Source organism: Microbulbifer sp. THAF38 (assembly GCF_009363535.1).
GTDB lineage: Bacteria > Pseudomonadota > Gammaproteobacteria > Pseudomonadales > Cellvibrionaceae > Microbulbifer.
Map to the genome: position 1 here is coordinate 573,448 of NZ_CP045369.1, position 54,053 is coordinate 627,500.

A 54,053-nucleotide genomic window follows, 5' to 3' on the forward strand; every position below is an offset into this window, starting at 1 on the left:
GCGATCGCTGCCGCTGTAATGGCATTGGTGGCTGATTTGACCCGGGATGAGAAGCGCGGTATCGCCATGGCTGTGATCGGCGCTTCGATCGGTGTGGCCTTTATGCTAGCGGTAATACTGGGCCCGGCACTCGCGGGTGCTGGCGGACTACCGGCTATTTTCTGGCTGACAGCAGCACTGGCCGTGTTAGGCATGTTGCTGGTATGGAGAGTGGTGCCGACACCTCAAGTGGCAAAGCGCCCAGCAGTATTTAAGGGCGGTTTTCGCAAGGTTCTGGCTAGTGGCCTGACTTGGCGCCTGGTCAGCGGGGCCTTCTTTTCCCACTTGCTACTGACGGCACTGTTTGTGGCCTTGCCACTGGTACTGGTCGATCGGTTGGGCTGGCCGGCGCAAGAGCACTGGAAACTCTATGGCCCACTGATGCTCGGCACCTTTATCGTTATGTTGCCCATGATGCGTATGGCCGAGCGTTCCGGTAAGGTGCCGCTCGCACTGAACCTGGCAGCGCTCGCCCTGGTTGCTGGCAGCGCGGCGCTACTTCCGATGAATGGGACTGTAGCGGTCGTACTGCTGCTGAGTATTTTCTTTATTGGCTTCAACTTGCTGGAAGCCCTGTTGCCGGCACAGTTAACTCGCAAAGCCCCGGAGGATGCCCGCGGGGCTGCCTCGGGCCTCTATGCAACGTTGCAGTTTTTCGGCACTTTTGTCGGCGGCAGTCTGGGTGGATATCTGTACGGAATCGGTGGCACCAGTGCAGTGGCGGGGCTCGGTTTTGCGGTAGTGGCAATTTGGATACTGCTCTGGTGGCTTCTGCGTGAGCGGGTCTCGGGTGTCCGCGAGGGTAGCGCTTACTAACAGCGGATGTCTGTTGTATGCTGCTGTATAAAAATACACTGGTTGTCGCTGTGGGCGGCTGCCTGTTTACAGACTAACAGTGCGTGTGAAACCGCACCTTGTAGTTAATTATTGAATGATTATTGCTCCGGGTGGGACCCGGGTCGAAGAGAGGAGAGGGCCATGGCCAGGGGTATCAACAAAGTAATTTTAATCGGCAACCTGGGTAACGACCCGGAGACCAAATATATGCCGAGCGGCGGTGCGGTGACCAACGTCAGCCTGGCCACCAGTGAGAGCTGGAAGGACAAGCAGACCGGTCAGCAACAGGAGCGCACCGAATGGCACCGTGTAGTATTTTTTAATCGCCTGGCTGAGATCGCCGGCGAGTACTTGCGCAAGGGCTCCAAGGTCTATGTTGAGGGCTCACTGCGCACGCGCAAGTGGCAGGATAAGAGTAGTGGTCAGGATCGCTACACTACCGAGATTGTTGCCAGTGAGATGCAAATGCTCGATGGTCGAGGAGAGCAGGGTGGCTTCGGCCAGGGCATGGGCGGTGCCGCAATGGGTGCAGCCGGAATGGGCGGCCAGATGGGTGGTCATCAGGGCGGCCAGGGTGGTTACGAACAGCAGGGCGGCTTCCAACAAGGTGGCTACCAGCAGGGTAATCAGGGACGCCCAGCGCCCGGTAACCAACAGCAGCCCGCACAGCAACCAAGCCAGGGCCCTGCCGGTGGTTTCGATAACAGCTTCGACGACGATATTCCCTTCTAAAGCAGGCCTGCCCTGTGTCTGATCTACATACCGGATACAAGCCGGATCGGGTTGCGTTAATTCGCGCCGGAAACGATATCGACAACGCGCTGCAGAAACGCCTGCAGCGCGCTGGCTTTCGCATCCAGCAACTTGGGCCCTCGGAACTCGATAAGTTGCGTCCCGCCTCTATTGTTATCAATGCATCGGCATGCGCGGATGACCAGGGGATGCCAGAGGCGTTGCAGGTCGCCAAGGCGCTGGCACAATGTTCCTGCCGACATGTTATTCATCTCTCTTCCTATGCGGTCTTTGCCGGTGGCGAACCGAGGAAATATGACGAGGACGAAGTAGCGGCACCGCAGGCTCGCAGTGGACGGCAATGGCTGGCCTGTGAGGAAGCCCTGGCCGGCCACGAAAACCTGACTATTCTGCGCTTTGGCTGGCTGGTGGATAGCAATCCAGATGCTTTGCTTGGGCGGGTACTGCGCGGCTTCATTACTGGTGAGCCAGTCGCGCTGGATGGGTGCAATAGTGGTAATCCCGTCACTGCTTTGGATTTGGCTCGCGTCGCTGTTGCCTTAGCGCAGCAGCTGGCCAGTGGTGCTGAGGCTCGAGGGATCTATCATTACGGCAGCTCGGATAGCTGTACTGCGGTAGAGTTTGCCCTTGAGGTCGTGGAGCGAGCCCAGTCACTCTATGACGAGGGCAGGTTTGCGCAATTCAGTGCGCTGGAAACCGGACCGGACCAAAGGGACAGGGGGGTAGTATTAGCCTGCGGTAAGCTGCGCGATGTCTTCGGTATACAGCAGCATAGCTGGCGACAGGGCCTGACCAGACAGGTGGAATTGTGGTTGGAGCGCCTGGATGCGGAGCGGCAGGAATAGTCTTGCTATCCATAAAAAAGGGCGCCAATTTGGCGCCCTTTTTTGTTTATAGTGAGTCCGCTCGCTGCTTTACAGCTTATCGAATACCAGGCAGGCATTGGTGCCGCCGAAGCCAAAACTGTTGGACATGGCACGTTTAATCTCGCATTCACGCAACTCTGTGACCAGGTCCATCCCTTCTGCCGCGGGATCTTGGTGATCCACATTCGCGGAAGCGGCAATAAAGTTGTTTTGCATCATTAGCAGGCTGTAGATCGCCTCCTGTACACCGGCGGCTCCCAGGGAGTGTCCGGTCAGGGATTTTGTGGAGGCAAATGGGGGCACTTTGCCGGCAAAAACTTCGCCCATGGCTTTCAGTTCTGCGACATCGCCAACTGGGGTTGAGGTACCGTGGGTGTTGATGTAATCCACACTGCCCTGGAGTCCCTTGCCATCCATGCCCGCGAGAGCCTGCTGCATACAGCGCACTGCGCCTTCACCACTGGGGGCTACCATATCGTATCCATCGGAAGTGGCGCCATAGCCAGTGAGTTCGGCATAAATGGTTGCTCCGCGAGCGAGGGCATGCTCCATTTCTTCCAGAATCAGGCACCCACCACCACCGGCGATGACAAAACCATCGCGATCGGCATCATAGGGGCGTGAGGCCTTGGTGGGCTCGTCATTGTATTTACTCGAAAGAGCGCCCATGGCATCGAACAGGTGAGTGAGGCTCCAGGCGAGTTCTTCACCACCACCGGCGAAGATAACATCCTGTTTGCCCATCTGGATTAGCTCGGCTCCGTGACCAATGCAGTGAGCGCTGGTGGCACAGGCGGAGGAAATGCTGTAGTTCACACCTTTGATTTTAAAGGGAGTGGCTAGGCAGGCGGAAACAGTGCTGTTCATCACCTGGGGAACTCGGTAGGCGCCGACGCGGCGAACCCCCTTTTCCTTGAGCGTATGGGCGGCATCAATAATCTGCTGAGTGGAGGTGCCGCCCGATCCCATCACAATACCGGTGCGGGGGTTGGAGATATCGCTTTCCTCCATACCGGACATTTCAATAGCCTCGCGCATAGCAATATAGGCATAGGCGGCGGCATCCCCCATAAACCGCAGCTGTTTGCGGTCGATGTGTTCCTTGAAATCGATATCTACAGGGCCAGCTACCTGGCTGCGTAGGCCTAGTTCTTTGTACTCTTCTTGAAAGCGAATGCCGCTGCGGCCTGCTCGCAAGGACTCGGTAACTTCTTTTGTGTTGGTACCGATACAGGATGTGATGCCCATCCCGGTAATGACTACCCGACGCATAGTGATCTCCAGCATTACTTGTTGGCAGAGGCCTTTATGGTTTCTACCGGTATTGGTTTCATGGGGTTAGAAATTGTCGGTGCGGGTGAATAAGCCTACGCGAAGATCCTTCGCGGTGTAAATTTCACGCCCATCGACAGATACTGTACCGTCGCCGATCCCCATGACCAATCTCCGCTCGACAACCCGGCTCAGCTGAATGTGATAGGTCACTTTTTTGCTGGTAGGAAGGATTTGGCCGGTAAATTTGACTTCGCCACAACCGAGGGCGCGACCGTGTCCTGGGTTGCCTTTCCAAGCGAGGAAATAGCCCAACAGTTGCCACATGGCATCCAGGCCCAGGCAGCCGGGCATTACCGGGTCACCGGGAAAGTGGCACTCGAAAAACCAGAGGTCGGGGTGGATGTCCAGCTCGGCGATCAGTTCCCCCTTGTTAAAGGCTCCCCCTTCTTTAGATATATGCGTGATGCGGTCCAGCATCAGCATATTAGGGGCCGGCAATTGGGCATTGCCTGGGCCAAACATCTCACCAGTGGAGCAGGTCAGTAGCTCCTCTCTGTCGTAGCTACTTTTTTGAACAAAATTACTCATCTTCTCCCCGATTGTGGGTGGTTACGCAACTTATGTTGAGCGTTTTTGTAAGAGCGGGCATTCTAAGCGCTGTGTGTCGCTTGTCCAGTCAGTCAAAATTATTTTTGTGACTGTCGTAGTAATTACTTTCACAACATCTTATATGATCAATTGTGTAGAGCGCTGACACATCAGAGGAATTTGGCGTCATCCTTTGTAAGTGAACTCTCTTTTTAGCTATGTTAAGTTGCCGCCGGCGCGGGGGTGCGCTTGTTTTTGATTATGGGGAGCGCAATGCTTAAGAAATGTTTATTCCCGGTTGCCGGTTACGGTACCCGTTTCCTGCCAGCCACTAAGGCGATGCCGAAAGAGATGCTGCCGCTCGTGAACAAGCCATTGGTGCAGTACGGTGTGGAAGAGGCCATCGAAGCCGGCCTGACAGAAATTGGCTTTGTTACCGGGCGCGGTAAGCGTGCCATCGAAGATCATTTCGATACAAACTACGAGTTAGAGCACCAAATTGCTGGGACCGGTAAAGAGCGCTACCTAGACTCTGTACATAAAGTGATCGATAGCGCCAGCTTTTCCTATACTCGCCAGGGTGAAATGCGCGGCTTGGGTGATGCGATATTGCAGGGGCGCCGCCTGGTGGGAGATGAGCCATTTGGGGTAGTGCTGGCGGATGACCTGTGCCTGAATGATGACCTGGGCGTGCTCTCGCAAATGGTGCAGCTCTATAAGCAGTTCCGCTGTTCCATCGTTGCCGTCGAGGAGGTGCCGATGGACCAGATTCATAAGTTTGGTGTGATTGCGGGCAATGAAATCAAGCCGGGTCTGTATCAGGTAACGGATATGGTGGAAAAACCGGCTGCTGAAGACGCGCCGAGTAATAAGGCGATTATCGGCCGCTATATCCTCACCCCGGATATTTTTGATCTGATCCGCGATACTCCGCCGGGCAAAAATGGGGAAGTGCAAATTACTGATGCGTTGCTGACCCAGGCGCGCCAGGGTTGTGTTCTTGCTTACGCTTTTAAGGGGCGGCGCTTTGACTGTGGCTCGGTGGAAGGGTTTATTGAGGCCACTAACCACGTCTTTGAAAATGTGTATCTGCCGGAACAGGCCGCCCAGGAGAAAAAATAAGTGTCAGATCTGACCTGCTTTAAAGCCTATGATTTGCGCGGCCGTGTGCCTGATGAGCTGAATACCGAAGTGGCTTATCGGGTGGGGCGGGCATTTGCCCAATTTCTGCGGGCGAAACGTGTCGTGGTTGGTCATGATATTCGACTTACCAGTGGTGAGCTGACGGATGCCCTGGTGAATGGTTTGCGCGACGCTGGTACCGATGTCTTCCACATTGGTGAGTGCGGCACTGAAGAAGTGTATTTCGCTACTTTCCATGGTGATTTTGATGGTGGTATTTGTGTGACTGCCAGCCATAACCCCATGGATTACAACGGCATGAAGTTTGTTCGCGCGGGTAGTAGGCCGATTAGTGGCGATACCGGTTTGTTCGATATCAAACGCTTGGCAGAAGAGAATGATTTTGCCCCTGTTGCGGAGCGCGGGAGCCTGCAGCGTTTTGAGCACCGTGCAGATTTTGTGAAGCACTTGCTTGGCTATGTCGATAGCAAAGCCCTGAAGCCCCTAAAGTTGGTGGTCAATGCGGGCAATGGTGGCGCGGGTGCCGTCGTCGATGCACTGGCGCCGCACTTGCCGTTTGAGTTTGTGCGGGTGCACCATCAGCCAGATGGCAACTTCCCCAATGGGATTCCCAACCCGCTCCTGCCGGAAAACCGCGCTTCTACTGCAGAGGCGGTGCGGGAGAGTGGTGCTGACTTTGGTATTGCCTGGGATGGTGACTTTGATCGCTGTTTCTTCTTCGATGAGAACGGCGATTTTATCGAGGGCTATTATGTGGTCGGCCTGCTTGCGGAGGCCTTCCTGGTGAAGCACAAGGGCGCCAAAGTGGTTCACGATCCTCGCCTGCTGTGGAATACGGAAGATATTGTGCGTGCTGCTGGGGGTGAGCCAGTCCAGAGTAAAACTGGCCATGCCTTTATTAAGGAGCGCATGCGCAAAGAAGATGCCATTTATGGTGGTGAGATGAGTGCACACCATTATTTCCGTGACTTCGCCTACTGCGATAGTGGCATGATCCCCTGGCTGCTGGTGGCGGAGCTGGTCAGCCGTAGCGGTAAGACTCTGTCCCAGTTGGTGGGAGAACGTATGGCGGCTTTCCCCTGCTCGGGTGAGATCAACTCCAAAGTGCAGGATGCGGCAGCGGTGATTAAAGCTGCAGAGGAAAAGTATGGTGCAGAGGCACTCAGTGTCGAGCATGTGGATGGTCTGAGCGTGGCTTATGCCGAGTGGCGCTTTAATTTGCGCATGTCCAATACTGAGCCGGTGATTCGTCTCAATGTTGAGTCCCGCGGGGATAAGGCTTTGATGCGAGAGAAGACCGAAGAATTGCTAAAGCTGATTCGTTCATGATCTCCAGCTCATCTCCGAATAGGCTTTAAGAGCTGCAGCCTTGAAGTCAAAAAAGCCCCATAAAATGGGGCTTTTTTAATGGGGGTTACCTTGAGAAATCTGGTCTCCTTGTATCTAGGGCGATACTTCGAGCTTGCTAGACATTTCTCTCCACGGCGAAGCTGGCTAGTTGTTGTAGTGCGGTTTTTTGGTCGCTCTCGGGTAGGAAGTCCAGCTGAGCTTTGGCATCCTCCACAGCAGTACGGGCCCGTTCCATGGTGTAATCCAGGGCTCCGCAAGCCTCGATAGCCTCGACAATTTCCACCAGTTTTGCCGCGCTGCGCTGTTCAATGGCTTCCCTGACCAGGGCTGCTTGGCTTTCGCTGCCATTGGCTATGGTATAGATCAGGGGTAGTGTGGGCTTGCCTTCCGCCAGGTCGTCGCCGACGTTCTTACCTAGCTCTTCCGGGTTGCCGCGGTAATCCAGGGCGTCATCTACCAACTGGAATGCGAGGCCCAAATGACGCCCATACAGTTTCAAGGCGTTTTGTTCCTCGGCGGAGCATTCGGCCAGAACCGCGGCTGTCTCACAGGCCGCTTCAAACAGCGCTCCAGTCTTCTTGTAAATTACACCGAAATAGTTTTCCTCGCTGACTTCTGGGTCGCCTGCGTTTACCAGCTGCTGTACTTCGCCCTCGGCAATGGTGTTGGTGGTGTCGGAGAGGAGCGCCATGATGCGCATGTCCTGCAGGGCAATCATCATCTGGAAAGCGCGGGAGTAGAGGAAGTCTCCCACCAGGACGCTGGGTGCATTACCCCACTTGGCATTGGCGGTGAGGCGGCCGCGGCGCATATCGGAGGTATCCACCACATCGTCATGAAGTAGAGTGGCGGTGTGGATAAATTCGATAATGGTGGCCAGATCAATATGGCTCTCATCTCGGTAGTTACAGGCCCTGGCACAAAGCAGCACTAATAGGGGGCGCAGGCGCTTGCCGCCGGCTTCAACCAGGTAGTGGCCTATATTTTCCACCAGGGGGACATCCGAGTGCAGTTGGTCGAGAATACGCTGGTTGACCGCGGCAAAGTCTTCGGCGGCGACCCGGTGAAAAGGCAGCATTTGAGAGTTCCTTAATACGACTAGACAAGCGCCGCCGAAGGCTCGGGCGGCGGAGGGTCGCTATTGTATCAACCCGGCGAATTGATTAGAATCTGCGCCCCGTCGATTGTGGGCTCCGCGGTTTTTAGAGCCGATGGTACCGCCGGCGAAATAGATGTTAAACAACACGGCGCAAGCTCCCGAAATGCGGAGCAGTGACTGAACAGTCCTCCCGCTGCTTCGTGTCGTCCATATCGGAGCATAGAAATATGTACGCTGTTATTGAGAGCGGTGGCAAGCAACACCGTGTAGAAGAAGGCGAAGTACTTCGCCTGGAAAAGCTGGAAGTAGCTACTGGCGAAACCATCGATTTCGACAAAGTGCTGATGGTCGTTGATGGCGACACAATCAACATCGGCGCTCCCGTTGTAGACGGCGCTAAAGTATCTGCTGAAGTGGTAAGCCACGGCCGCGGCGAGAAGGTGAGAATCATCAAGTTCCGTCGTCGTAAGCACTCCATGAAGCGCCAGGGCCACCGTCAGTGGTACACCGAAGTTAAAATCACTGGCATCAAGGCATAAGAGAGGAGTAACGACTCATGGCACATAAGAAAGCTGGCGGTAGTACGCGAAATGGTCGCGATTCCGAGAGTAAACGCCTGGGCGTGAAGCGCTTTGGCGGCCAGTCTGTAGCAGCAGGCAACATCATCGTTCGTCAGCGTGGCACCAAGTTCCACGCCGGTGTTAACGTTGGTATGGGCAAAGATCACACCCTGTTCGCCACCGCGGACGGCGTTGTGAAGTTCGAAGTTAAAGGCCCCAATAACCGCAAGTTCGTTTCTATCGAAACTGCCTAAGCGGTCACAAGCCCTAGCTTCATCAAAAGCCCCGCTATTGCGGGGCTTTTTTGTTGGAAAAGTCCCGATAGTCCAGTGGCGGGAAGCTGGGGTGGCAGGTGCCTGCGTGGGGCGGCTTGTCGGCTGGTATGATGAATATGATGGTAGGTGCGAATATGTGCGCACCGGATGAGACAACCGCTGTGGCGGTGGAGTGATTATGAAGTTTGTCGATGAGGCGCCCATCTTTGTGCAGGCGGGTAAGGGTGGCAATGGCTGCCTGAGCTTCCGCAGAGAAAAGTTTGTAGAAAAAGGTGGCCCGGATGGTGGTGACGGCGGCGATGGCGGTTCCGTCTATTTAGAGGCCGATGACTCCCTTAACACCCTGGTAGACTACCGTTACCAGCCCCGCTATGCCGCTGAAAGTGGTCAGCCCGGCCGCGGGCGCAATTGTACCGGGGGCAAGGGCGAAGACCTTGTCTTGAAAGTGCCCGTGGGTACAACCGTGATCGACGTGGATACTGGCGAGGCCATCGGCGATATGACCCGGGCGGGTGAACGCCTGCTGGTCGCCCAGGGAGGCTTTCACGGCCTGGGTAACACACGCTTTAAATCCAGTACCAATCGAGCTCCCCGCCAGACCACTAATGGTTCTGAAGGTGAATTCCGCAACCTGAAGCTGGAGCTGAAGGTGCTCGCAGATGTGGGGATGCTGGGGTTGCCCAATGCCGGCAAGTCTACGTTTATTCGGGCGGTATCTGCAGCTAAGCCCAAGGTGGCCAATTACCCCTTCACGACCTTGGTGCCAAACCTGGGGGTGGTACAGGTGCAGAAGCACCGCAGTTTTGTGATTGCCGATATTCCGGGATTGATTGAGGGGGCAGCAGAAGGGGCGGGTCTGGGTATCCGGTTCCTCAAACACTTAACCCGCTGCCGAGTGTTGCTGCACCTGGTGGATTTGGCGCCATTTGACGGTTCAGACCCGGTGGAGAATGCCCGCGCCATCGAGCGTGAGCTGGCTACTTTTAGTAGCACTCTGGCTGGTCGCGAGCGCTGGCTGGTGCTGAATAAGACCGATCTGGTGCCGGCTGCTGAACTGGAAGAGCGCTGTCAGTCGGTTGTGGATGCGTTGAGTTGGAAGGGGCCGGTATTCCGCGTGGCGGCTATACGCGGTGAAGGCACCGATGTACTCAGTGGCCGTTTGATGGACTACCTGGAAGACCGTCAAGAGCAGGAAGATCGCGATCCGGAGTTGGCCGAGGCCGAGCTGGAGGCGCAGCGCCAGATGCAGCGCGAAGCCCGCGAGCGCATTGAGGAGCTGCGGGAGAGCCACCGTGCCAAGCGCAAGGCCGCGAAGGGCCTTGTGGATGATGATGAAGACTGGGACGATGACGACCACGATGTCGATATCGAGTACCGCCCTTGAATTGTACCTTTCCGGCGGCATGCCCTTGCCGCCGGGTAGAATTTCAGTCGGCTCCCGGTCTTTTCGGCAAATAAATTGATCACTCGTTAGGCCCCGAGGGGCCGGTGTCCAGGGGGAAGTATGGGCTCCGTATCAATGTCCCGCAGGGGGCTTTCTAAGGGGCGGCGCTGGGTGGTGAAAATTGGCAGTGCCCTGCTCACTGACAATGGTCGCGGCGTCAATAGTGTGGCCATTTCCGCCTGGGTGGCACAGATCGCCGAATTGCGTCAGCAGGGCGTTGAGGTGGTGTTGGTTTCCTCCGGGGCGGTTGCCGCGGGTATGGATCGCCTCGGTTGGCATCGCAGGCCGGAATCGATTCATCAGCTGCAGGCCGCCGCAGCGGTAGGGCAGAGCCACCTGGTGCAGGTTTACGAGCAGGCTTTTGGCCACTTCGATATCCGCAGTGCCCAGATTTTGCTGGATCACGATGATCTCTCCAATCGCACCCGCTACCTCAATGCGCGCAGTACACTCCGAACCCTGCTCTCTTTGGGGGCTGTACCGATCGTCAATGAGAACGACACCGTTGTAACCGATGAGATACGTTTCGGGGATAACGATACTCTGGCAGCGCTAGTGGCGAATCTTGTGGAGGCGGATACTCTGCTGATTTTGACCGATGCAGACGGGCTCTTTACCCAGGACCCCCGCGATAGCCCCGATGCGGAACTGATTGGTGAGGCATCGGCGTTGGATTCCAGGCTGCTGGGAATGGCAGGGGACTCCCGCAGTGGCCTCGGGCGCGGTGGTATGACCACCAAGGTGCGCGCAGCACAACTGGCCGCTCGCTCTGGAGCCTGCACCGTGATTGCGGGGGGTGCCAGGGAGCAAGTAGTCACACGGGTATGGAAGGGGGAGGCCCTGGGTACCCTCCTGCTGCCCGAGGCGGGCCCCCTGGCAGCGCGCAAACGCTGGCTTGCCGGGCAGTTGCAGGTCCGCGGCAGCCTCACTCTCGATAGTGGTGCTGAGAAGGCATTGCGCGATGGCGGCAAAAGCCTGCTATCCGTTGGGGTGACTGAGGTGCAGGGTCGCTTTCACCGGGGAGACTTGGTTTCTTGCCGTAATAGTGCGGGACAAGAGGTCGCCCGCGGTCTGGTGAATTACGACAGTAGTGAGAGTGCCAGGATTCTCGGCCAGTCGTCAGAGCGCTTTGTCGACCTACTCGGCTATCGTGATGATGACGAGCTGATACACCGGGATAATCTTATCCTGCTCTAGTGGCAATGCCGATTTTCATGCATAAAAAAACCCCGCAATGCGGGGTTTTTTGTGTCTGCTACCTAAAGAATTAGGCGGCCAGAGCTTTAACCTGAGCGTTCAGGCGGCTCTTGTGACGAGCGGCTTTATTCTTGTGAATAATGCCTTTGTCTGCCATGCGGTCGATAACGGGAACCGCTTCTGCGTATGCAGTTTTTGCTTTTTCCGCATCGCCGGCATCGATGGCCGCAACTACCTTCTTGATGTAGGTGCGCACCATGGAGCGCAGACTGGCGTTATGCATGCGGCGCTTGTCGTTTTGGCGCGCGCGTTTCTTCGCTTGAGGTGAGTTGGCCACCGGTTGCTCCTGTCTGGAATCTATAAATCTGTAACTAACAGGCCCTGGGGCCCGATCGGGACGCGACATTATCCCCACAGCTGGTTGTTTGTCAACCATCTGCGCAGACGCCTTGCGCTTTACTTTCAATACCGGTGCTTGGTTAGCGGCTCGGCAGCTTCAGGCTGAACTCCACACCGCTGTTATCAACACGATTTCGGGCCTCCAGGCGGCCCTGGTGAAAGTCAGCGATCAACTTAGCGATATGGAGCCCAAGGCCCAAATGCCCGGCGTTGTCACCCTCCTTGCGCACGGATACCAGTGAATCGAATAGCTTGTGTGCATAGCCATTGGGTAGCAGTGGACCGTCGTTACTCACACTGATCAGGTAGCCGTCCTTTTCACTCCGGGCTAAAAGCCGGATTTCACTGCCCTCTGGGGCGAAGCTGCAAGCATTGTCTACCAGTTTATCTAATAGCTGCGCCAATAGCTCCGGGGCTCCCTCGCAGCGAAGTTCGCCGTTGGGTTTGTTCAGTGAAAAGCGGTGGCGAGGGTGGGCATCGCTGTAGCATTGCACCATGACTTCCAGCAGATCTGCCAAGTCAAAGCGCTCTCGCTCTGCCTGGTGAATACTGGCTTCCAGGTTGCTGGCTGCGGAGAGACTGTTGAGGATTCCGGATAGGCGGGCACTGCCATCCATCGCGCGCTCTGCATAGCGACGGCTATCTTCATCCAGTTCGCCTGCGGAGAGATTGTCGAGGGAAGAGCGCACCACTGCGAGAGGTGTACGCAGCTCGTGGGACAGCTTACTGGCAAGGGTGCGCAGATATTGGTGATACTGGTCCAGCTCTCCCAGAAGGCTGGCAAAGGCGCGGTTGAGTGCGCCCAGTTCATCACTGGCGGAGGAGCGGGGGAAGTTGCCGCGCAATTTGCCGCTACTGTCGACCGCATTACGCGCGGCGCGGTGCAGTTTGCGAATACGCCACGACAGCCAGCTGGCGTAGCCCAGTAAAAACAGCAGTGCCGTTGCCGCTGCCGCACAGCTAATCAGCCACAGCCGGTGCGCGGCGCCCTCAGTTACCGATTGCATGACCTCAGCGGATTGCAGCACGAGTACCCGTCCCAATAGTGGCCGTTCTATGACTTCATCAGCTCGGGTAATCACGGGCACACTGACTGCGCCTATACGCGACTGCAGTGGCCCGCCAAACCACTGCTCTGCCGTATCGCGCCCTATACCGCTGCTGAGAGGCAAGTCATTTTCGGGTAGTTTTGGTAGCTCTTCCCTGGCGAGTAACTTGCGGTAAATCCAGCTGCGCAGCCAGGGCCGAGGTGCGCTCTCCTCCGCATCAACCTCTTGTGGTTGGCCATTACTGGCAAGCAGGAATCCCTCGCTATCTACGACTGCCAGGCGCAAGCCTGGGCGAGCAAAGTGATCGAGCTCTTGTTGTAACTCAGGCAGCGGGGCAACTAAACGCCCCGGTTGGCCATCGGCGGGCAGGGTGCTGGCGCTGTGGATTGGTGTCGCACCGTTGCTATTGGCGCGGTCCTGTACTCGAATGGACAGGCCACCACCGGTGAGCGCATAGGGAAGGGTGAGCTCTAGTTGATACCCTTTGGGTGAGGTGGTCCAACGCCCGCGCAGGCGCAATTCGCGTTGGTAATCACCTTCGCGTGGGTTGTGCCACAAAGCCTCGACCGGGCCCCGACTCGCCACCGGCAACAAGTAATGGCGCCCGCGGGTAAACAGTTCGACAGTATCCCCTCCCGCAAGCAGGTTTGTGCGGGGGTCTCGGTAAGCGGGGGTCTCATCACTGACTGTTAACAGCAGGTAAATCTGATCCTCAAACTGGCCGAGGGTGATTTGCGCCTGGGGCATGAGCTGCTCATTGAGTAGTTCACGAGGTGTGAGCTCCCAGGGGCGCCAGTCATCCCCGTAGCCATCAACGACCGGAGGGTGGGAAAGTGGATTTAGGTAGAGTTGGCTGCCCGGTGGGCGCGCGTGGCGTGCGGGGTCTGGAGCAATGAGCTGCGGGGTGCTTGCCAGGCGCGCGGCAATCGCCGCAGCTGTGGCCTCGAGGGCTTGCAACTGGCCCTGTGCCAGTGCCGCATCCACCTGGCGGAGGTATTGGCAGCCTGCCCAGGGCAGGGCCAGAGCCACAAGGCTCACCAGCAGGAGTTGACGGCGAAGTTTCATGTATGAGCTCTCGAAATACTGTGGGCCGGCAGGTGTGCTGTTAGGGTTATCCGCTATAAGGGCTATTAAAGTTGCCAGCGATACCCCATGCCATAAGCGGTGCCTATAGCGTTAAATTCACTATCCAGGGCCTGAAATTTCTTGCGGATCCGTTTTACATGGGAAGTAATGGTGTTGTCGTCCAAAACTACTCGAGCGGCCTCCATTAACTGGCTGCGGGATTTCACATGTCCGGGGCGTTTGGCCAGGGCGTGGACTATCCAGAATTCCGTGACAGTGAGGTCCACTGCCAGCCCGTTCCAGTGGCAGTGCAATCGGGAGATATCCAGCTCCAGCTTACCCTGGGTCAGGCTTTCTCCTTCATTGCCCTGATCGCGTAGTACGCTGACCCGGCGCAGCAGCGCATTGATACGTGCCTGCATATGGGGCAGGGAGATATCCTTGGTGAGGTAGTCGTCGGCGCCGAGGCGCAGGCCGGAAATAATATCCAGCTCGGAATCCCTGGCGGTGAGAAACAGAATCGGCAAGCTGGGGGCCATGGCACGTAGCTCCCTGCACAACTCAAAGCCGCCTTCTACTTCGCTACCCAACCCGACGTCGATAACGGCAAGATCTGGCAGTCGCTGGCGAAAAGCCTCCATGGCCTCAATTCTTGCGCTGTAGAGATCGACTCGATAACCACTGCGGCGCAGTGCATCGCGGTAATTTTCGGCGATGGCGCGCTCGTCTTCGACAATAGCGATAGTTGCACTCATGGTTGATTCCGACGGCTTCTTTTGTGGCGGAGAATCATGCACGAAATTGCAGCTTATTGGCAAAAAGGCGGGCACAAATGGCCCGCAAACAACAGGGTTTCTTTCAGGGGGAGAGTTTTAGCGTATTTGTAATCCGCCTATATATGCAACTAGGTGCAACAGCGATTTGAAGTCGCCTTGCGCAGCCGCGAGGATTTGTAGTCCATCGCGGCGTTTTACAGTGGGGCTTGGCAGTCTTTAGAAGTGTCCGGCCATGGCTTCCGGCAGAGAGAAGCGGATATCCACACGACGCTCCATGGCATAGGCGTCAACATCCCCTTTGGGTGCCTGGGAGTAGGTGGCCCCCATGGCTTGACGGCTGATTCGGGAGGCGTCGATGCCTAGGGAGATCAGTGCCTGCTCAACACTCAGGGCGCGCTGGTCGGACAGCACGTTGTTGTAACCATCGCTGCCCCTTGGGTCGGCATGTCCCTCAAGATGGATCTGCAGATGGGGGTGACGCTTCAGAAAGTCAGCCATGGCATTCAGCTGTTGAAGCTGGGTGGCCTGAAGCTCATCTTCTCCGGTGGTGAATAACATCTGGAATTGCAGTGAATCCAGTGCCACTTGACTGGCATCATTCGCGGACAGTCGAGCCGCATCCAGTTGCTGTGCCAGGTTGCTGAGCTCTGCACGGCTCTCTGTCAGTTGTGTTGCCAGCATATCTGCCTCTTCTGCTTGCTTGACCTGTTCGCCGAGCCAGGCACCACCGATTGCACCGGCGATAAACCCGACTGGGCCCCCTACAGCGGCACCGGCAACGGCTGCCGTGGTAAAGACCGTGGCCTGTTTGGCCGGGGTCAGTTTTGATTCATTGAGTTCACTCGCCTGGGTACCAGAGGCGATCAGGGAAGTCAGGGCTGCAACCAGTAATGCTTTTTTCATTGCTACTCTCCTTGGAGGCTTTCTTTTTTACTCGGTGGGCTGTGTGTTTGGCCCGTTTGAGTGTTATTAAAAAGCTCCAAGGTGGCGCTGGCGGGGCGCAGTAGTGGCAAACTACCGCGCAATTGTGGCGAAATGTGGCGACCGGTGGTGTCCTGTTATTTCAGGCGGTGGTAGCGCCGGTCGCGGGGCGAATCTACGCGGACACGAACTCGCTGTGGGCGGGGGCCGCGCATTATCGCAATGTAAAGCACAATCGCCAGTGCCAGGGCAATAATCAAAGCGTTAATGGTCATCCTGTCTTCTCCCCGCGCCACCGGTTCCGTGGGACGCGTAACTAGCTCACAGCTAGTATAGGCTCGCGGGCTCCAGGTCGTAGGAGCACACAATTACCCATGTCTCCATGGTTTCCGTGGAATTGCGGTAGACTTGCCGGCCAGCAGGTCTCGCCCAAATCCAGGAGTCACAGCGTTGTCCCAGTTGCCCCCAACCCAAGACCAACCCACTGAAAAACCCGGTACGTCCAGACTTCTGCGCGGCAGCTCGGTGGTGGGGGCTGCGACTATGCTGTCCCGGGTTGCCGGCCTGGCCCGGGATATGGCACTGGCGCGCTTTGCCGGGGCAGGGGACGCCGCCGATGCCTTTTTTGTGGCCTTCAAGATCCCCAACTTTTTCCGCCGCTTGTTTGCTGAGGGCGCTTTTGCCCAGGCATTTGTGCCGGTTCTTGCGGAGTATCGACAAAAGGGCGGAATTGCCGCAGCGCGAGCACTGAATGACCGGGTCGCGGGTGCGCTCGGCGGTGTCCTGTTACTAGTTACTCTATTTGGGGTGCTGTGCGCGCCAATAGTGACCGGAATTTTTGCTTTTGGCTGGTGGTGGGACGGCAGCGAAAGAGAGAAGTTCGATCTTGCCGCCGGTATGCTGCAAATTACTTTTCCCTACCTGATGCTGATCTCTTTGGCGGGCTTCACCGGGGCCATCCTGAATAGTTTCGACCGCTTTGCTATCCCGGCATTGACGCCGATCATGCTGAATCTGGTATTGATCGGTGCGGCAACGGTGGGTACGGCTTGGTTCGATCCAGAGATTCTGGCCCTGGCCTGGGGTGTGCTTTTCGCAGGGCTGGTGCAGCTGCTATTCCAGTTGCCTTTTTTGGCGCGTGAGGGGTTACTACCAAGGCCCAAGTGGGATTGGAGCCATCCGGGGGTCCGTAAAATCCTGCGCTTGATGGCTCCGGCGATTTTTGGCGTCTCAGTCACACAAATCAGCCTGGTGCTGGATACCTTGTTGGCCTCATTCCTGCCCAGTGGCAGCGTTTCCTGGCTGTATTTTTCCGATCGCTTGACCGAATTACCGCTGGGTGTATTTGGTGTGGCTGTGGCCACGGTGATATTGCCGAGCCTGTCGCGTCTGCATAGTGATGGGGATCCGCGTCGATTCCGCCATACCCTCGACTGGGCGCTGCGCAGTGTCACGCTTATCTCCCTGCCCGCGGCGGTAGCATTGGTGGTGCTGGCTGAGCCACTGTTGACCACACTCTTTCAGTACGGCCAGATGCAGCCCCGCGACATGCAGATGGCGGCCTGGTCCCTGAGGGCCTATGCCCTGGGGCTGTTGGCTTTTATGTTGATCAAAGTGTTGGCGCCTGGCTATTTCGCCCGTCAGGATACCTATACACCGGTGCGCTTCGGCTTGATCGCGATTTCAGCCAAGATGGTGCTGAGTCTCCTGTTTGTTATTCCGTTGAATCATTATTTTAAGCTTGGTCATATGGGCTTAGCGCTGGCCACCGCCTGCCAAGCGGCGATCAATGCCTGGCTGTTGTACAAGGGCTTACGTAGGGACGATGTTTACGTGCCCGAGGCTGGTTGGGGGCGCTATCTGCTGCGATTACTCGCAGCCAACTTGGCGATGGTGGCTGTGTTGGTTGGGCTTCTCTACGTCTGGGAGGCCTGGAGTGCTTGGGGCTGGTTCGAACGAGCCTGGCGCATGGGGATAATAGTGGCCGCAGGAGGCTCGGCCTATCTACTGGCCCTATTTGTTTCAGGCCTGCGTCCGCGTCACTTTCGCGCTACAAGCTAGCTCGCTATTAGCTACTAACTATAAGCTCCGTAATGACGTTTATTGTACGGGGCCAGTAGCCACTGGCCGCCCGGTGGGAATCCGCTATACTGTGCGGCTCGATTTTATGAGGATGGGAAGATCGTTTTGGCCCAGGAGCGCGAACTAATTCGCGGGTTGCACAACCTGCGCCCCCGCCACCGGGGATGCGTGGCGACGATCGGCTCGTTCGATGGTGTACATCTCGGTCACCAGGCAATTATTGCCCAGCTGCAACAGCGAGCGCTGGAGTGGGGCCTTCCCTCGGTGGCCATTATATTTGAACCCCAGCCCCACGAGTTCTTTTCTGGTGAGAAAGCTCCCGCGCGCTTGATGCGTTTCAAGGAAAAGGTGCTGGCACTGTTCGATGCGGGCGTGGATCGGGTTTTGTGCCTGCAGTTTAATGAAACCCTGCGCGGACTCAGTGCCGAGGCTTTTATCCAGCGGATATTGCTTGACGGCCTGGGCATTCGCCACCTGGTGGTTGGCGATGATTTTCGCTTTGGCTGCGACCGCAGTGGTGACTACGAACTTTTGCAAAAGATGGGTACACAGAGCGGCTTCAGCGTGGAAGATACCGCGACTTTGGAAATACACGGTGCTAGGGTCAGCAGTACCCGTATTCGCGAGGCCTTACAGGACGGCGATTTCCAGTTGGCTGAGGCCCTCTTGGGGCGGCCCTACAAGATAACCGGCAGGGTAGCGCCTGGGCGTTCACTCGGCCGTCAGCTGGGCGCGCCCACGGCCAATGTGCGCCTGCATCGCTATCGCTCCCCCTTGGTTGGCGTTTATACGGTGCGCACCACCGCCACCGATAGTTCTGAACTCGCCAGTGGGCGGCGAGAAATAGATGGCGTAGCCAATGTGGGATTTCGCCCCACTGTAGAGGGGGAGGGTGCGCGTCCTCTGCTGGAGGTAAACCTGTTTGATTTCAACGGCAATCTCTACGGGCGGGAACTCGCCGTAGAGTTCTGCCACAAGTTGCGCAACGAGGAGAAGTTCGCCTCGTTGGATATTCTCAAGGCTCGTATCGCCGAGGATATCGATAATGCCCGGCAGTGGTTTAAACAAAACCCTCGACCGCATCCATAAACTGAGACGACCTAATTTATTTTTCTACTAGAGCTGAAGTAGACATCCAATGACTGATTATAAAGCGACCCTGAATCTGCCTGAGACCGACTTCCCCATGCGTGGCAATTTGCCGCAGCGTGAGCCGGCAATTCTGAAAAAATGGCAGGACAACAAGCTCTACGAAAAAATTCGCGAGGCGCGCGCCGGACGCGAGCAGTTTATCCTGCACGATGGCCCTCCCTATGCGAATGGCGATATTCACATTGGTCACTCAGTTAACAAGATTCTCAAAGACATCATTATCAAGTCGAAAACCTTGAGTGGTTTCGATGCTCCCTACGTACCTGGGTGGGACTGCCACGGCTTACCGATCGAACACCGTGTAGAGAAAAAAATCGGCAAGGCCGGAAGTAAAGTGGACCACAAGACTTTCCGCCAGAAATGCCGCGAGTATGCCGCCAAGCAGGTGGAAGGACAGAAGATAGATTTCGTGCGTCTGGGTGTGTTTGGCGAATGGGACAATCCCTACCGCACCATGGATTTCCAGTTTGAGGGCGATATTATTCGCGCGCTCGGCCGCGTGGTGAAAAATGGCCATCTGGCGCGTGGTTTCAAACCTGTGTACTGGAGTGTGGTGGGTGGTTCTGCGCTGGCTGAAGCGGAAGTGGAGTATCAGGATAAAACCTCTTATTCCATCGACGTCTGCTACCCGGTAAGTGAAGAGGCGGATCTGGCCATAGCCGATGCCTCTGGTGGCCACGCGGGGGAGGGCCCGCTGTCGGTGGTCATTTGGACTACAACACCCTGGACCCTGCCTTCGAGCCAGGCGGTTTCCGTAAACGGCGAACTGGAATATGTGGTGGTACAGGCGGGCAAACGTCGTTTGCTGGTTGCGGAAGCGCTGAAGGATGCGGTTCTAGCTCGCGCAGGCTTCGAAGGGGAAGTTGTGGGGCGCATTCGCGGCGCCGCTCTGGAGCACCTGAAAGTGCACCATCCCTTCTACGACAAGCTGCTGCCAATCGTCCTTGGCGATCATGTCACCACCGATGCCGGTACCGGCTGCGTGCATACAGCCCCGGACCACGGCCCGGATGACTTCCAGGTAGGCAAGCGCTACGGCATTGAAACCCTCAACTACATTGATAATAACGGTGTCTACCGCGACAACGTGCCGCTGTTTGCCGGTGAGCATGTTTACAAAGTGGATGACAAGATTGTTGCATTACTAGAGGAGCGCGGTGTGCTGCTGCACAAGGGCAAGCTGGAGCACAGCTACCCGCATTGCTGGCGCACCAAGACGCCGCTGATCTACCGTGCGACGCCTCAGTGGTTTATCAGCATGCAGCAAAATGACCTGATGGAGCAGGCGCAGAAAGCGGCAGATGACGTGCTGTGGATACCTGGCTGGGGCAAGGCTCGTATCGATTCCATGCTCAATGGCAGTCCAGACTGGTGTATCTCCCGCCAGCGTACCTGGGGAGTGCCTATTGCCTTATTCGTGAACAAAGAGACCCACGAGTTGCACCCTGAGTCCCCGGCATTGATGGATAAAGTGGCCGCTTTGGTCGACGAAAAAGGGATGGATGTCTGGTTTGATCTAGATGCCCGTGATCTTCTTGGTGATGAGGCGGAACACTACGAGAAAGTGACCGACACTCTCGATGTCTGGTTCGATTCTGGCGTGACCCATTACGCCGTGTTGGAGCGCCGTGAAGGTCTGCGCTTCCCCGCCGATCTCTACCTGGAAGGGTCCGACCAGCATCGAGGCTGGTTCCAGTCCTCCCTGAAGACCTCGATCGCTATCAATGGCTGCGCACCATATAAGCAGGTCCTGACCCACGGCTTCACCGTGGATGCCCAGGGGCGCAAGATGTCGAAGTCTATCGGCAATACTGTCGCCCCCCTGGATGTGATCAACAAGCTGGGTGCAGATGTCCTGCGCCTGTGGGTATCGGCCACCGACTTTAGTGGTGAAATGGCCGTTTCCGACGAAATTCTCAAGCGCACCGCCGATTCTTATCGACGTTTGCGCAATACCGCGCGCTTCTTCCTGTCGAACCTGGCTGGTTTTGATCCGCAGAAAGATCTATTGCCAGAAAATGAATTGCTGGCGCTGGATCGCTGGGCGCTGGATAAGGCTGCGCACCTGCAGGACGAGATCTTGGCAGCCTACGATAACTACCAGTTCCACCAGATTTACCAGAAATTACATAACTTCTGCGTAGTGGAAATGGGTGGTTTCTATCTGGATATCATCAAGGACCGTCAGTACACCACCAAGGAAGACAGTATTGCGCGCCGCTCGGCACAGAGTGCGCTTTACCATATTGTGCAGGCATTCGTGCGCTGGATAGCACCGATTCTGAGCTTTACTGCCGAGGAGTTGTGGCAGTTTATTCCAGGTAACAATGCCGATAGCGTCTTTATCGAAGAGTGGTATCCACTGCCTAAGTTGCCGGTAGAGGCCAACAAAGGTGCAGAATACTGGGCCGTAATGGCCGAGGTAAAAACGGCGGTAAATAAGGTATTGGAAGAGCAGCGTGCAGCTGGAGCCATCGGTGGATCCCTACAGGCTGCGGTTACTCTATATGCCAACGATGACCTGCGCGAGAAATTACTCGAACTGGAAAATGAACTGCGCTTCGTGCTGATTTGTTCCTCCACTTCTGTACAGCCGCTCAGCGATGCGGGGGGCGCCGAGGCTACCGAGCTTGAAGGCCTTAAAATTGGTGTGAGTAAGGTAGATCACCCCAAATGTGCGCGCTGCTGGCACTACCGCGCGGATGTGGGTGAGAACAGTGATTACCCGGATGTATGCGGTCGCTGTGTAGAAAATGTGACTGGTAAAGGCGAGGTAAGGCACTATGCCTAAGACCAATCTGCTGCTCGGTCATCCCTGGCGCTGGTATTGGCTGGCCCTGGCTGTGGTGATTCTAGATGTTGCCACCAAGGTTTGGGCCGTGGGTGAATTTATGTACGGCCCAGCGGTGCAAATTATTCCGGGGTTTCTGCAGTTTACCTATGCCGAAAACTACGGCGCAGCGTTTAGCTTCCTGTCTGATGCAGGGGGCTGGCAGCGGTGGTTTTTTGGCGTGATCGCAATGGTCTTTAGCATTGTTGTCACCATTTGGCTGTGGCGTTTGCCAGCGCTGAAGCGCTGGGAACCCTGTGCCCTGGCCCTGATTCTTGGCGGCGCCCTCGGTAACCTATGGGATCGGATTTTGCTGGGGTATGTACGGGATTTTATTTCCGTGTACTACGGCAGTTGGCATTTCCCTGTGTTTAATGTGGCGGATATGGGCATCAGTATCGGCGCAGCCATGCTGGTAATAGAGTTGCTTTTCTTTGCAGAAAAAGACGGCGACAAGACAAAAAATAACGCGGAAGTTTAACGAACCATGAGTAATAGCGTTATCGGCGAACACAGCCGCGTAACTCTGCATTTCAGCCTTAAGCTGGATGACGGTACCGAAGTGGATTCCACCTTTAAAGGCGATCCGGCCTCTTTTAGTGTGGGGGATGGCAGTCTCCTGCCGGGCTTTGAAAAAGCCCTGTTTGGTCTCAAGGCTGGTGATGAAGCGGAAATTGAAATACCCCCCGAACTGGGCTTTGGTCAGCGCAACCCGGCCAATATGCAGAAGGTTCGCCGCGATAGCTTTTCTCCAGATATTGAACTGGAGCCTGGCTTGGTTGTGTCTTTTGACAATGGCAGTGGTGAATTGCCGGGAGTGATCCGCGAGATTGAAGAAGATGAAGTGACCGTTGACTTCAATCATCCACTGGCAGGACAGACGCTGAATTTCCACGTAAAAATTATCGCAGTGGATTCAATTCAATAGGGCAATTTTTCACCCTTTGAACTGGTTATCGAAAGAGTGCTGAAGTAAAAATGCAAATCCGACTGGCTAACCCCCGCGGCTTCTGTGCCGGCGTAGACCGCGCGATTGATATCGTCAACCGCGCCCTGGATGTTTTTGGAGCGCCCATCTATGTGCGCCACGAGGTGGTTCACAATAAGTTTGTGGTGGAGAGCCTGCGCGAGCGCGGTGCCGTGTTTGTGGATGAATTGTCGGAAGTGCCCGATGATGTCATCGTTATTTTCAGTGCTCACGGCGTATCCAAAGTCGTACAGCAGGAGGCGGAGGATCGCAATCTGCGCGTATTCGATGCCACCTGCCCACTGGTTACCAAAGTGCACATTGAAGTCAGTAAGTTCAGCAGCGATGGCGCCGAGTGCATACTGATCGGCCATGCCGGCCACCCGGAAGTGGAGGGCACCATGGGCCAGTACGATGGTGCCGCCGGTGGCGCTATCTATCTGGTCGAAGACGAGGAGGATGTGGCAAGGCTACAGGTAAAAGACGAGAACAACCTCGCTTATGTAACCCAGACCACACTCTCTATGGATGACACCGCCCGTGTGATCGACGCCCTGCGCCAGCGCTTCCCCAACATCCGCGGCCCACGCAAAGACGACATTTGCTATGCCACCCAAAACCGCCAGGACGCCGTGCGCCAGCTCGCCTTGGAGAGCGATATGGTGTTGGTTGTGGGCAGCCCCAATAGCTCCAACTCCAACCGTCTGCGTGAATTGGCCGAGCGCTGCGGCGCTGATGCGAAATTGATCGACGGCGCCGCGGATATCGATGCCGATTGGCTCACTGGCAAACAATCCATCGGTATCACCGCCGGCGCCTCGGCTCCAGAGGTGCTAGTGCAAGAGGTGATCGGCAAACTGCAAAAGCTCGGCGCCAGCCTGCCCGAAGAGATGGATGGGCGTGAGGAGAATATTCGTTTTTCACTGCCTAAGGAGTTGCGCTAAATGGAGGTGGTTGAAGCGAAGGTGGGATTATGAGCAATCACTTTCATCTGCTTTCTCAATTCGCATTCGCCCACCGCTGGATAAAATAAAAGCCTTTCCATCGCTAGTTTCCTGGCTGCAGATATGTAGCGTTCCCATTTGAAGAGCCCCTTGAGGAGAGCCCACCTTACGGCTCTCCCCTGTGCTTATAAAAGAAATATAATCTGCAACTGGTCTGTTTGTCTTAACTCGGACTTTTTCCTGCGGGCCACTGCTAAGAATCAACACCTCATCAGTACCCCTATTCCCGTCATTATCGTTGTCGGCAAATATCTCCCAACCCTGCTCCCAGCTCCCCATATTGCGCATGGTTACCCGCTGATTACGGGTAATGGCATTGGTGCGGGTAAGTTGCACAGAAGCAAAAAACTCCTCGGCTGCGGTTTGCAGCTGAGTGTTTTGCAGCATTTGTGTAAAGCTTGGCAGACCGATCAAAAGAAATATCGATAATACCGCTAAGGTGATCAGTAACTCGAGTAGTGTAAAGCCCTGCTGAGTCATGTCCCCTCTCCATGGGTTATTAGACACAGGTCTCAGTTTCTTGACCATTGAATCTGCTGGAATTGCCGCTTGTCGAGCCCCCTTGGTGTGGTGCTGGCGGCAATGCTATTTTTGCAAATATAACTCTGGGAAAATTTCCCATCTAGATGCTTGGCGGCTGAGCAAACATCAAATTATTGGTACAAATTGAGTAGGAATTTATGCGGTATAAGCAGAGCCAACAAAAATGCTGTTTGCTGCAGCGAGGTTTTACCCTGATTGAGCTGATGGTCACTCTTGTAGTGTTAGCGGTGCTGGTTAGTATTGCTGTGCCAAGCTTTACTGACATGATCAATAACAATCGCTCTGTTGCGGTCTCAGAGAATTTTATCGGAGCGCTCAGCTATGCTCGTTCAGAAGCAGTTAAGCGCGCTGCTCGGGTTTCCATTTGTGCGAGCACTGATGGAATCAAGTGTTCTGCGGCCAATACTTGGTCGCAGGGCTGGATGGTATTTGTGGATACAGCTGGAACAGATAACAGTGTAAATATTGGAGTGGGGGAGGTATTGCGTATCTGGGAGGCTGACGATAATGCGGCTATCAGTGTTAAGCAAGGTACTGATACAAACTTTATACGCTACACAAGCCTCGGTACCCTGGGTCGATTCAATGAGACTACGATTATTACAAAAGTGACCGGCTGCACGGGTGCTAGTGCTCGCACATTGGTGATTAGTGGTTCTGGGGTACTTAATATAACTAAATCCAGCTGCTGAGGGTGAATTCTATGAAACTAATAAGTGGGCAGCGCGGCGTTGGACTTATTGAAGTTATGGTCACGGTATTGATCTTATCAACCTCCCTGCTGGGATTGGCCGCACTACAAAATAAAGCCTTGCAGTATAACCACAGCGCCTACATGCGCTCCCAGGCCAATATTCTAGCTTACGATATCTTGGAGCGGGTTCGGGCCAATCGCACAAAACTTGCGGATTATAAGTTGGCGGTAACCGCAAGTACTCCAACCAGCAGCTCTAGCCTAGCCGGGCAAGATTTAATTGAGTGGCGAGAGCTCTTGAAGCGTCAATTGCCGAATGGTACCGGTGGAATTACCTGTGACAACGATGGTAATTGTACAGCGACCATTCGCTGGGGGGAGCAGGACTCCACGGCTGCTGATGGAACAACCAGTTTTGAATATATGACACGGATATAAATACAATGAGATTATTGAAGCAGAGGGGTATCTCCCTAGTCGAGTTAATGGTCTCGATTACAGTGGGCTTGGTATTAATGGCGGGTGTGGTTCAGCTTTTTCTATCCAGCAAGGTGACTTTTAGCACCCAGAGTGCCATTACCCGGGTTCAGGAAACTGGGCGTTTGGCAATAGATTTTATCGCTGATGATCTGCGTATGGCGGGCTATATGGGCTGTGCCAATTTCGCAGAAAAACCCGTTGAAAATTATCTTAAGGATACTACAGGTCTTTTATATCGCTTTGATAAACCTATAGAGGGTATCGATGAAAATGTCACTGATACTGGCTATCCAAACCGTCTGAGCAACTCTGATGCCCTCATATTACGTAGTGCCAATAGCAATATGGTTGGATTGCAAGGGACAAGTGAAAGTGACCGTATTTATATAGAAAATACCGGTGTTGAAAAAAAAGGCTGCCCGAATAATAAAGATAAGTATAGCGGATTCTGTGAAGGCGATATTGTAGTGGTTGCCAGTTGCTCAAAAGGAATTGTTTTCCAAGCGACTAAATTTGAGTTCGCCAATAAATTGCCAACCGATGATCTGCCGGAGGTAGCTCCACAAGCCGAAGAGGAAGCAGCGGTCGGTAGCGATGCGAAGTATTTAGTTATTTATCACGAAGCAAATGACGGCTTTGATCCAGGTAATAATAATGGTAAAGGCGAATGGGCCGAAAGGGATTATTTTGGGAGTGATTCGCAATTACTAAGGGTAAACACCGTCTTTTACTATGTTGCCAATAATGTCACTAGTGGTCGCCCAGGACTTTTCCGCAAGGTCAATGACGAAGTACAGGAATTATTGACTGGTGTCGAGGAGATGCAGCTGAAATATGGCCTGAATACGAATAGTGACCGCGCTCCCGATAAATTTGTGGATGCAAAGGATATTCCAGCAAGTGAATGGGATAAAGTTACTGCGATTAAAGTGGAACTGTTGGTGGTTTCTACGGATGAAAATGCTTTAGATGAGCTGCAGAAATATACTTTTAACGGGAAATTGGTTACGGCACCAGATCGGAGAATGCGCCAAGTATTTACTAGCACCATTGCGATACGCGGTCGTATGCCATAACGGGAGTCTTCAAGAATGCAAAGATTAGTTACCCCTATTAAGTTTTCACACCAGCAGGGCGCGACTCTTTTAGTTGGCCTGGTTATTTTATTGTTAATGACTTTTATTGGGCTCGCCGCGATTCGTGGCAGCGGCATGCAGGAATTAATGGCTGGTAACATGCGCGACCGCCAGCTGGCATTCCAGGCCGCGGAAGCCGGGCTAAGGATTGCCGAGGAAAATGTGAATGAGGAGGTTGAAAAACCCGTAACTACTCTCTTTGATGGCTCAAATGCTGGACACAAAGAAGAGTTGGACGGTTCCTCGAATACAGGCTATTGGCAGACCTATGATTGGAAACAAACTGCTACTGCAGATATTATTTTGAAGGGCGTGAAGAGCAAACCAGTCTATGTGGTTGAAAGAATTACCGAGCAGGTTTTAGCCACAGGAGCCAGTGGGGGATCTATCGATTTTATCTCTCGACCTGATCCTGAGGAATATTATCGTGTAACCAGCCGCGGGGTGGGTGGTACAGATACCGCAATAGTAATCCTGCAATCAAACTTTAAGCCATTCTAAACTTTGTGCCTGGAAGCAGTATTATGTTGAATATAAAAAAATATTTAAAATATAGCTCCGTAGTGGTGTCTGCACTGATAACCCTGGGGGTGACACATTCGGCAGTCTCAATGGATCTCGCCCAGCAACCGCTCTTTTTGCAGACTTCTGCTGATCCCAATATTATGTTTATCCTGGATGACTCGGGATCTATGCAGTTTGAGATCACGCCATCGGATTACACTTCTGTTTTTTCTAATGCATATCCTGTCTACTATGTATATCCACATACGGAAATATCTAACAATAAAGGCGAGTATGTTTCATGTATATATAGTAAAAATGATACTTCCGGATGCGATTATTGGGAAAGTGTTTATAGCAGAAGGGGATATCTAACTAGGCAAGGACAAATCGTTCCTAAATTCGATGCCGGTAATCCCTGGGCGGCATTTTTCCGATCTTCTCATAATAATAAAACTTACTATGATCCTGAGGTTCGCTATACGCCCTGGTCAAAAAAAGATGGCATTCTTTGGGATAATGCTAACCCTAAAAAAGCATATCATAACCCTTACAATCAAAGTAAAGGTTGGCGCAACCTTAAAGGAAAAAGTAAGCAGACGGCGGAATGCTGGATTAAAGAAGATGCAACAGTTGGTTCGGAATTTGGGTCAGAGATCTGTGAAAGTGAAGAGCTGGAGTTTAGACCAGCTACGTACTTTAAATATATTGGCCCTGCTGATGGCACTATTTCCAATGGTGACTTATTAAATACTGCTTACTATACACGTATTCAAATTAAAGGTAACAACTCCACATATTCTAAAGGAGTAAAGCGCACTGACTGCTCAGCAGATGACTTCTGTACTTTTACTGAAGAAATGCAGAACTTTGCTAATTGGTACAGCTTTTATCGTTCGAGGGTATTAATGTCACGTGCGGGCATTGGTCAGGCTTTTGCTGCACAGGGAGAGGAGCTTAGGGTTGGTTTTGGTAGTCTCAATACTTCAAGTAGCTCTGTAGATGGTGAAAGCACAGCAACCATTAAAAAAGGGGTTCGTGCATTTAAGGGAGATGATCGATCCACTTTTTTTGATACGCTCTATGGCATAGATATACCAGCGGCAGGCACTCCTCTATTGACTGCTTTGAATAATGCCGGTAAGTATTATCAACGTACTGGTAATCAGGGACCCTGGTCGGGAGATCCCGGAGCTACAAATGATACTACCCCCCAGCTAGCTTGTAGGGCTGCCTATACCATTTTAATGACCGATGGTTATGGGAATGACTATTCATCTGTATCAGTTGCTAATTATGACTTCGATAATGGCCCCCCCTTCGCCGATTCTTACGATGACACCCTGGCAGATATTGCCATGAAATACTATGAAAATGATTTGCATCCAGGCTTGGCGGACCATTTACCTGTGAAAGAGAATGTATTGGACACTGCCACGCACCAGCATATGGTGACTTTTGGGGTGGCCCTCGGGGTGACTGGCGATATAACCCCAGCCGATGCATTCAAGGCTATTACTGATGAAACATCAATATCATGGAGTGACCCTGCGGAAAATGATGCTAGTAACGCAACTAAGCTGGATGATTTACTACATGCTGCGGTCAATAGCCGCGGGGGTTTCTATAGCGCGGGTGACCCAACGACATTTGCCAGCCAGCTGAGCGCGGTACTCTCCGATATTAGTGGCAGATCCGGCTCTGCCTCGGCGGTTGCGGCCAACTCCACACGTTTGGGTACTGATACAGCGATTTTCCAGGCGCTGTTTGACTCCAATGATTGGAGTGGTGAGGTCCGTTCTATCAAGATGAATGAGGACGGTACTTTAAAAAGTATCGCTACTTGGAATACCTCCGAATCTGGAAAAATTCCCACCAGCTCTCGAAAAATCAAAACTTATAACGCCAGCTCAGCCACAGGCAGCAAAACAGTAGATTTTGCTTGGGAATCTTTGAATGATACACAAAAGGAGGCGCTTAAAGGCGGAGATGATGAGACAGTTGCTAAGCAGCGCTTGAGCTGGGTTGCTGGCCAAACGGTTCAAGGTTTACGCAGTAGGTCTAAGTTACTCGGGGATATAGTCAATAGCACACCGGTCCTGGCTGATAATCGCGATCAATATTATTCCCTGCTACCGGCTAGTCTTGGGGGAAGCAGTTATGCCGACTACTTGAGTAATACCAAGAAGAGCAGTCGCACTGAGGTGCTCTATGTGGGGGCTAATGATGGCATGTTACACGGAATAAATGCCAGCACAGGTGCTGAGGTCTTTGCCTACGTGCCTACGGGAATTTATAGCAAACTAAAAAATCTTGCGGCAAGCGATTATGGCTCCGAGACAAATCCTCATCAGTATTTTGTGGACGGTCCTCTTTTTGTAGGGGATGCTTACTTCAAAAAGAACAATGCCGGCAGTGCTAAATGGATGAATATCCTGGTAGGTACTTATGGGGCTGGTGCCAAGGGTTTATTTGTTTTAGATGTTAGCGACCCAAGCAGCCCCGAGGTACTTTTTGAATTGGATGCTACAGCAGCAGGATCCTATATTGGCAATATTTTAGGGCGTCCTTTGGTGGTCCCCACTGCGGCGGGATGGAAGTTGATCTTTGGTAATGGCTATAAATCCTCAAAGGATACGGCGAGCCTGGTAGTTGTTGATCTGGCAAACCCGAATAATTTCAAGGTGATCCCAACCTCTGATAATAATGAGAATGGTTTGGCCGAGCCCTCCCTGTTGATCGATGCTAAGGGCATTGTTAATACCGCCTATGCGGGAGATCTTCTGGGTAATCTGTGGAAGTTCGATCTTAGTGATAGTGACATGAATAAATGGGATGTGTCACTCCGTGACGGTGATAGTGATGACGCACCACGTCTTCCTCTCTTTACCGCTACAGATGTTAATGGCAATCCACAGCCTATTACTGCTGCTCCCACCCTTGGCGCTAATCCCCGATCCAGTGACTCAATTATGGTGTATTTTGGTACCGGTCAGTATATGGCGAGTACCGATAATGCTGCCGGTACTGTGATCAATAGTTTCTATGCCTTAGAGGATACAGGAGAGAGGCTTGAGTTCATGGCGGCTGACGGCGCAGGTGGTAACTCCCTGGATAAGCGCACTAGCCTATTGATGGAAAAAAAGATCGTGGAGTCGGGTAATTCTCGTACAATCTCTAAAGATAAAGATGAATGGTGGGGAGATGACCTAGGAAATAAGAAGGGTTGGTTCCTGGATTTTGGTGTTATTAATTACGGCGATAGCGGAGATAAAGGTACTACTGGGGAGCGTATTATCAGTAAACCACTACTTGTGCGTGATCGATTGATTTTCCCGACCTTGGTTACTTCTAGTGATCCCTGTGATTATGGCGCCACAGGTTGGACCATGGAGTTGGTGGGCGTTGGAGATGCCCGTTTTATCAACGACGGTATCTTGGACAACCCAAATACAAAGCAAGCTAGCGCGAGCACTGGTTTCTCTGGCTATATTATCGCCGGGCGTAAAGTCTATGTGCCATTTTCGGAGACCTCTGGTGAATATGGAAATCATACCGGTGAAATTACTACACCTTCTGAGCGCTTGTCCTGGAGAAAATTTTAACAATGTCTATGATGAAGATAGTTAAATTGAATAAGAGTCATGGTTTCACTCTGATAGAGCTGATGGTTGTGGTTGCGATTATTGGTATTATTTCCGCTATCGCTTATCCGTCTTATATGGAATCTGTACGTAAGAGTAATCGCTCTGAGGCCAAAGCAACCCTAAATGATGTGGCGCAGCGTTTGCAGCGCTGCTTTACTGCTTACAGTTCTTATGATGATTATACAAACTGTAGTGTTGCAGCGGATTTACAAAATAATAAGAGTATCGATTCGGAGAATAATTATTATTCCATTACAGGAGTTTTGAACGCGACTACTTATACACTAACTGCGGCACCAGTTTCTGGTTCTATTCAAGGGGGAGATAGTGCATGCACTGGCTTTATTTTGACTCAGGCTGGTGTGAAGTCCGCTACGGGCAGTAATTCTAGTAATTGTTGGTAGCTTGCGTATTTCTTAAAATTTTCGGGCTCGGTAAAAATTACCTGGCCCTTTTTATATCTTTAGGTTTCAAGCCCCAACTTCTTCAACCGATAACGCAGAGAGCGAAAACTGATACCCAACTTCTGGGCCGCGGCAGTACGGTTCCAGCGGGTCTTAGTAAGCGCGCTTTCTATCGCTTCTTTCTCAATATCTTGTAAAAACTCATCCAGGGACTTGTACTGGCTTGGATCGAAGCGGTTGGTATTTTCCGGTTGATGTTCAGATAAAATTTCACTTTCTATCGCAGTGGAAAACGCTTCTCGTTCCTGCGGTTTTTCATCCCTTTCCAGAAATAGGTCTTCACACCGAATTTCCTGTTGCTCACACAATGTAAAGGCTCGCTCTAGAATATTTTCCAGTTGGCGAACATTCCCAGGGAAGGGATAGGCCTGTAGGGCTTGCATGGCATCGGTAGTGATGCCGGGAGGAATTTCGCCTGAACTTTTGGCGATGCGCTGCATGATGGCATCAACGAGTAAGGGGATGTCCTCAATGCGCTCGCGCAATGGCGGGGTTGAGATTTCGATCACATTGATACGGTAATAGAGGTCGCTGCGAAAGCGTCCCTCATTGACTTCTTTGGCCAGGTCCTTATGTGTCGCACTGAGGATACGCACATCGATAGGGGTTTCCTGGCTCGCGCCGATAGGGCGGATGCGTTTTTCTTGTATCGCGCGCAAAAGCTTGACCTGCATATCCAGGGGCAGGTCGGCTACTTCGTCAAGAAATAATGTGCCTCCTTGGGCACTTTGTAGTAAGCCGGCCTTATCTTTATGTGCGCCAGTAAAGCTGCCTTTTTTGTGCCCAAAGAACTCGCTCTCCATCAGCTCAGCGGGAATGGCTCCGCAGTTAATGGGTACAAACGGTTTGTCAGCACGGGCCCCCTGGGCGTGGATGGCACGGGCGGCTAGCTCTTTACCGGAGCCTGACTCTCCACTGATATAAACCGGGGCATCACTGCGCGCGACTTTGGCAATTTGCTCGCGCAGCTTGCGCATATTTGGCGCTTCCCCTAAAAGCAGCTGCTCCGAGCTCTTGCTGAGCTGGGGGTCGCGCTCCCTATTTAGGCGCAGGGCCAGCTGGGCGAGGTTGCGCAGTCGCTCCAGGTCGACCGGTTTACTGACAAAATCAAAGGCACCGAGCTTCAGTGCCTTGATTGCGGTATCCATATTGCCGTGGGCGGTAATCACTGCGATGGGCAGATCTCGATGAGCGCCACTCTGGATATGCTCCACCAATTGCAGGCCATCGCCGTCGGGCAGGCGCAGATCGGTAAGGCAGAAGTCGTAGCGATTCTCTGTGAGCAAGCGTGTTGCCTCCGCGAGGTTTGCCGCGGTGTGGCAGTTCACATCCATGCGCTGCAGAGTGAGTGTGATTAGTTTGCAGATATCCGGTTCGTCGTCGACAACCAGGGCCAGAGGTAGCATCAATTCTCTGTCTTTTCTTGTTTTGTGGAGATTGTAGGCAAAGGTGCCGATTCTGATTATGTCAGAAATTCTTTACGAATAATCCCATACATTTTGGGAAAAATTCCTGAGTAGAATCAAGTCACATCGGTTTAGTGAGCAAATTCAACCCTAAAGCAGCTCATATCATCATCACTGCGGCAATGATAGAGATTTGCCTGGTTGCTTTCACACAGTTCCCGGGCGATATAGAGGCCCAGCCCGCTGCCGCGATTGCCGGTGGTGAAAAAAGGCTCGAAAACCTTGTCTCGGTGCTCCTGTGGAACTCCAGGCCCCCGATCTTTCACATCTAGCTGGGTACAACCGCGCTCTGGATTGTAATGCACGCGGATTTCGGCCTGGCGCTCGCCGGTAGCCGCTTGTGAGTGGTGCAGGGCATTGTCGGTTAGGTTGGTGACGACCTGGGCCATTTGTGCTGCATCAAACTTGGCGCTGAGGGGCTGAGATGGCAAGTCGAGTTCGACTCGGTAGCCCTTATCAGAGCCGGCGCTGTAATCCTGCATGAGTTGTTGTAGCCAGCTACTTAGGTTGTGCTCCTGGGGATTGCCGGCTCGACGCCGGGATAGCTGCATAACATTTTCAACGATCTGGTTCACCCGTTGGCTCTGTCTGCAAATGATCTCGGTAAGATAGTGATCCTCCTCGCGCAATTGGGAGGATTCGGACAACAGCTGGGCGGCATGGCTGATAGCTGACAGTGGGTTGCGAATTTCATGGGCGATAGAGCCGGTGAGGTGCCCGAGAGAGGCGAGCTTCAATTTCTGTGCGGCTTCCGCCAGCTTGCGGTTATCTTCCATAAAAACCAGTGTGCTACTGCCACTTTCATGTTCGAGCTTGGCGAAGTTGAGTTGCAGTTCACTGCCATTTTCCGCTTGTAGCAGGGGAGTATCGGGTCCTTCATTGTTGCGCCATTGGAGGATGGATTGGCGTAACGCGCTCCCCGCTTTACTTTCAGTGTGTAGCTGCTCTCCTAAGAGTCGCCGGGTGGCCTGGTTGACCAGCTCGGTTTGGCCGCCGGGCCCCATCACCAGAACTCCAGTACCCATACGTTCGATAATCTGCTGGGCCAGCCGTTGTAAGTGTGCGGCTTGGCGGCTCTGTTGGTCCGCACGCAAATTGGCGCTGCGGATACGTGCAGACAAATACTGGAGTGCGCTTACCGTGGCGAATAGTAGTAGTCCCAGGCTTCCCGCAGCGACGATATCCTGGCTGGTACCCCGGCCTGAGATCAAATTGTATAACTGCAGTCCGATCACTCCGAGACTAGCCAGCGCCGCAAAGAAGGCACTCATACGGCGATCCAAGAGGATGGAACCTATCGAGCAGTTAATTAGCAGTAGATAGCCGAGGCCTGAGTTGAGGCCACCACTGGATTCTATCAATAAAAGGAAAACCAAAATGTCACAGGCCAAAATGATACCGATTTGGCCTGTGCCCACTTGATAGGCCTGCTGGCGTAAAAAAATTAGCCAACCAAAATTAAGAATGGCATACACCACAACTGTATATAGGAAAAGTAACGGAGCGTCATCGCCAAAGGCACCGGCGCCGATATCCGAATAGAAAACGCCCAGTAATACCAGGGCGATAGACAGCCGGTAGATTGCGCAGATGCGCAATAACTCATAGTGTTGAAACGAGGGGGAGGTACTGGTGTTGCTGGCACTACTCAAGATGTTTTCCCGGTTTGTTGTTGTGGTGGCCGCTGCTGTTACAGCCCACAGGGGTTACAATGGCGGCCTGTCTTGTCCGAGGTTTAACCATGTCTACTTTGCAGCTAGTGCTGGCACAAATCAATTCTCTCGTAGGAGATATTCCCGGTAACACCGCCCGAGTTATCGAGGTGGCTAACAGGGCCCACCGCGAAATGGGTGCCGATCTAGTCTTGTTTCCCGAGTTGACTCTGTGTGGCTACTCTCCGGAAGATTTGCTGCTGCGGCCCAGTATGCAAACTCGTATTGATGCTGCACTGGAAGCTTTGAAAGCGGTTCAGTTGCCCTGTGCGATTCTGGTTGGCTACCCCCGCCATCGCAATGGCAGGCTTTTTAATATGGCAGGCCTGATTGCCGATGGGGAGTTGGTGGCGGAGTACGCCAAGCAAAAGCTGCCGAACTATCAAGTATTCGATGAGAAACGCTATTTCACCAAGGGGGATGGGCCCTGTGTGGTGGATATCAAGGGGATCCCGGTTGGCTTTAGTATTTGTGAGGATATCTGGCATCCAGAGCCTTTACAGAAGACCGTAGAGGCCGGAGCTAAGTTGATTCTGAATATCAACGCTTCCCCCTTCCATCGTGGTAAGGCTCTGCAGCGTCAGGAGTTGATAACCAGGCAAGCGCGTGCGGTTGAAACGCCGATTGTTTATGTAAATTGGTGTGGAGGCCAGGATGAATTGGTCTTCGACGGGGGCACCATGGCTGTAGATGCTCAGGGGCAGGTTTGCGCCAGGGCAGAAGAATTTGCCGAGCAATTATTACCCGTATCGGTTTCCCAGCAGAGCGGTAGGGTGACTTTATTGCCCGGCGAGATGGCCCCGCTTATGGGAGACTTGGCTTCGGTTTACCAGGCACTGGTGTTGGGGGTGCGCGACTATGTCAATAAGAACGGTTTCAACGGCGTGGTTCTGGGGCTATCAGGCGGGATTGACTCGGCCTTGACTTTGGCAGTTGCCGTGGATGCGTTGGGCAAGGAGCGGGTTGAAGCGGTGATGATGCCGTTCCACTACACTTCGGACCTGAGTAAGACCGATGCTGCCGATCAGGCTCAGCGCCTGGGTGTCGAATACCGGGAGATTGGTATCGAGCCCATTTTCGATGCCTTTATGGGAGCTTTGGCGGAAGAGTTTGCTGGCAGTGAAAGGGATACCACCGAGGAAAACTTACAGGCCCGAACTCGTGGAGTGCTATTAATGGCTATCTCCAATAAGAAGGGAGCGATGGTGCTGACCACCGGCAATAAGAGTGAAATGGCGGTCGGTTATGCCACCCTATACGGCGATATGGTGGGCGGTTTTAATGCTTTAAAAGACGTGCCCAAGGTGCTGGTGTTTGAGTTGGCGCGCTATCGCAATACGGTCTCGGAGGTCATCCCAGAGACTGTGATTACACGACCACCAAGCGCCGAGTTGGCTCCCGACCAAGCGGATACTGATAGTCTGCCTTCCTATGAAGTGTTAGATGAGATTCTGAATCTCTACGTCGATAGGGATTACAGTGCCGAACAAATTATCAAGCAGGGCTTTGAGCGCAGCATTGTAGAGCGGGTGGTGCGCCTGGTGGCGCGCAATGAATACAAGCGTCGCCAAGCGGCTGTGGGTGTGCGGATTTCCGAGCGGGGCTTCGGGCGGGATCGTCGCTACCCGATTACCAACGGTTGGAAGGCTGGAGAATAAGCCAGCTTAGAACGTAAAAACGGCGCCATAAGGCGCCGTTTTTACGTTTAACAGGGGGCCTTACATCAGCTCTGGTGGGAGGGGAGCCTCGCCGCGATTGTACTCGGGGTTGTACAGCTCACGGCTGTCGAAGCCTTGTGGGTCAGACTTCTCAAACAGCCCCAGAGTTACGCGGTGGACCAGGCTGCGGCCGCTGGCACCCTTGAAGTAGGCGTAGTTGAAGGTGCCATCTTCATTGAAAGCCGGGTGCTTGGGGTAGTTGTTGCGCAGTACGCTCAAGGCGTTGGCCTCCAGCTCGGGCATCTCCATCAAGTGGTAACCCTGAACCATTACTGCGAGCGCATCGGGCACAGCCGGGGTCTGCTGGAAGTTCTCCACAACGTAGCGGCCGCGGTTGGCGGCGGCGAGGTAGGCGCCGCGCTTGAAGTAGTAGTTGGCCACGTGAATCTCATAGCGGGCAAGCAGGTTACGCAGGTGAATCATGCGTTTCTGTGCGTCTGCAGCGTAGCGGCTCTCTGGATAGCGGGCCATCAACTGTGAGAAGTAGGCGAAGGACTCGCGCGCAGCGCCAGGATCGCGATTGGTTAGATCGGTGGGCATAAAGCGCTCAAACAGGCCGGCGCCCTCGGTGAAGGAGGAGAGCCCCTTCATGTAATAGGCGTAATCGACGTTGCGGTGTTGCGGGTGCAGGCGGATAAAACGATCCGCGGCGGCGATGGCGGCATCGTTCTCATAGTTGCGGTAGTAGGCGTAGATCAACTCCAACTGGGCCTGTTCGGCGTAGTTGCCGAAGGGGAAGTTGTCTTCCAGGGCGCGCAGGTTCTTGATTGCCAGGTCCCACTGGCTGGTGCGCAGTTGCCGCTGGGCAGCCTCGTAGAAGGCCTGTTCAGTGCGGTTGCCGGTGGGCAGACCCTCTTCAGAATCATCGGTGTTGGCGCAGGCAACCAATATTGCGGACACCAAGGCCAGCCACAGCATTTTCCAGGCTTGTATAGCCCCTCGCTCTATCATTCTCACACTCTACCTTATTAAACTATCCGCCAAGATTAATCTGGCGCTCCAGACATTTAAACACAGTCCCGGAGCTGCCCAAAGTATTTGCAATTGTTTGATGAATGACCACCTAAAACTCGATATTGAAGTACCGGCCTCTATGGCTGGTCAAAGATTAGACCAAGCGGCAGCCGAATTAATTCCCGATTATTCCCGCTCTCGCCTGCAATCCTGGATCAAAGGCGGGCAACTCACCCTAAATGGTGCTGCTGCCAAGCCTAAGGATAAGCTATTTGGCGGTGAGCGGCTCAGCTTGCGCGCGGAGCTGGAGCCCCAGGGAAGCTGGACCGCCCAGGACCTGGACCTGAATATTGTCTATGAGGACGACAGCCTCATTGTGATTAACAAACCCGCTGGCCTGGTGGTTCATCCGGCTGCAGGCAATCCCGATGGTACCTTGTTGAATGGCCTGTTACACCACTGCCCAGATCAGGAAAAGATTCCCCGTGCGGGCATTGTGCACCGTCTGGACAAGGACACCAGCGGTTTGATGGTTGTTGCCAAGACCCTGCCGGCGCAAGTACATCTTGTAGACCAGTTAAAACAGAGAACGGTCAGTCGGCAATACGATGCCCTGGTGCAAGGCTTTATAACCGGGCCGGGACGTGTCGATGCACCTATCGGTCGCCATCGGCAAAACCGCCTGAAAATGGCCGTGTTGGACTTTGGTGGCAAAGAAGCTATCACCCACTATCAGGTGCAAGAGCGCTTTCGCGCTCACACTTTACTGCGCTGTAAGTTGGAAACTGGGCGCACCCACCAGATTCGCGTTCATATGGCCCATATTCGCCATCCTTTGGTGGGTGATCCGATTTATGGGGGCAGGCCTAAATTGCCCGCAGAGGCAAGTAGAGAGCTGGTCCAAGCACTGCAGGGATTCCCTCGCCAGGCCTTGCACGCTGCAGAGTTGGCCCTGGTTCATCCGCTGACTGGGGAAAATATGCACTGGTGTGCTCCCATGCCAACGGATATGCTCCAGTTGCTCGATCTTCTCGGTAGGGACCAGCGCGAGTGAATGTTAGTGGCCCCAGCCACTTGCGCTGAAGCGCACAGTCACTGTCCGTTTCGCAACATCGTTATAAAGCAGAAATACCATGTCCACTGATCATTACCTGACTCCTTCTTGGCCTGCTCCAGCCGAGGTGCGCGCGGTAACCACCCAGCGCAATGGCGGTGCCAGCAGCGGGGCTTATAGTAGCTTCAATCTCGGCGCTCATGTGGGGGATGAGGAACCTGCAGTGAAGGCCAATCGGCGGCAGTTGTCGGAGGAGTTGAAGCTGCCGGCGGAGCCTCAGTGGCTGGAACAGATTCACAGTGACAAGGTTATTCAGGCGCAGGCTGACGGGCTTGTACGTACCGCCGATGCCAGCTTTAACATTGGGGGTGGGGCCGTCTGCGCAGTTCTCACCGCTGACTGCCTACCGGTACTTTTTTGCGACAAGACTGGCACCAAGGTAGCGGCGGCGCACGGGGGCTGGCGAGGCTTAGCCGAGGGCATATTGCGAAATACGGTTGCGGCACTCGAATGCGACCCACAAGAATTAATGGTCTGGTTGGGGCCCGCGATTGGCCCCGAGGCTTTTGAAACGGGAGTCGATGTTTTGGAAGCCTTTTTTGAGCATGCCCAGAGTGGCGCGCACACCGAAGCGATTGCCCAGTGTTTCCGTCCCCACAGCCAGAAGCCATTGCATTTCCTCGCCGATATCTATGCCCTGGCGCGGGCTGAACTAGCTGAACTCGGAGTCGAGAACATCTATGGTGGTGAACACTGTACAGTGAATGCGGCCGAACGCTTTTTTTCCTATCGCAGGGAAAAAACCACCGGTCGTATGGCTTCGTTAATCTGGTTGGTTAATGATGAAAGCTGATTAAAAGAACCAGAGCGAGTGGGTTTTATTTTACTCTCTATGTCGCTCGCGCTTCTCTCTACTTATGGTCTCACTTATACGGTCTCACTTACGGTAAGGCTGTGGCAGAGCGCGCCGCTTTCATCTGATCGTTGTTGGGGCGCCGCGCACACAAATCAAGTCGAGGTGGGAAGCTAAAACTGCATTCTGGCAAAAATTATTTTGTGTATTAACAACTTATGTCAGAAATTCCCACCAATTGATTTAAATCATTGAAAACCTTTCCCCCGCCCCTATTTTACTTCTCATCACTACACTGAAGCGTGGCGCCTCCCGGTTGCTATCGACGCAGTGCTACACAAAATCCCGAGTAGGAGAGGTTGCATTCATGCGTATAGATCGAATGACAAACCCGCTGCAGGCAGCTTTTGCCGACGCACAATCCCTGGCCGTTGGCAGGGATCACAACCAAATTTACCCAGAACATTTGCTACTTGCACTGCTCAACCAAAATAACGGCAGCGTGCCCGCATTTTTATCCCAGGCGGGGTTTAATCTAAATGGCCTGCGCAACGACTTAGCCAAGAGACTGGATCAGCTGCCAACGATCAGCTCCCCAACAGGGGATGTGGGCATGTCACAGGAGCTTATGCGCCTGATGAATCTCACGGATAAAAAAGCGCAGAAAAATGGTGACAGTTTTATTTCCAGTGAGACAGTTTTACTCGCGGCATTTGAATCCGCTGCGGGGGAAATTTCTAAAATTCTCAACGCCAATGGCGACTTAAAACAATTAGAGGCGGCGATACAAAAAGTGCGTGGCGATGAAAAAGTTGACGACCCTAATGCGGAAGAAGCGCGCCAGGCGTTGGATAAATACACCCTGGATCTGACCGAACGTGCGATATCCGGCAAGCTCGACCCGGTGATTGGCCGCGACGATGAAATTCGCCGCACGATTCAGGTGCTACAGCGCCGCACCAAAAATAACCCAGTGCTGATTGGTGAACCCGGTGTGGGTAAAACTGCGATTGTCGAGGGGCTTGCTCAGCGGATCGTAAATGGCGAAGTGCCTGAAGGTCTCAAAGACAAGCGCCTGCTGTCCCTGGATCTGGGCGCTCTATTGGCCGGCGCCAAATTTCGCGGAGAATTTGAAGAGCGCTTAAAAGCGGTGCTCAATGAACTCTCCAAGCAGGAAGGGCGGATTATTCTATTTATTGATGAATTACACACCATGGTGGGGGCCGGCAAGGCTGAAGGCGCTATGGATGCCGGCAATATGCTCAAACCGGCACTGGCGCGGGGTGAATTGCACTGTGTTGGCGCCACAACCCTGGATGAGTATCGCAAGTACATCGAAAAAGATGCCGCCCTGGAACGCCGTTTCCAAAAGGTATTGGTGGACGAGCCCACCGAGGAAGACACGATAGCTATCTTGCGTGGATTGAAAGAGCGCTACGAGGTGCACCACGGCGTAGATATCACCGACTCGGCCATTATTGCCGCTACCAAACTGTCCCAGCGTTATATCACCGATCGCCAGCTGCCCGATAAAGCCATCGACCTGATCGACGAAGCGGCCAGCCGCATCCGTATGGAAATAGACTCCAAACCGGAGTCCATGGATAAACTGGAGCGCCGTTTAATCCAGCTGAAAATCGAGCGCGAGGCGGTCAAGAAGGATAAAGACGATGAGGCTACGCAGAAGCGTCTAGCTAAGCTGGAGGAGGAAATTCACCAGCTGGAAAAAGAATACTCTGACCTTGAGGAAGTCTGGAAAGCCGAGAAATCCCAGCTCGCCGGCAGCCACGACTTAAAAGAGAAATTGGAGCAGGCCAAGTTGGATATGGAGTCCGCGCGTCGTGCCGGGGACCTGACCCGTATGTCGGAACTGCAATACGGTGTGATTCCGCAGCTGGAGCAACAGTTAAAGTCTGCTGCAACCCATGAGGCGACAGAAGAGCCGCGCCTACTGCGCAACCGGGTAACCGATGAAGAGGTGGCCGAAGTCGTTTCCCGCTGGACCGGTATCCCGGTCTCCAAAATGCTTGAAGGAGAGAGGGAAAAACTGCTGCGTATGGAAGATGAACTGCACAAGCGTGTTATAGGGCAGGGCGAAGCCGTCGACGCCGTGGCCAATGCGGTGCGACGCTCCCGCGCGGGTCTCGCCGATCCCAATCGCCCCAATGGCTCATTTTTATTCTTGGGCCCTACAGGCGTTGGTAAAACAGAGCTCTGTAAGGCGTTGGCGCAATTTCTCTTCGATACCGAAGATGCCATGGTGCGCATCGATATGTCGGAGTTTATGGAGAAGCACTCTGTGGCGCGCCTGATCGGTGCCCCTCCCGGCTACGTGGGTTATGAGGAGGGCGGCTATTTGACCGAGGTGGTGCGGCGCAAGCCTTACTCGGTGGTACTGCTTGATGAGGTGGAAAAGGCGCACCCGGATGTGTTCAATATTCTTCTGCAGGTGCTGGATGATGGACGCCTGACCGATGGTCAGGGGCGTACTGTGGATTTCCGCAATACCGTTGTGGTGATGACTTCCAACCTGGGATCGGATCTGATCCAGAAGTTTGCCAGTGCCCAAAATGGCGACGATCTGGATGCAGAAATCCGCTACCGTCAGATGAAAAATGCGGTGATGGAGGTGGTGGGCAATCATTTCCGTCCGGAATTTATTAACCGCATCGATGAAGTGGTGGTGTTCCATCCATTGGATAAGGCGGAAGTGCGTTCCATTGCGGAAATTCAATTGCGCCAGTTGTGTCGCCGCCTGAGTGAACGCGACCTGAAACTGGAGATCTCTGAGGGCTTGCTGAACAAGCTCGCGGAGGTGGGATTTGATCCGGTCTATGGCGCCCGGCCACTGAAACGGGCAATTCAGATTTGGCTGGAAAATCCACTGGCTCAGGATGTGCTTGCCGGTAAGTTTACGCCCGGAACCACTATCCATGCGGATGTAGAGGGCGATCGGGCGGTATTTCGCTAAGCGATTATCTTGACGTTTACTCCGCCAATGAAACAGATAAGTCTTTATCTGTTTCATTGGCCTGTAAGCTAGGCTTTATTTCTGTATTTGCCTGCGCTCTTGCTTTATTTCCCGCCTGGTTGTCGGCATCTCTCTTCCTCCCCAGTCACCTAAGTTCGTTTTTTTTGCAACCCCATCAGTGTCTGCCGGTATACACGGGATTTTCTTTATAAACTGAAATGAGTGGCCTGCTGAGTTGGGGCTTGTCTTATTTTCCAGCTTATTCACTGCAGAATTGTTGTAAACGATCGGGGGTAAATTATCAGTAAGCGCATGATGCTAATGCTGCTTGGTTGCCTAGTACTGTTTGGCGGCATTTTTGCGTATAAATTTATTGTCCATCGTATGGTGAACCAATATCTGGACACTATGACGTTACCGGCGCCTACGGTGACCTCGGCAAAGGCCCAGGTACAAAATTGGCGGGAGGATTTAAGTGGAGTGGGGACAGTCCGTGCAGTTAATGGTGTTGAAGTCACGACTGAAGCCCAGGGTGTCGTGAGTGCCATCCACTTTAAGTCCGGTCAGTATGTGCATAAAAATGATCTCCTACTGGAAATATTCGCGGAGCCGGAAAAGGCGCAGCTACAGGTTCTGGACGCCGAGCTGCGTTTGGCAAGGCGCAATTATGCACGTATTAAAACCCTCACCGAGCGCGGGGTGACCACCGAAGCGGATCTAGATACTGCGCGCAGTACCTTAGATCAGGTAGTGGCCAATATCGAAGTACAGCGCGCCAGGGTCGATCAACGGCGAGTCCTGGCGCCATTTAATGGTGTTTTGGGTATTCGGCGCATAGACCTGGGCCAGAATGTCAGCCCCGGAGATGCGGTGGTGACGCTGCAGCAGCTGGATCCAATCTTTGTCGATTTTTCCCTTCCGGAGCAAAAATACGCCTTAGTTAAAGAGGGCATGCCAATTAGCTTGACTACCGATGCCTTTCCTAAGAATACCTACAGCGGAAAGATTACTGCCGTAGATCCCAGAGTGGATATGGCCAGCCGCAACTTCCTGATACAGGCAACACTGGAAAACCCCAAGAAACACCTGCGTCCCGGTATGTTTGCCCAGGTTTCCGTGCAAATAGAAGCTCACCGGCGTGTACTTGTCGTACCCCGCACGGCCTTGTTATTTGCTCCTTACGGCGTCTCGGTTTTTGTACTGGAAAAGGACGCTACTAATAGCAGTGTCATCGCAAATAAGCGTTTTGTTAAAACCGGGGAAGAGCGTGGTGACCTGGTGGAAATTGTACAGGGGTTATTGCAGGGTGATGAGGTGGCCAGTAGTGGATTGCTCAAATTGCGCAATGGTGAGCGAGCAGTGATCAATAATGAAAACAAGCCACCGGAAAACCCATCTCCCACACTTGGGAATAGTTAATTTCTGCAGGGAGTTGCGGTGAACTTCACAGAGATATTTATTCGTAAACCGGTATTAGCTTCAGTAGTCAGCCTTTTTATTTTTCTGCTGGGCTTGCGCTCAATTACTGAATTAAATATTCGCCAGTACCCGGAACTGGAAAATGCAGTTATCACAGTTTCCACCGTTTATGTGGGCGCCGATTCCGATCTGGTTCAGGGCTTTATTACCACACCGCTGGAGCAGGAGATTGCTACGGCAGATGGCATTGATTATATGGTGTCGACTAGTGTTCAGGGACTGTCCACCATTAATGCCTATGTGCGATTCGACTATGACCCGAACGAGGTGCTCACCCAGGTAGTCGCCAAGGTTAATAAACTGCGTAGTGATCTGCCCGAGGAATCTGAAGATTCCAGTGTAGAGATGCAGCAAGGGGAGACCACTGCCGCCATGTATTTATCGTTCTCCTCGGAAATTCTCGCCAACAATCAGATCACCGATTATCTGGTTCGAGTCGTGCAGCCCAAGCTGGCAACTGTTGCCGGTGTGCAACGTGCACGCTTGCTTGGCGATAGCACTTTTGCCATGCGCGCCTGGCTAAAACCCAAAGAAATGGCAGCGCTAGAGGTGACTCCCGATGATGTGTCCAATGCCCTGCGCAACAACAATGTCCTATCTGCGGTAGGTGCGACCAAGGGTTCGAGAGTGGCGATGGAAATTCGAGCGGATACAGATATTTCCCGCCAGGTAGATTTTCAAAATTTGGTGGTCCGCGCCAGTGGTGACCAATTGGTGAGGCTCGGTGATATTGCCGATATTGAGTTAGGTGCCGAGACGTACGATAGCTCGGTGACATTCAATGGACAGTCCGCCACTTTTATCGCTATCGAAGTGGCCCCGAATGCGAACTCCCTGGATGTTATCAAGCAGGTGCGGCAAAAACTGGAGGGTGAAATTTTCCCACAGTTACCCGATGGAATGCTGGGAGAAATTCCCTATGACAGCACTGAATATATTCAAGATTCTATTTCTGAAGTTGTGAGTACCATTGTTGAAGCGGTGATCATCGTTATCGTGGTGATCTACCTGTTTTTGGGTTCTCTGCGCAGTGTTTTAATTCCAGCTATTGCTCTCCCTCTCTCCTTGGTCGGTGCAATGTTTCTGATGCTATTGATGGGCTTTTCCATCAATTTATTGACGCTGCTGAGCATGGTGCTGGCCATTGGCATAGTGGTGGATGATGCGATTATTGTTTTGGAAAATGTGCATCGCCATATTGAAGAAGGGCTCTCGCCACGAGAGGCGGCCATTGTTGGGGCGCGCGAACTGGCATGGCCAGTAGTAGCCATGACCACTACTTTGATCGCCGTCTACATTCCTATTGGTTTTCTCGGCGGCCTTACCGGAACCCTGTTCATTGAGTTTGCGTTTTCCCTCGCGGGTGCCGTGCTGCTGTCCGGCGTTGTAGCCTTGACACTCTCGCCGATGATGGCTTCAAGAATTCTGAAACCACGGGAGGGCGGTGGCACGCGCTTGGAGGCTTGGCTCGAACGGCGCTTTGCCCATTTGCAAAAAGGGTTTGAGAAACGTTTGCACAGCGCGCTAGAAGAGCGCGGGGTTATTTTGCTGTTCGGACTGATTGTTCTGGTAAGTTGCTATTTCCTGTTTATTACCTCCCCTCAAGAGTTGGAACCCACTGAGGACCGGGGCTTGATTCTCACTATCTCCACTGCAGATGCCTATGCCACTCTGGATTATGTCGAGCAATACAGTGGGCAGTTAGTGGATATTGCCGATCTCTACACTGAGGTAGAAAATATTTTCTTGCTCAACGGTGCTGGTACTTTTAGCAGTGGCGTCAACAATGCCACCGCGGGTTTTGTGTTAGGACCTTGGGAAAAACGCCAGCGCGATACCGAAGAAATGCAGGAACTGATCAGTGAAGATGTCCGCAAGATTGCCGGACTCAAAGTGGCGGTGGTGGTGCCGCCAAGCCTGCCCACCGCGGGTGGTCAGTTACCAGTGGAGTTTGTGATCGGGGCGACAGAGCCGATGGAAAATCTCGCCGATGTTGCCAGTGAGATTATGGCGAAGGCATTGCAGAGTAGAAAATTTATTTTTTTGGATTCCGATCTGAAAATTGATAAACCCAAGATCGTTATAGAAATAGATCGGGAAAAGGCTGCTACCATGGGAGTGGACATGGTGGATCTCAGCCGAGATCTGGGAGCTATGCTTTCTGGTGCCTACGTTAACCGTTTTTCCCTCGATAATCGTAGTTACAAGGTGATTCCACAGGTTGAGCGGGTGGACCGTCTTACCGCCGATCAATTGAAGCAATATTATATTCGTGCGATCAATGGCGATCTTGTACCGGTCAATACTCTGATCAATTTGCGTCAAACCGTGGAGCCACAACAATTAAAGCGCTTCCAGCAACTCAATGCGGTGACAATTTCCGGAGTGCCACGCCCCGGTGTGACTCTGGGAGAGGCGCTTGGGGTATTGGAAAGCGCAGCTAGCGAAATACTACCCGCGGAATACTCGGTGGATTATTCCGGCCAGTCCCGCCAGTTCAAAACGGAAGGCTCGGAATTAGTAGTAACTTTTTTCTTCGCACTGATAGTGATTTACCTTGTGCTGGCAGCCCAGTTTGAATCCTGGCGCGACCCACTCATTATGCTGGTGACTGTGCCAATGAGCGTATGTGGCGCGATGATTTTTGTCAGCCTTGGTCTAACCACGCTCAATATTTATACCCAGGTAGGACTAGTGACTCTGATCGGTGTTATTTCCAAACATGGAATATTGATAGTGGAGTTCGCCAATAAATTACAAATGGGGGGGCTGGATAAGCGCACCGCTATAGAGGAGGCCACCTCTATCCGGCTGCGCCCCGTATTGATGACAACAGCCTCTCTGGTGTTGGCAATGGTGCCCCTACTGATTGCTTCTGGGCCAGGCGGAGGGGCTCGTTTTGCCATGGGGTTGGTCGTTGCTTCAGGAATGACCATTGGTACGTTGTTTACACTTTTTGTTGTGCCCGCCATGTATCTGTATTTAGGGCGAGACTACAAAAAGGTGCAGGCTCAAGCTCACGGAAGTTAAAGGCACCACGAGCGATTCTTTTAAGTATCTAAGCATCGAGAAAATCTTTTGAGGCATTGCTGCGGCGGTACTCGCTGGGGGTTACCCCCTCGTGCTTTTTAAAGAAACGGGTGAACACCGCACGTTCTGCAAAATGCAATTTTATGGCGATACTTTCGACGGATTCGCTGGATGACAATAGTAGTCGCTTAGTCAGTGCCAGGGTGACACTTTCTTTTAACTCCTGAAAAGTAACTCCCTGTTCTTTGAGTCTCCTTTGCAGGGTGCGTCCACTGGTGCGGAAGTGCGCGGCAGCCTGTTTGATGGTGACTTCCTCGCGAACGATATGCTTTTCCAGCCAGGAGCGTAGGCTTGCCGCCAGGTTGTAGCTCGATAGGGTATTGTGCAGAACGGTTTTTAAAACATTGCGACTCTGGCTGCGCAGCAACTTATGATAACTGGGAATAGGGAAGTCCAGGGTTTCTGCACTGAGAATAATGGCGTTGCTATCACAGTCGAACTCTACCGGGCTTTGGAATATCCGAGCGTAGATAGAATCATCCTCGGGCTTTGGACTGCGCAATTTAACACCGCATACCTCGGTAAATTGAGGGTTCAGGGTACGCAGTAATTCTGCAATACGGGCCATCAACATCTCGGCGAAGAAATAGTTTACTGACTCGTTAAATAATTCCATGCGCCAGTGCAAAGTGAGAATTTCGAATTCATTTTCTTGCTTGGTTTCGAAACGCAGTAGCGGTGCCAGGGTTTGTGATAAAACAATTTCCGCAGGCCGCAAGATTTCTCGTGGACGCCGAAGAGAGGGCTGCGCCTCGATAATCGTTTCCTCCAGCCATAAAATAATGGGAAAGCGACTGAAGCTTAGCCCCGGCGAAGAGACCGGGGAAAGTGCCACCAGGTTTTCGATCAACGCATTGAACTCGCTATAACTGAGCCGCTCACTTTCGCGGGGATTCCAGCTAAAAGTGAATGGCAGTCGCTCGATCAATGTGCCAATAGGAATACCGAGCCGCGCTGCGGCAGTGACAAAATAGGGTGCGAAAATTTTAGGCACGCCGGCATGGCCGGACATATTTTTATTCTGGTCTCTCATGACTCTTTGCCGTCCGGGTGGCGTTAACTGGATCATAGCAAAGGCACATCAAACAACGAAAACAAAAATGTGAATTATGACGAGCTGGTCGCCTCACGTGGCGTACTGGATCATCCTCTGGCGCCAAAAATCCTATTGCGATACCAGCTTCACCGGATAACTTGCAGTTGTCTGCAGAGTGTTGCGAAACGGATACCTCGAGACTCTGCGGTCAGTAAATTTCCACTTATAAAACTATAAAGGGCGATAACCATGACACTGTCTAAACGACTGGGCGCAGGCCTGTCTGTTTTTTTTGCTGCGATGGTGGGTGCTTCTTCAGCGGTAGCTGAGAACTGCTATATCCTGGTCCATGGACATGGAGTCGAGGGGCACACAACCAGCACTGATAATACTGGGAGTTTAGTGCAGCCGGCACTGGACTACTGGAGTGAAACCTATTTCGATGAATATAAAAACAGTAGTTTCATCGATCAACTGCGAGTCAATGGCGGAAATTATGGAGTGGTGGGGTATAACTCTACCGATGAAGGCGAACTTCCCTATTGGCACGATCAAACATCCGGTGAAATTGCCCGGCAAATTATTCAGATCCGCAGTGGAGCAGGGGATAGATTCGAACACGAAAACCAGTGTTCCGCCGATGATACCTTCTGGATTATTTCCCACAGCCAAGGCGCTGCCCAGATGATGTATATCGCTGGTAATTCGGTTGAGGGATCACCTTACTACAACCGTGCTTACGAGCAGTACGATACCGATACAGAAATGCAGGAAGTCGAGAAGTGCTCGACAACCTGGTATGGCAGCAAGAGCTGTAAAACCGTGACCAAGGAAGTGCAGGTTGCCAGCCTGAGTGACACCAACGCGGTAACCGTGGATTTTGATAGTGCGATTAGTGGAGTGGCTGCGATTTTCACCACCGGTGGCGCAATCACCGGCACCGAAGGTGTGGACCGGATATGTAATGGCACTTGGTATGACGAGGTGATCAACGACCTCTTCTTCGGCCGGGAGTGCTCCGCGGTACGCTATATGCAGACCAACGATATTTACACGGTGCGCAATTATGTGGGTACTAACCTGGGCGCCCCTGTCTATACCATCGGTGGCTATGCAGGTTTTCCCGGCGTGGAAAGTGTTTCCTCAGCTCTGTTGAATGGCGAAGATGATGGCTACATCAACCTCGCTTCTCAGATGAATTGTTCCGGTTCCGGCAAGCGTAACCTCTGGTCAAACCTGAAACAGTACGACACCTTTATGGGGATTGCCTACGGCAGTGCCACCTTCTCCTGTAATAACGACAACAAGGGTACGGCCCGCTCCTATAACTTGGCCAGTATCTATACCGATCACGATGCCCAGCGCAATGGCGGTATTCTGTCTCCAGATTACGACGGTATCCCCGACGGTCTGGATTGCGGGGTTGGTAAAAACAGCGCAGGCCGCATCGCTGCCTGTACTCAGTAATTTTTGCGGGAGATAGTCCATGTCCGCCAGCAACAACCGCCTCAAGGGGCGCCTAGCCATCCTGGGATCTATTGTCTTGATCGCCGCAGCAGTGGCTTATTGGTTCACTGGAGAGGCTGGGGAAGTCTCCACGGCGGTTGTTGCCAAGGCCGAGGCGGGTGGGGTAGATACCCACCGGCCAAAGCTGGCGGAGTTACGACGGATCGAGTCCATTGAGGCGAATCCAGTAGAGGATAAATCCGTGCAGGTGTGGCAGGAGATCCAGGCGCGGCCAGTGAAGACCGAACTGCACCAATCCCTACTTTCCGATCTGGCCAAATTCCATCGCTACCCACCGGAAAACCGCGCGATTAAGAGCGCCTCGCAAGATCCAATTTCCCAGACCCACGCCCCCGATCAGCGCACAACCTACAGTGATAATGGAGATACCCTGACCCTGTGGACCGATCAGAAGTTTTATCTGTATGGGGATACTGTGCGGGTCTATGCCTATCAGACCGATAGTGATGGAGCCAAGGTGCCGGCGGACCTGACTGCCCTGATGGTATTGGACGATCAACACGTATTGGGTGCCCTGACCTTCGCGGATAGCAATGGGGACCTGGTCTATGAAGCGGAAATGGAGGCGGGTGTTTACCAGGGCCAGTCGCTGCCTACGGGTATCTATAAAATCATCGTGGATACGGATATTGACGGTCTGCGCGATGCCGCCGCTTTTACACTGTCTGAGGATACCGGCAGCTACACCGGCAATTTGCGGGATTCGCTCACCAGTGAGGGTAACCTATTGGTGGAAGCTGAAGTGGAGGTACTGCAGCAAGGCCGCTTTTATTTCCGCGGTTCCCTCTACAACGATGAGCAGACCCCTATTGGTAGTACCCAGTATGCGGTTGAGCTTTCACCTGGACGCCACTGGATACCCTTCGAATTCTATGGGCTGATGATCCGCGATGCCGATCAGGACGGCCCCTATTTGGTCAAGCAGCTGAGTATTGCCCGGGTGACCGTGCCGAGGGCAGACAGGCTGTTTGAACCCGGTTATTACACCGAGCGCTACAGCCTGGAGCAGTTTAACGATACGCCCTACAAGGAGTTGTAGCCGCGGAGAGCGTTAGCAGTTATCGCGGATGCTCTGTTTTTCTTTAGAGATACGCTCCTGACGCTCGTCCTCACCCAGCATGCGTTGATTGCCCTGCTCGTCGATTTCGCGTACCCGCGCATGAGTTGTCAGGGCTTTCAGATTCTTCTGCGAGGATTCACAGCGTTGCGCGCGTGCCTCTGCCTGGGCGCGGGCAACTTGCTCATCCACCTTTGAGGAGCCCTGGGGCTCTTGTTTTGCAGTACTTTTTTTCTCAGGAGTGGGCTTGGCAGCCTCCTGTTTGGCTTTCTCTGCGGCCAGTGCGGCCTGTTGTTCCGCTTCCCACTGCTTATAGCGTTCCGACTTAGGCTTTTTAATCACCTCGACTTCGGAGCTGTTAGGTGGCTGCTCACCAAAATGCACCACACCGTCTTCATCTACCCACTTGTAGATGCCGTTGGCTTGAGCGGCCAGTGCCAGGCCGGAGAATAGTATTGCGAGTGCGATGCGCATCGGATTACCCCTCATCGTTTTATCTTTCCTTAACCGACATATTGTACCGGTATCGGTGGACTTTCCTGTAACTCTCTTAACACTTTCATTCATGTCTATTGACAGTCAAGGTTGGATTGGCAAAATCGACTGCTTCCTCGGCGAGTAGTCGTCTCCGCACACCCGCGGCCAGGACACTAGCTCAGGTGGACCACCCTTCCGCCGCAATTCCGTCGAGAGGCTCTCCCTACCCCTGGAGGCCTGCTAGCCTGCAATTCTGACACTGACGTGTCGGTCGCAGGCTGGGTGTTTTACTGCGCGCGATGATTCCATCCTAAAAATCGGCATGTAAACACGCAACAGGCTGATATCTGTCACCATTTTCCTTTACAATTGCCGTTCAACATTCTTGTTGTTCGTTCGGTTAGCGGTTCTTTGGTGATGGCTATCCTACCAACTAGGTAAATTGAGGAGACTCAAGTGGAATTACTTTCCGGCGGCGATATGTTGGTTCGCGCGCTGCAGGATGAAGGGGTAGATCTGATTTTCGGCTACCCGGGCGGTTCGGCACTGCATATCTATGACGCCATCTTCAGACAGAAGTCCATCAAGCATATCCTGGTGCGTCACGAGCAGGGCGCTACCCACGCTGCAGACGGCTATGCACGCTCTACAGGCAAAGCGGGCGTGGTATTGGTAACCTCTGGTCCGGGGGCCACCAATGCGATAACCGGGATTGCGACTGCCTATATGGACTCCATCCCCATGGTGGTGATTTCGGGCCAGGTGCCCAGCGACAAGATTGGTGAGGATGCCTTTCAGGAAACCGATATGGTTGGCTGTTCACGCCCAATCGTAAAGCACAGTTTCCTGGTAAAGAATGCTGAGGATATTCCCGAGATTGTCAAAAAAGCTTTCTATATAGCCACTACTGGCCGCCCCGGCCCGGTGGTTATCGATGTGCCCAAGGATGTGACCAATCCCGCCGAGCGCTTTCCATACCGCTACCCAGAGAAGCTGCGCATGCGCTCCTATACTCCGGCGGGCAAGGGTCACAGCGGACAAATTCGCAAGGCGGTGGCGCTGTTGCTGTCAGCCCGCCGGCCGGTAATTTACGCCGGCGGCGGTGTAATACAGGGGGAGGGCTCCGAACTGCTCACCGAGCTGGCTCGCCATCTGAATTATCCCGTTACCAATACACTGATGGGGCTCGGCGCCTTCCCCGGTAGCGATAAACGTTTCTTGGGTATGCTCGGTATGCACGGTACTTTTGAGGCCAATACCGCGATGCATCACGCCGATGTTATTCTGGCGGTAGGGGCGCGCTTTGATGACCGTGTCACCAATACGCCCAGTAAATTCTGCCCTGGGGCCAAGATCATCCATATTGATGTGGACCCGGCCTCTATTTCCAAAACGATCGTCGCCGATATTCCTATCGTGGGTACTGTGCAGTCGGTACTGGCGGATATGTTGGAAGCGTTCAAATCCAGCGAGGAACAACCGGACCAGTCGGCCATTGTTGACTGGTGGCGGCAGATTGACGACTGGCGTGAGCGCCATGGTCTCTATACGGCTCCGCGCTATAAGACTGACGGTGCCTTGATCATGCCGCAGGAGGTGATTCGCGCGGTTTACGATATAACCGAGGGTGATGCTTTCGTTACTTCTGATGTCGGACAGCACCAGATGTTTGCAGCCCAGTACTATCACTTCGACAAGCCGCGCCGCTGGATCAACTCCGGTGGCCTCGGCACTATGGGCTTTGGGCTGCCCTCTGCCCTGGGGGTGAAAATTGCCCACCCCGATAAAGAGGTCGTTTGTGTGACCGGTGAGGGCAGTATCCAGATGTGCATTCAGGAATTGTCCACCGCCACTCAATACCATCTGCCAGTCAAGATTCTGTGCCTCAATAACCAGGCCCTCGGCATGGTGAAGCAGTGGCAGGAAATGCAGTACGAGGGGCGCCTATCCAATAGTGTCTACGAAGAATCCCTGCCGGATTTCGTCAAGCTCGCCGAGGCCTATGGCCATTTGGGCGTGAAGATTGAGCGGCGAGAGGATTTGCACACAAAACTGCAGGAAGCCTTTGCGCATAAAGATCGCACGGTATTTATCGACGTTTATGTCGACCCCTCTGAGCATGTTTACCCGATGCAGGTCATGCCGAGCGGCTCCATGCGCGATATGTGGCTGAGCAAAACCGAACGGACATAGGGGTTAAGGCGATGCGTAGAATTATTTCGGTTTTGATGGAGAACGAACCGGGAGCCTTATCCCGGGTTGTGGGGCTGTTTTCCCAGCGCGGCTATAACATTGAAAGTTTGACCGTGGCACCTACCGAGGATGCCACCCTGTCGCGTCTTACCTTGGTAACTATCGGTGATGACCACAAGATTGAGCAGATCACAAAAAATCTAAATAAATTAATCGACGTTGTGAAGTTGGTCGATCTCACCGAAGGCTCCCATATTGAGCGGGAATTACTGTTGGTAAAAGTTCGTGCAAATGGAGCCCAGCGCGATGAGGTCAAGCGCAGTGTAGATATTTTTCGTGGGCAGATTGTGGATGTCACCAGCAGCATGTACACCGTGCAGGTAGCTGGCACTGGTCAAAAGCTCGATGCATTTTTACAGGCATTGGGTGAGCACACCATTATGGAAGTCGTACGCTCCGGGGTTTCGGGAATTGCCCGCGGTGAAAAAGTATTAAGTGTTTAGATAGCAGGAAACAGGAATTTAATCATGCAAGTTTATTACGATAAAGATTGTGAGCTCTCCTTAATTCGCGGAAAAAATGTTGCCATTATCGGTTATGGCTCTCAGGGGCACGCCCATGCCAATAACCTCAAAGACTCTGGTGTGGAGAATATTGTTGTTGGGCTGCGCAAGGGCTCCAGTTCCTGGAGTAAAGCCGAAAATGCCGGCTTGCGCGTGGCCGAGGTGGAGAGCGCTGTTAAAGATGCAGATGTGGTAATGATCCTAGCGCCGGATGAGTACCAGGCCAATATTTATAAGGAGCAGGTGGCCCCTAATTTAAAATCTGGTGCGGCGCTCGCCTTTGCCCACGGTTTTAACGTGCATTTTGAACTGATTGAGCCGCCAGCCGATGTGGACGTCATAATGATTGCACCAAAAGGCCCCGGCCACACTGTGCGCTCGACCTATCTTGAAGGGGGTGGTGTGCCAACCCTGATTGCAATTTATCAGGATGCCTCAGGTAAGGCTAAAGAGTTGGCCCTCTCCTACGCCTCTGCGAATGGTGGTGGCCGCTCTGGGATTATCGAAACCAATTTCCGAGAAGAAACCGAAACAGATCTTTTCGGAGAGCAGGCGGTCTTGTGTGGTGGTGTTTCTGCACTGGTAACTGCGGGCTTTGAAACTCTGGTTGAAGCGGGCTACGCGCCGGAAATGGCTTATTTCGAGTGCTTGCATGAACTGAAGCTTATTGTCGACCTGATGTACCAGGGCGGCATTGCCGACATGCGCTACTCTATTTCCAATACCGCTGAGTACGGCGATTATGTGACCGGGCCACGGGTTGT

General features: G+C 53.3%; 46 protein-coding genes (2 of these 46 only partly in view). 32 read left to right on the forward strand and 14 right to left on the reverse strand.

Annotated features, from left to right (window positions below; translation table 11 throughout):
* The 3 genes from FIU95_RS02530 to FIU95_RS02540 form a co-directional block, all read left to right on the forward strand.
* Positions 1 to 855 carry the 3' portion of an MFS transporter gene (locus FIU95_RS02530; protein WP_152451191.1) on the forward strand. 327 nt of this gene lie to the left of the window's left edge, so only the last 855 of its 1,182 coding nucleotides appear in the window; its start codon lies beyond the left edge, outside the window; it ends in the stop codon at positions 853 to 855.
* Between the two features lie 162 nt (positions 856 to 1,017).
* On the forward strand, positions 1,018 to 1,608 hold the full coding sequence (ssb, locus tag FIU95_RS02535; RefSeq protein WP_152451193.1) for a single-stranded DNA-binding protein: 591 nt from the start codon (positions 1,018 to 1,020) through the stop codon (positions 1,606 to 1,608).
* Positions 1,609 to 1,622: 14 nt separating this feature from the next.
* Positions 1,623 to 2,474, forward strand: a complete 852-nt coding sequence (locus FIU95_RS02540; protein WP_152451195.1) for a sugar nucleotide-binding protein — start codon at positions 1,623 to 1,625, stop codon at positions 2,472 to 2,474.
* Between the two features lie 69 nt (positions 2,475 to 2,543).
* Here FIU95_RS02540 and fabB read toward each other — a convergent pair whose 3' ends face one another.
* Positions 2,544 to 3,767, reverse strand: a complete 1,224-nt coding sequence (gene fabB, locus FIU95_RS02545; protein ID WP_152451197.1) for a beta-ketoacyl-ACP synthase I — start codon at positions 3,765 to 3,767, stop codon at positions 2,544 to 2,546.
* A 66-nt stretch (positions 3,768 to 3,833) separates the two neighbouring features.
* Positions 3,834 to 4,358 carry a 3-hydroxyacyl-[acyl-carrier-protein] dehydratase FabA gene (gene fabA, locus FIU95_RS02550; protein ID WP_152451199.1) on the reverse strand — a complete coding sequence of 175 codons (525 nt, stop codon included), beginning with the start codon at positions 4,356 to 4,358 and terminating at the stop codon, positions 3,834 to 3,836.
* A gap of 273 nt (positions 4,359 to 4,631) precedes the next feature.
* Here fabA and galU point away from each other — a divergent pair, with 273 nt between their 5' ends.
* Positions 4,632 to 5,480 carry a UTP--glucose-1-phosphate uridylyltransferase GalU gene (gene galU / locus FIU95_RS02555; RefSeq protein WP_152451201.1) on the forward strand — a complete coding sequence of 283 codons (849 nt, stop codon included), beginning with the start codon at positions 4,632 to 4,634 and terminating at the stop codon, positions 5,478 to 5,480.
* On the forward strand, positions 5,481 to 6,830 hold the full coding sequence (locus FIU95_RS02560; protein WP_152451203.1) for a phosphomannomutase: 1,350 nt from the start codon (positions 5,481 to 5,483) through the stop codon (positions 6,828 to 6,830).
* Between the two features lie 136 nt (positions 6,831 to 6,966).
* Here the strand turns inward: FIU95_RS02560 and ispB are convergent, their stop codons facing one another.
* Positions 6,967 to 7,929 (reverse strand): octaprenyl diphosphate synthase, encoded by a 963-nt coding sequence (ispB, locus tag FIU95_RS02565; protein ID WP_152451205.1) that lies wholly within the window; start codon positions 7,927 to 7,929, stop codon positions 6,967 to 6,969.
* Positions 7,930 to 8,177: 248 nt separating this feature from the next.
* Between ispB and rplU the strand changes: the two genes are divergently transcribed.
* The 4 genes from rplU (at position 8,178) to proB (ending at position 11,426) form a co-directional block, all read left to right on the forward strand.
* Positions 8,178 to 8,489 carry a 50S ribosomal protein L21 gene (gene rplU / locus FIU95_RS02570; protein WP_152451207.1) on the forward strand — a complete coding sequence of 104 codons (312 nt, stop codon included), beginning with the start codon at positions 8,178 to 8,180 and terminating at the stop codon, positions 8,487 to 8,489.
* A gap of 17 nt (positions 8,490 to 8,506) precedes the next feature.
* Positions 8,507 to 8,764 (forward strand): 50S ribosomal protein L27, encoded by a 258-nt coding sequence (gene rpmA, locus FIU95_RS02575; protein ID WP_073277572.1) that lies wholly within the window; start codon positions 8,507 to 8,509, stop codon positions 8,762 to 8,764.
* A 199-nt stretch (positions 8,765 to 8,963) separates the two neighbouring features.
* On the forward strand, positions 8,964 to 10,169 hold the full coding sequence (cgtA, locus tag FIU95_RS02580; RefSeq protein WP_152451209.1) for an Obg family GTPase CgtA: 1,206 nt from the start codon (positions 8,964 to 8,966) through the stop codon (positions 10,167 to 10,169).
* A 135-nt stretch (positions 10,170 to 10,304) separates the two neighbouring features.
* Positions 10,305 to 11,426, forward strand: a complete 1,122-nt coding sequence (gene proB / locus FIU95_RS02585; RefSeq protein ID WP_216646338.1) for a glutamate 5-kinase — start codon at positions 10,305 to 10,307, stop codon at positions 11,424 to 11,426.
* Between the two features lie 70 nt (positions 11,427 to 11,496).
* Here the strand turns inward: proB and rpsT are convergent, their stop codons facing one another.
* The 5 genes from rpsT to FIU95_RS21060 all read right to left on the reverse strand — a co-directional run bounded on the left by rpsT (position 11,497) and on the right by FIU95_RS21060 (position 15,911).
* Complete coding sequence (rpsT, locus tag FIU95_RS02590; protein WP_020411431.1) at positions 11,497 to 11,763, reverse strand: 30S ribosomal protein S20; 267 nt, start codon at positions 11,761 to 11,763, stop codon at positions 11,497 to 11,499.
* Positions 11,764 to 11,905: 142 nt separating this feature from the next.
* Complete coding sequence (locus FIU95_RS02595; protein WP_152451213.1) at positions 11,906 to 13,939, reverse strand: ATP-binding protein; 2,034 nt, start codon at positions 13,937 to 13,939, stop codon at positions 11,906 to 11,908.
* A gap of 65 nt (positions 13,940 to 14,004) precedes the next feature.
* Positions 14,005 to 14,694, reverse strand: a complete 690-nt coding sequence (gene pdsR, locus FIU95_RS02600) for a proteobacterial dedicated sortase system response regulator (RefSeq protein WP_152451215.1) — start codon at positions 14,692 to 14,694, stop codon at positions 14,005 to 14,007.
* Positions 14,695 to 14,931: 237 nt separating this feature from the next.
* On the reverse strand, positions 14,932 to 15,618 hold the full coding sequence (locus FIU95_RS02605; protein ID WP_152451217.1) for an OmpA family protein: 687 nt from the start codon (positions 15,616 to 15,618) through the stop codon (positions 14,932 to 14,934).
* Between the two features lie 155 nt (positions 15,619 to 15,773).
* On the reverse strand, positions 15,774 to 15,911 hold the full coding sequence (locus tag FIU95_RS21060) for a hypothetical protein (RefSeq protein WP_172975300.1): 138 nt from the start codon (positions 15,909 to 15,911) through the stop codon (positions 15,774 to 15,776).
* A 175-nt stretch (positions 15,912 to 16,086) separates the two neighbouring features.
* Between FIU95_RS21060 and murJ the strand changes: the two genes are divergently transcribed.
* From murJ to ispH, 6 genes are all read left to right on the forward strand, one after another.
* Positions 16,087 to 17,697: a murein biosynthesis integral membrane protein MurJ gene (gene murJ, locus FIU95_RS02610; protein WP_152451219.1), complete on the forward strand. Its 1,611-nt coding sequence runs from the start codon at positions 16,087 to 16,089 to the stop codon at positions 17,695 to 17,697.
* Between the two features lie 126 nt (positions 17,698 to 17,823).
* Entirely contained in the window at positions 17,824 to 18,807 is a 984-nt protein-coding gene (gene ribF / locus FIU95_RS02615; protein WP_253868814.1) for a bifunctional riboflavin kinase/FAD synthetase, read from the forward strand.
* A gap of 49 nt (positions 18,808 to 18,856) precedes the next feature.
* Positions 18,857 to 21,661 (forward strand): isoleucine--tRNA ligase, encoded by a 2,805-nt coding sequence (gene ileS, locus FIU95_RS02620; RefSeq protein WP_152451221.1) that lies wholly within the window; start codon positions 18,857 to 18,859, stop codon positions 21,659 to 21,661.
* Positions 21,654 to 22,181 (forward strand): signal peptidase II, encoded by a 528-nt coding sequence (gene lspA, locus FIU95_RS02625; RefSeq protein ID WP_152451223.1) that lies wholly within the window; start codon positions 21,654 to 21,656, stop codon positions 22,179 to 22,181. The genes ileS and lspA overlap by 8 nt, the downstream gene beginning before the upstream one ends.
* Before the next feature lie 6 nt (positions 22,182 to 22,187).
* On the forward strand, positions 22,188 to 22,628 hold the full coding sequence (locus tag FIU95_RS02630; RefSeq protein WP_152451225.1) for a peptidylprolyl isomerase: 441 nt from the start codon (positions 22,188 to 22,190) through the stop codon (positions 22,626 to 22,628).
* Positions 22,629 to 22,678: 50 nt separating this feature from the next.
* Positions 22,679 to 23,611, forward strand: a complete 933-nt coding sequence (gene ispH / locus FIU95_RS02635; protein ID WP_152451227.1) for a 4-hydroxy-3-methylbut-2-enyl diphosphate reductase — start codon at positions 22,679 to 22,681, stop codon at positions 23,609 to 23,611.
* Between the two features lie 27 nt (positions 23,612 to 23,638).
* Here the strand turns inward: ispH and FIU95_RS02640 are convergent, their stop codons facing one another.
* Positions 23,639 to 24,199: a GspH/FimT family pseudopilin gene (locus tag FIU95_RS02640; protein ID WP_152451229.1), complete on the reverse strand. Its 561-nt coding sequence runs from the start codon at positions 24,197 to 24,199 to the stop codon at positions 23,639 to 23,641.
* 152 nt (positions 24,200 to 24,351) lie between these two features.
* Here FIU95_RS02640 and FIU95_RS02645 point away from each other — a divergent pair, with 152 nt between their 5' ends.
* From FIU95_RS02645 to FIU95_RS02670, 6 genes are read left to right on the forward strand one after another with little or no spacing between them, the layout of a single operon-like run.
* Positions 24,352 to 24,906, forward strand: coding sequence for a GspH/FimT family pseudopilin (locus FIU95_RS02645; RefSeq protein WP_152456065.1), 555 nt, complete (start codon positions 24,352 to 24,354; stop codon positions 24,904 to 24,906).
* Between the two features lie 11 nt (positions 24,907 to 24,917).
* Complete coding sequence (pilV, locus tag FIU95_RS02650) at positions 24,918 to 25,346, forward strand: type IV pilus modification protein PilV (protein WP_152451231.1); 429 nt, start codon at positions 24,918 to 24,920, stop codon at positions 25,344 to 25,346.
* Positions 25,347 to 25,351: 5 nt separating this feature from the next.
* Positions 25,352 to 26,464 (forward strand): PilW family protein, encoded by a 1,113-nt coding sequence (locus tag FIU95_RS02655; RefSeq protein WP_152456067.1) that lies wholly within the window; start codon positions 25,352 to 25,354, stop codon positions 26,462 to 26,464.
* A gap of 15 nt (positions 26,465 to 26,479) precedes the next feature.
* Positions 26,480 to 27,025: a PilX N-terminal domain-containing pilus assembly protein gene (locus FIU95_RS02660; RefSeq protein ID WP_152451233.1), complete on the forward strand. Its 546-nt coding sequence runs from the start codon at positions 26,480 to 26,482 to the stop codon at positions 27,023 to 27,025.
* A 23-nt stretch (positions 27,026 to 27,048) separates the two neighbouring features.
* Positions 27,049 to 30,633, forward strand: a complete 3,585-nt coding sequence (locus tag FIU95_RS02665) for a pilus assembly protein (RefSeq protein ID WP_152451235.1) — start codon at positions 27,049 to 27,051, stop codon at positions 30,631 to 30,633.
* 2 nt (positions 30,634 to 30,635) lie between these two features.
* On the forward strand, positions 30,636 to 31,079 hold the full coding sequence (locus tag FIU95_RS02670; protein ID WP_305848663.1) for a type IV pilin protein: 444 nt from the start codon (positions 30,636 to 30,638) through the stop codon (positions 31,077 to 31,079).
* A 59-nt stretch (positions 31,080 to 31,138) separates the two neighbouring features.
* Here the strand turns inward: FIU95_RS02670 and FIU95_RS02675 are convergent, their stop codons facing one another.
* Together FIU95_RS02675 and FIU95_RS02680 are read right to left on the reverse strand one after the other, a co-directional pair.
* Entirely contained in the window at positions 31,139 to 32,545 is a 1,407-nt protein-coding gene (locus FIU95_RS02675) for a sigma-54 dependent transcriptional regulator (RefSeq protein ID WP_152451237.1), read from the reverse strand.
* Between the two features lie 131 nt (positions 32,546 to 32,676).
* Positions 32,677 to 34,257, reverse strand: coding sequence for a PAS domain-containing sensor histidine kinase (locus FIU95_RS02680; RefSeq protein WP_152451239.1), 1,581 nt, complete (start codon positions 34,255 to 34,257; stop codon positions 32,677 to 32,679).
* A gap of 89 nt (positions 34,258 to 34,346) precedes the next feature.
* Here FIU95_RS02680 and FIU95_RS02685 point away from each other — a divergent pair, with 89 nt between their 5' ends.
* A complete protein-coding gene (locus FIU95_RS02685; RefSeq protein WP_172975301.1) occupies positions 34,347 to 35,975 on the forward strand; it encodes an NAD+ synthase in 1,629 nt (542 codons plus the stop codon).
* A gap of 60 nt (positions 35,976 to 36,035) precedes the next feature.
* On the opposite strand, the gene FIU95_RS02690 is transcribed toward FIU95_RS02685, so the two are convergent.
* Positions 36,036 to 36,986 (reverse strand): outer membrane protein assembly factor BamD, encoded by a 951-nt coding sequence (locus FIU95_RS02690; protein ID WP_216646294.1) that lies wholly within the window; start codon positions 36,984 to 36,986, stop codon positions 36,036 to 36,038.
* A gap of 100 nt (positions 36,987 to 37,086) precedes the next feature.
* Between FIU95_RS02690 and rluD the strand changes: the two genes are divergently transcribed.
* The 5 genes from rluD to FIU95_RS02715 all read left to right on the forward strand — a co-directional run bounded on the left by rluD (position 37,087) and on the right by FIU95_RS02715 (position 46,376).
* Positions 37,087 to 38,043, forward strand: a complete 957-nt coding sequence (gene rluD, locus FIU95_RS02695; protein WP_152451243.1) for a 23S rRNA pseudouridine(1911/1915/1917) synthase RluD — start codon at positions 37,087 to 37,089, stop codon at positions 38,041 to 38,043.
* A 79-nt stretch (positions 38,044 to 38,122) separates the two neighbouring features.
* Entirely contained in the window at positions 38,123 to 38,896 is a 774-nt protein-coding gene (gene pgeF, locus FIU95_RS02700; RefSeq protein ID WP_152451245.1) for a peptidoglycan editing factor PgeF, read from the forward strand.
* Between the two features lie 367 nt (positions 38,897 to 39,263).
* Positions 39,264 to 41,867: an ATP-dependent chaperone ClpB gene (gene clpB / locus FIU95_RS02705; protein WP_152451247.1), complete on the forward strand. Its 2,604-nt coding sequence runs from the start codon at positions 39,264 to 39,266 to the stop codon at positions 41,865 to 41,867.
* Positions 41,868 to 42,179: 312 nt separating this feature from the next.
* On the forward strand, positions 42,180 to 43,286 hold the full coding sequence (locus tag FIU95_RS02710) for an efflux RND transporter periplasmic adaptor subunit (protein WP_152451249.1): 1,107 nt from the start codon (positions 42,180 to 42,182) through the stop codon (positions 43,284 to 43,286).
* Between the two features lie 18 nt (positions 43,287 to 43,304).
* A complete protein-coding gene (locus FIU95_RS02715; RefSeq protein ID WP_152451251.1) occupies positions 43,305 to 46,376 on the forward strand; it encodes an efflux RND transporter permease subunit in 3,072 nt (1,023 codons plus the stop codon).
* Between the two features lie 28 nt (positions 46,377 to 46,404).
* Here FIU95_RS02715 and FIU95_RS02720 read toward each other — a convergent pair whose 3' ends face one another.
* Positions 46,405 to 47,469, reverse strand: coding sequence for an AraC family transcriptional regulator (locus FIU95_RS02720; RefSeq protein ID WP_172975302.1), 1,065 nt, complete (start codon positions 47,467 to 47,469; stop codon positions 46,405 to 46,407).
* A 252-nt stretch (positions 47,470 to 47,721) separates the two neighbouring features.
* On the opposite strand from FIU95_RS02720, the gene FIU95_RS02725 reads away from it, so the two are divergent.
* Positions 47,722 to 48,939, forward strand: a complete 1,218-nt coding sequence (locus tag FIU95_RS02725; RefSeq protein WP_152451255.1) for a hypothetical protein — start codon at positions 47,722 to 47,724, stop codon at positions 48,937 to 48,939.
* A gap of 19 nt (positions 48,940 to 48,958) precedes the next feature.
* A complete protein-coding gene (locus tag FIU95_RS02730) occupies positions 48,959 to 50,038 on the forward strand; it encodes a hypothetical protein (RefSeq protein ID WP_152451257.1) in 1,080 nt (359 codons plus the stop codon).
* Between the two features lie 12 nt (positions 50,039 to 50,050).
* On the opposite strand, the gene FIU95_RS02735 is transcribed toward FIU95_RS02730, so the two are convergent.
* Positions 50,051 to 50,530: a DUF4124 domain-containing protein gene (locus FIU95_RS02735; RefSeq protein ID WP_152451260.1), complete on the reverse strand. Its 480-nt coding sequence runs from the start codon at positions 50,528 to 50,530 to the stop codon at positions 50,051 to 50,053.
* 459 nt (positions 50,531 to 50,989) lie between these two features.
* On the opposite strand from FIU95_RS02735, the gene FIU95_RS02740 reads away from it, so the two are divergent.
* The 3 genes in view from FIU95_RS02740 to ilvC are tightly spaced (at most 24 nt apart) and all read left to right on the forward strand, a layout consistent with a single transcriptional unit that may run on beyond the window.
* Positions 50,990 to 52,726: an acetolactate synthase 3 large subunit gene (locus tag FIU95_RS02740; protein ID WP_152451262.1), complete on the forward strand. Its 1,737-nt coding sequence runs from the start codon at positions 50,990 to 50,992 to the stop codon at positions 52,724 to 52,726.
* A gap of 11 nt (positions 52,727 to 52,737) precedes the next feature.
* Positions 52,738 to 53,229, forward strand: a complete 492-nt coding sequence (ilvN, locus tag FIU95_RS02745; RefSeq protein WP_152451264.1) for an acetolactate synthase small subunit — start codon at positions 52,738 to 52,740, stop codon at positions 53,227 to 53,229.
* A 24-nt stretch (positions 53,230 to 53,253) separates the two neighbouring features.
* On the forward strand, positions 53,254 to 54,053 hold the 5' portion of the coding sequence (ilvC, locus tag FIU95_RS02750) for a ketol-acid reductoisomerase (RefSeq protein ID WP_152451267.1). 226 nt of this gene lie beyond the right edge of the window; the window shows 800 of its 1,026 coding nt (coding positions 1-800); its start codon is at positions 53,254 to 53,256; the stop codon falls past the right edge of the window.

Coding starts and splice junctions, on each gene's coding strand:
- ssb (WP_152451193.1), top strand. CDS start 1,018: ATGGCCAGGGGTATCAACAAAGTAATTTTAATCGGCAACCTGGGTAAC.
- fabB (WP_152451197.1), bottom strand. CDS start 3,767: ATGCGTCGGGTAGTCATTACCGGGATGGGCATCACATCCTGTATCGGT.
- fabA (WP_152451199.1), bottom strand. CDS start 4,358: ATGAGTAATTTTGTTCAAAAAAGTAGCTACGACAGAGAGGAGCTACTG.
- galU (WP_152451201.1), top strand. CDS start 4,632: ATGCTTAAGAAATGTTTATTCCCGGTTGCCGGTTACGGTACCCGTTTC.
- ispB (WP_152451205.1), bottom strand. CDS start 7,929: ATGCTGCCTTTTCACCGGGTCGCCGCCGAAGACTTTGCCGCGGTCAAC.
- rplU (WP_152451207.1), top strand. CDS start 8,178: ATGTACGCTGTTATTGAGAGCGGTGGCAAGCAACACCGTGTAGAAGAA.
- rpmA (WP_073277572.1), top strand. CDS start 8,507: ATGGCACATAAGAAAGCTGGCGGTAGTACGCGAAATGGTCGCGATTCC.
- cgtA (WP_152451209.1), top strand. CDS start 8,964: ATGAAGTTTGTCGATGAGGCGCCCATCTTTGTGCAGGCGGGTAAGGGT.
- proB (WP_216646338.1), top strand. CDS start 10,305: ATGTCCCGCAGGGGGCTTTCTAAGGGGCGGCGCTGGGTGGTGAAAATT.
- FIU95_RS02595 (WP_152451213.1), bottom strand. CDS start 13,939: ATGAAACTTCGCCGTCAACTCCTGCTGGTGAGCCTTGTGGCTCTGGCC.
- pdsR (WP_152451215.1), bottom strand. CDS start 14,694: ATGAGTGCAACTATCGCTATTGTCGAAGACGAGCGCGCCATCGCCGAA.
- FIU95_RS02605 (WP_152451217.1), bottom strand. CDS start 15,618: ATGAAAAAAGCATTACTGGTTGCAGCCCTGACTTCCCTGATCGCCTCT.
- FIU95_RS21060 (WP_172975300.1), bottom strand. CDS start 15,911: ATGACCATTAACGCTTTGATTATTGCCCTGGCACTGGCGATTGTGCTT.
- ileS (WP_152451221.1), top strand. CDS start 18,857: ATGACTGATTATAAAGCGACCCTGAATCTGCCTGAGACCGACTTCCCC.
- lspA (WP_152451223.1), top strand. CDS start 21,654: ATGCCTAAGACCAATCTGCTGCTCGGTCATCCCTGGCGCTGGTATTGG.
- FIU95_RS02630 (WP_152451225.1), top strand. CDS start 22,188: ATGAGTAATAGCGTTATCGGCGAACACAGCCGCGTAACTCTGCATTTC.
- ispH (WP_152451227.1), top strand. CDS start 22,679: ATGCAAATCCGACTGGCTAACCCCCGCGGCTTCTGTGCCGGCGTAGAC.
- FIU95_RS02640 (WP_152451229.1), bottom strand. CDS start 24,199: ATGGTCAAGAAACTGAGACCTGTGTCTAATAACCCATGGAGAGGGGAC.
- FIU95_RS02645 (WP_152456065.1), top strand. CDS start 24,352: ATGCGGTATAAGCAGAGCCAACAAAAATGCTGTTTGCTGCAGCGAGGT.
- pilV (WP_152451231.1), top strand. CDS start 24,918: ATGAAACTAATAAGTGGGCAGCGCGGCGTTGGACTTATTGAAGTTATG.
- FIU95_RS02655 (WP_152456067.1), top strand. CDS start 25,352: ATGAGATTATTGAAGCAGAGGGGTATCTCCCTAGTCGAGTTAATGGTC.
- FIU95_RS02660 (WP_152451233.1), top strand. CDS start 26,480: ATGCAAAGATTAGTTACCCCTATTAAGTTTTCACACCAGCAGGGCGCG.
- FIU95_RS02665 (WP_152451235.1), top strand. CDS start 27,049: ATGTTGAATATAAAAAAATATTTAAAATATAGCTCCGTAGTGGTGTCT.
- FIU95_RS02670 (WP_305848663.1), top strand. CDS start 30,636: ATGTCTATGATGAAGATAGTTAAATTGAATAAGAGTCATGGTTTCACT.
- FIU95_RS02675 (WP_152451237.1), bottom strand. CDS start 32,545: ATGCTACCTCTGGCCCTGGTTGTCGACGACGAACCGGATATCTGCAAA.
- FIU95_RS02685 (WP_172975301.1), top strand. CDS start 34,347: ATGTCTACTTTGCAGCTAGTGCTGGCACAAATCAATTCTCTCGTAGGA.
- FIU95_RS02690 (WP_216646294.1), bottom strand. CDS start 36,986: ATGATAGAGCGAGGGGCTATACAAGCCTGGAAAATGCTGTGGCTGGCC.
- rluD (WP_152451243.1), top strand. CDS start 37,087: ATGAATGACCACCTAAAACTCGATATTGAAGTACCGGCCTCTATGGCT.
- pgeF (WP_152451245.1), top strand. CDS start 38,123: ATGTCCACTGATCATTACCTGACTCCTTCTTGGCCTGCTCCAGCCGAG.
- clpB (WP_152451247.1), top strand. CDS start 39,264: ATGCGTATAGATCGAATGACAAACCCGCTGCAGGCAGCTTTTGCCGAC.
- FIU95_RS02710 (WP_152451249.1), top strand. CDS start 42,180: ATGATGCTAATGCTGCTTGGTTGCCTAGTACTGTTTGGCGGCATTTTT.
- FIU95_RS02720 (WP_172975302.1), bottom strand. CDS start 47,469: ATGAGAGACCAGAATAAAAATATGTCCGGCCATGCCGGCGTGCCTAAA.
- FIU95_RS02725 (WP_152451255.1), top strand. CDS start 47,722: ATGACACTGTCTAAACGACTGGGCGCAGGCCTGTCTGTTTTTTTTGCT.
- FIU95_RS02730 (WP_152451257.1), top strand. CDS start 48,959: ATGTCCGCCAGCAACAACCGCCTCAAGGGGCGCCTAGCCATCCTGGGA.
- FIU95_RS02735 (WP_152451260.1), bottom strand. CDS start 50,530: ATGCGCATCGCACTCGCAATACTATTCTCCGGCCTGGCACTGGCCGCT.
- ilvN (WP_152451264.1), top strand. CDS start 52,738: ATGCGTAGAATTATTTCGGTTTTGATGGAGAACGAACCGGGAGCCTTA.